Source organism: Micromonospora sp. L32 (assembly GCF_052068055.1).
GTDB lineage: Bacteria > Actinomycetota > Actinomycetes > Mycobacteriales > Micromonosporaceae > Micromonospora > Micromonospora purpureochromogenes.
Genome location: NZ_JBQHDD010000018.1, coordinates 1 through 56524 on the forward strand (window position 1 = coordinate 1; position 56524 = coordinate 56524).

Below are 56524 nucleotides of genomic sequence, written 5' to 3' on the forward strand. Positions count from 1 at the left end.
AACCCGGAAGCTAAGCCCTCCAGCGCCGATGGTACTGCACTCGGGAGGGTGTGGGAGAGTAGGACACCGCCGGACAACCATTCAATCAGGGCCACCCCTTTCAAGGGGTGGCCCTGATTGGTATATCCACCCCGGAAATCAACCTGCCCCTCGTTCGGCGAATCACCCGGGTGACCCACGTCTTCTCGGTACCGTCGGTGCGGGACCCGCGCCGCCGCGTGGTCCCCCGCCGTCATGGCGGGAAACGTGACGTGGAGTACGCCTCGTCCGCAATCGGTGCGGACCGGTCGGGGTACCTGTTTCACCGTACGACCGGAACTGACCGTCGGGACCGGCGGAGGCAGGAGTGGTCATGAAGATCGGAATCATCGGCTCGGGGCACATCGGTGGGACTCTCACCCGGCGGCTGCGCGCCCTCGACCACGACGTGACAGTCGCCAACTCGCGGGGGCCGCAGACCCTCACCGACCTGGCGCAGGAGACCGGCGCCACCGCGGGCACGGTGGAGCAGGCCGTGCAGGACGCCGAACTGGTGATCGTGGCGGTGCCGCTGCTGGCCGTCCCCGAACTCCCCCCGGAGCTGTTCGACGGCAAGGTGGTCGTCGACGCCGACAACTACTACCCGCAGCGCGACGGCGACATCCCCGAGCTGCTGGACCGCAGCCTCAGCTCCAGCCGGTGGACCGCCGAGCACCTCAAGGGCGCCCGGGTGGTGAAGGCCTTCAACAACATCCAGGCCCAGCACCTGATGGACAACGGCCGCCCGGCCGGCGTCGGCGACCGGATCGGCCTGCCGGTGGCCGCCGACGACGCCGACGCGAAGCAGCTCGTGATGCAGCTGGTCGACTCGCTCGGCTTCGACCCGGTCGACGCCGGCACCCTCGACGAGAGCTGGCGGCAGCAGCCCGACACCCCCGTCTACGGCACGGACCGCGACGCCGACGGCGTACGGCAGGGACTGGCCGAGGCGCGGCCCTGAGCGGGCGTACGACAGAAAAAAGCCCCGCCGGCGATCAGCCGGCGGGGCTTCGTCCTGCCCGCGGTCAGGACGGCTCGGGGCCGCAGATGAAGCGGGGCTCGGCGTCGTAGGTCCAGCTGAACTTCTCCCGCTTGACGACCTTGCCGTCCTTCTTGATGACCCGGAAGGCGTCCTGGGAGAACCCGTCGCTGCCCACCGCGGCGATGCAGGTGGGACCGGGCTCGAGGTGGACCGTCTTCGGCTTGGTGATGTTGCGGCGCGGGCCGTACTCGGTCTTGACGCTGTCGTAGATCTTCGTGCTCCAGATCGACACGGTGATCGTGCTCGACGTGTACGAGGTGTCGATCAGGACGCCGTGCGGGGTGTTGTTGCGGAACTTGAAGTCCAGATCCGGCCAGAAGATGGTCGACTCGATCACCGCCGGGTAGCGGCTGAAGTAGAACGAGTGCGGCTTGTGCTCGACGTCCTCCAGACCCGCGTAGTAGGTGGCGTTGAACAGCGTCGTGGTGAACTGCGAGACGCCGCCACCCACGCCGGGCACCAGCTTGCCGTTGACGATCACCGGGGCGTCCTTGTAGCCCTGGTCGTACCCGCGCTCGCCGGTGTGGCCGTTGAGGGAGAACGTCTCACCCGGCTTGACCACCGTGCCGTCGACGTCCTTGGCGGCCTGGACGATGTTCTGGCTGCGCGGCGAGGAGAGCCCGCCGGGGAACCGGGTGGTGAAGGTGGAGACGCGCTCCTTGATGCCCAGCGCGCCGAGCTTCGCCTCGGTCAGCTCCGGCTCGGCCGGCTTGAGCTGCCCGCTGACCGTCCGCCCGTCCGTCTTCGGCAGGACGGCGAGCAGGTCGCGCCCGAGGGCGGCCGAGTCGAGCTGCTGGCCGGCGCGGCCGGGCACCATCTTCGGCTTGCCGCCGGAGATCGTCATCGTGGCGTCCTTCGGCGGCGACTCGATCGACGCCAGCTTGTCGCCGAGGGCGGCGCGCAGCCGCTTCACGTCCACCCGGGGGGTCAGCTTGCCGGCCTCGTCGGCGGAGAAGCGCAGGCCGCGCGCGATCGCCGCCGGCGGGATGGTCACCGTGCCCTTGTCGGTGGTGAGCGTGACCGGCTTGGCGACCGCCGGCCGGGCCAGCTCCTCGACCAGCCGGTCCACCTCCTCGGCGGTGGTCGCCGGGGCCTGCTCCACCAGCGGCACGGTCACCTGCCCGCCGGCGAGCCAGCCCTTCGTGACGACCTGGGCGGAGTGTTCCCGGTCCACCGACAGGGCCGGCTTCGGGTACACCGGCTTCGGGGTGGTGCCGGTGAAGATGATCGCCGGCATGGTCATCTCGCGACCCTGCTTGCCCATGACCCCGCGCAGCGCCGCGTCCAGCCGGTCGGCGTCGACCGTGACCACCGGGTCGACCGTGCGGGAGCCGAGCAGCCGGCTCACCGGGGGCGCGTCGGCCTCGGCGGCCGCCGCCACCGTGGCCTCGACGTCGATGGCCAGGCCCACGTCGGCCGGCCTGATCTCCGCCTTCTGCTCCCCCACCAGCACCGTCAGCGGGGCGTTCAGGGTGGCTGCCCGGCGCTCCAACTCGGCGCGCAGCTCCCGGGCCGCCTCGTCCCGGCTCCGGCCGCCGAGTTCGGCGCCGAGCACCGTCGTGCCCCGGGGCACGTCCCCGGCGTACGCGTAGGCACCGGCACCGCCGACACCGGCCAGCACCACGGCGGCCAGGCCGCCGGCGAGCAGCAGCCGGCCCCGGCGCGACCGTGACCAGCCCGAGCCGGTCTTGCCGCTCGGCTCCGGCTCGTCGCCCGGCCAGGTCACCGCGGTGACCTGCACCGTGGGCCGGTCGTCGGAGACACGTTTGTCGCCGTACAGGGTCACAGCCACCTCTATCGAGACGTACCACGTGGGGGGCTGCGGGCCCCCGGAAGAGACACCTACGGTAGCCAACTCTCGGCCGGACGACATCGTGCGGGCCGGTCAACATCGTCACCGCGTGTCGACCCCGCTCGCCCGAAGCTGCCGCCGCAGTGGCCCGGGTGTCCCCGCGAACGCCGCAGTGGCCCGGGTGTCCCCGGCGAACGCTGGCGAGAGAGGGCCGACCCGGCCGGGTCGGCCCTCTCCGCGTAGGCCGGTACGGCCAGCCCTCGCGCCGAGTCGGACCAGCGGCAACCTGCAGCCGCCCCGCTCACCCGACGCTCCCGCTGCCGTGGCACGGTGTGCGGGTGGCGGATCGGGTGCTGGCGTACGGCGGCGGGTGGCTGGACCGGGCGGCGGCGCTGCGCGGCAACCGGGAGTGGATCTCCGCCCGGCTGACCGATCCCGGGGCCGTGCTGCTGCCGCTCTGGCGGGACCACTGCCTCGTCGACGCCGACCAGACGCCGGTCCGGCTGAGCCCGGCCGACGCCCCCGAGGTGCTCGCCGCCGCCGAGGAGATCGTCTTCCTGGGGCTGGACGGCGAGGCTCCGGTCTTCGCCGTGGACCTTTCCGGGCGTACCGCGCCCGAGGCGGCCCGGCTGGCCGGCGCGGCCGCCACCGCGGACGTGCGCGCCCTGGTCGCCTGGCTGGACCCGGCCCAGGCAGCGGTGCAGGCGTACGCGCGCGGGCTGCTGCACTGGCACCGGCAGCAGCGGTACTGCGGCAGCTGCGGCTCGGCCACCGTGGCACGCGACGGCGGGCACGTGCGGGCCTGCTCGGGACCGCGCTGCGGACGGCTGCTCTTCCCCCGGATCGAACCGGCGATCATCGTGCTGGTCGAGGCGCCCGGGTCGCCCGACCGCTGCCTCCTGGCCCGGCACGCCGGCGCTCCGGAGGGGTCGTACTCCACGCTGGCCGGGTTCGTCGAGGTGGGCGAGAGCCTGGAGGACGCGGTCCGCCGGGAGATGGCCGAGGAGGCCGGGGTGACCCTCTCCGCGCTGTCGTACCAGGGCTCGCAGGCCTGGCCGTTCCCGGCCGGGCTGATGGTCGGGTTCCGGGCCACCGCCGCCTCCGAGGAGGTCCGGGTGGACGGCGAGGAGCTGCTGGAGGCGCGCTGGTTCACCCGGGACGAGCTGCGCCGCCGGGCGGCCGAGGGGCGGCCGCTGGGCCGGCCCGACTCGATCGACCACCACCTGCTCGGCAGCTGGCTCGCCGCCGGCGACTGACGTCCGCCCGGCCGCTCCCGACGTCGGAGATCGACTCCAGATCGCCGTGGTGGGGGTGTTGCGACCGCTCGGACACCTCGACGTCGCCGAAGCGGAGCGGATCAGGTGCCGGGTCGGCCGGCCGGATCGCGGTGGGTCATCGCCGGGGGGACGGGTCGCGGGGGCGCAGCGCCAGCCAGGCCATCCCGGCGGCGGTCAGCGCGGCGGCGCCCAGCGCGCAGGTGAGGATCCCCTCGACCGTGCGCGGCGCGACCAGCACCGCCGCGCCGGCCAGCCCGACGGTGGCCACCCAGAGCGGGGCGGCCGGGAACCGGGCGCCGCTGGCCACCCGGTCGTTGACCAGCATGAAGACGACCGCGTAGAGGGCGCCGGTGGCGGCGAAGAGCGGGGCCTCGCCGGCCAGGTGCAGGTAGTCGGCGCCGCCGGCCAGCCGGAACGCCAGCTCGCCGCCGAGCGCGGCGGCCGCCACCAGGACCGCGCCGCAGGCGAGGATGACCGCCAGGCCCAGCGCCCGGGCCCGCCGGTCGCCCTGCGCCAGCCGGGGCAGCGCGAGCAGGGTCACCACCTGCGGCGCCCAGAGCGCGCCCTTGGTGAGCACCGCGCCGACCGCGTACGCCCCGGAGCCGTCCGCCGACAGCAGCTGCCGGGCGAGGAGCAGATCGGCGTACGAGATGGTGAGCATCGCCAGCGTGGCCCCGCACGCGGTCATCACGTCAGTGGGTCGCAGGCCGCCCTCCGCTGCGGCGGACGGTCCCGGGCGGGCGGTGCGGGCGAGGCGGGCCAGCAGCGGCAGGACGAGCAGCCCGGTGCCGGTGGCGAGCAGCAGCGCGATGACCGGGCCCGCGCCGAGCGCCAGACCGACGATCAGCCCGCCGTACCGGCCGACGGCGAGCACGGTCATCCCGGCGGAGAGGCGCAGGAAGCGCTGGTCGCCCTGGAGCTCGCCGAGCCAGCGGCCGGCCAGCACGGTGGCGAAGGTGGTGGCCGCGAGCAGCAGGGTCAGCGCCACCGGCAGCCGCAGCAGCACGGTGAGCAGCGGCGCCGCCGCGACCGTGACCCCGGCGGTGACCCCGGCGGTGAGCAGCGCCAGCCGGCCGGTGGAGGTGGGGCCGCGCCGGGCGCGGTGCACGGCGACGGCGATCTGGAGCCCGAAGCCGGGCACGGCGGCGATCGCGCCCAGCGCCAGCACGGTGGCCAGCGCGCCCAGGTCGGCCGGGTCGAGCCGGCGGGCGCCGAGCACCGGCACCAGGTAGGCCAGGGCGTTGCTCAGGGTGGTGGCCACGGTGACGGCGGCGCCGGCGGCACCGAGCCGCGCCGCGCCGGTGTCCCTGCCGATGGTCTGTGTCATGCCGCCCCGAGTGGCCCGCGCTGCTCCGACGACCGCGGCTCGCGGCCGCCGGCGGCCGCGACCTCCCCGGCCCGACCTGGGAGACGGTACCGCTCGACCGTCCGGCCGTCAGCCCCGCACCCGCGACCCCTGCCCTCGGGGCCGGGAAGGGTCTAGTGTGCTGCCCCATGGCGTCGACGAACGTGGCCGCGGCAGCGACCTCCGGGCTGGCCGCGAAGCTTCCCGAGCGGTGGGTGGCGGACGGGATCCGGCTGGTCTATCCGCGGGTGGAGCCCGAACTGGCCCGGCTGGCCGACTTCGTGCCGCGCGGCGGCACCGCCGTGGACGTCGGCGCCTGGTACGGCCCGTGGACCGCGCGCCTGCTGCGCCGCGCCGACCGGGTCGTCTCGGTCGAGCCGACGCCCCCGCTGGCCCGCCAGCTGCGCACCGCCTTCCCCACCGTCGAGGTGGTCGAGGCGGCCGTCTCCGACCACGAGGGCACCGCCGCGCTCTACCTGCCCGACGGCGGCGCGATCGTCGGCACCTCGTCGCTGGAGCAGCCGGAGCAGGGCAGCCCGGTGCAGGTACGCCGGATCACCCTGGACTCGCTGGGCCTGACCGACGTGCGTTTCGTCAAGCTCGACATCGAGGGGCACGAGCTGCCGGCGCTGCGCGGCGGGGCGGAGACGATCCGCCGCGACCGGCCGGTGCTGCTGATCGAGGTGGAGGAGCGGATCCAGCCGGTGGAGCCGCTGCTGGAGCTGCTCACCGGCTGGGGTTACCGGGGGTACGTGCTGCCCGGGCGTACCTGGGTGCCGCTGGCCGACTTCGACCTCGGGCGGCACCAGCGGGAGGCGATCGCCCGGGTGGGCCAGAGCTTCGCCCGTCGGGTGCTCTGGCCCCGCCCCCGCTACGTCAACTCGGTGCTGTTCCGAACGGAGTGACCCGGCCGGCGGCGTCACTGCTGCGGCGTCGGGGTGCCGATGGCGACCTCGTTGGTGCAGAGCGTGACGCCGGGGTCGGCGACGCTCAGTTCGGCCGTGTCCCCGCCGCCGGTGAACTCGAAGAAGATCTGGTTCAGCCCGGTCTTCACCGGGAACCGCTTCTCCTTGCCGCCGAACCGGAACGTGGCCGTGCTGTCGCCGGAGCTGAGGTAGCCGATCCGGACCACCCAGAACCAGTCGTCGCGCGGCCCGGTGAGCGGCATCCGCACCGTCTCGCCGTCGGTGACCTTCCAGCCGCACGCCTGCTCCGGCCCCGGCCGGACGGTGGGGCCGTCGATGCGGACCGGGGTGATCCGGCCGGTGGGGTCGAACAGTGACGGCGCCTCCGCCTCGGTGACGAAGACGGGCCGCTCCGGCAGGGCGCGGAAGAACGTCGACTGCCGGTTGTACGGCGCGGAGAGCGTGGGCACCACGTCACCGGGGACCGGCTGGTCGAAGAAGACCGTGCCGGGCGGGGCGGCGGCCAGTTCGGCGCGGACGGTGTCCAGGTAGGTGCGGCCGGCCTTGACCGCCCACTCGTCGCCGAACCGGGCGGTCGTCCAGGCGGTGCCGAGACCCCCGGCGACCAGGGCGAGGGCCAGGCCGGCGGAGACCGCCTCCCGGTGGCGTACCAGCACGGCCGGGGGCGGCGGGTCGTCCGGGTCCCGGCCGCCGGTGAACGCCGCCAGCCCGGCCGGCTGCTCCGGCCGGTCGACGGGCGGCTCGGTGGGGGTCGGGTCGCCGGTCCGGTCCGCCGGGTCGGGCGCGGCGCCGGGCGCAGCCGGCGGGGTGGCGGTCGGCGGGGTCGTGGCGGCGCCCGCGCCGGCCCGCTGCGGTGGCGCGTCGAACGGTCGCGCGGCCGGCGGACGGGCCGGGGGCGGCAGATCGTCGTCGTCGTACTCGGCGTGCAGGACGCCGTGGCCACGGTAGGCGGCGGCCGGCACGGCGACCCGGGGGGCCGGCTCGGGGCCGGCCCGGCGCTCGGCGTCGGCGGCGACCCGCTCGGGCTGGGCGGCGGACCGGTCCGGGTCCTCGTCGTCGGCGCCTGCGGTCGCGGTGCGGGTGGGCTCGCCGTCGGCGGCGGTGGTCGCCGGGGTCCCGTCGCCGTCCGCCCGCGCGGCATCTGCGCCGTCCGTGGCCGGGTCGGTCTCGTCGGCCCGGTCCGCCGGGGCCGGGCCGGCGGGGGCGAACCGGTCCGGCACCGGCCGCAGGCCGAGCAGCGCGACGCCGATGCAGAGCGCGGCCACCACCACCACGTCGCTGACGTACCGGGGGACGGCGCCGGCGACGTCGCTGTAGATCGAGCCCAGCCGGGTGGCACCCAGCAGGGCGGTCACCAGGGTCAGGTACGACGCCAGCAGCAGCCAGGCCCGGCCGGCGACCCGGCGCAGCCGGACGGTCAGCACCACCAGCACCAGGAAGGCCGCCCAGGCGATCCACCGGCCCAGCTCCGGCGGCGCGGTCACCGGGGCGCCGTCACCGGCCGGCAGCCAGCGCCACGGCCCGCCCAGCAGACCCGGTACGACGGTGGAGCCGAGCAGCTGCCAGAGGAAGGAGAAGACCTCGCCGAGCGAGTCCGGCCGGCGCAGCGACGACTCCGCCCGGGAGCCGTAGAGGGCCAGGAAGCCCAGCGACATGGCGGTCAGCAGCAGCCACGACGGCCAGTACCGGCGGACGGTGGTCAGCACCGCCCGCACCGGCGGGCCGCCGACGAAGAGGAACGCGGTCAGCAGGAAGACCAGCGGCACCACCAGCAGCGCCTTCTCGAAGAAGAGCAGCCCGAAGAGCACGGCCAGGCCGAGGGTCACCAGGTGCCGAAGCCGGCCGGTGCGCACGTACCGGACCTGGGCGCCGACCGCGAGGACCATGGCGATCTGCATCGGCAGCATGTTCACCCCGACCGCCCACCAGGAGGTCGCCTCCAGGGTCAGCGGGCTGAACAGGAACACCGCGAGCGGCACCAGCAGCGCCCAGCCGGGGCGGACCAGGGTGCGCAGCAGCCGGGCGAAGCTCACCGCGAGCACCGCCTGGGCGGCGGTGAGGAGCAGGACGTACGGCCAGTAGGCGAGGCCGACCGCCCGGGTCACCAGCCAGGTGGCCAGCAGCGCCGCCGGCATGAAGTGGTTGTTGTAGAGCGTGAGCAGGAAGCCCGGGGTCAGGTCGGCCTCCGCGGCCCGGGCGATCAGCACGTAGTCGTCGACCGCCAGGTAGCCGCGGGAGGCGAGCTGCGCCCGCCAGACCAGGCTGACCAGGATCATGGCGACGGCCACCGCCCGGACCGGGTGGACGCGCGCCCAGCCGCCGACGAGGCCGGTCCCTTCGGGAGAGGTGGTCGTGCCGGTCGATGCCATGGCGGGAAGACTGCCACACCGGCCACCTGGCGTCCCATCAGGTCATCGGGTGGTTCCCGGTCGTCGCCGGAGCACGGCCGGGGCCGCGTACAGTGGCGAGCCACCACGGCGCGGTCGGGTCGCGTCCGGGCAGGCAGGTGGGGGTCGAGGGATGCGTGGACGGCTGGTGCCGTACGGCGTGGCCGCCGCCGTGGCGGCGGTGGTGCTCGCCCCGCTGGCGCTGCCCGGGTACGTCCTCAGCTACGACATGGTCTTCGTGCCCCGGCAGGCGTTGAGCTGGGACGTGATCGCCCCGGCCTCGGCGCTGCCCCGGGCCGTGCCGCAGGACGCCGTGGTCGCGCTCGCCACCCAGCTGATGCCCGGCTGGCTGCTGCAACGACTGGTGCTGGTGGCGATCCTCTGGTTCGCCGCGCTCGGCGCCGCCCGGCTGGTGCCCACCACGCGCACCGCCGTACGGGTGGTCGCCGCCCTCGGCTACGCCTGGACGCCGTACCTGGCCGAGCGGCTGCTGCTCGGGCAGTGGGGGCTGCTGCTGGCGTACGCGATGCTGCCCTGGCTGGTGGCGGCGGCGCTCGGGGTGCGCGCGGGCCGGCCCGGGGCGCTGCCCGGGCTGCTGCTGGCGGCGGCGGTCTCCGCGATCACCCCGACCGGCGGGTTGATCGCCCTGGTGGCGGTGGCGGTGCTGGTGCCCGGCCGCTACCCCGGCGCGGCCCGTCGGGCGGGCACCGCGCTCGCGGTGACGGTGCTGCTCAACGCGCCGTGGCTGGTGGCCGGGCTGGGCAGCGCCACCGGGGGCCGCTCCGACCCGGCCGGGGTGCCCGCCTTCGCCGCCCGCGCCGAGAACTGGGGCGGGTCGCTGGTCGCGCTCGCCGGCACCGGCGGGATCTGGAACGCGCTGACCGTCCCGGCGTCCCGCCAGGCCGCGGTGGTGCCGCTGGCCACCGGGCTGCTGCTGCTCCTCGCCGGGTACGGCCTGTCGCTGCTGCGCCGGCGCTGGCCGGCCGGCGCGCCCGCCCGGCTGCTGGTGCTGGCCGCCGGGTCGTGGCTGGTGGCGGCGCTCGGCGTGCTGCCCGGTGGGGGCGCGCTGCTCGGCTGGCTGGTCGACACGGCGCCCGGTGGCGGGCTGGTCCGCGACGGGCAGAAGCTGCTCGTCCCGTACGCGCTGGCCCTCGCGGTGACCGTGGCGCTCGGCGCGGAACGGCTCGCCGACCGGCTGGCCACCCGGTTCGACCGGACCACCGGGACGGTGCTGCTGGTCGGCGCGGCGATGCTGCCGGTGGCGCTCCTGCCCGACCTGGCCTTCGGGGCGCTCGGCCGGTTGACGCCGGTGAACTACCCGGCGGACTGGGCGGTGGTCGCCCGGCAGGTGGCCGACCGGCCGGGTGAGGTGATCTCCCTGCCGTTCCAGGAGTACCAGCGGTACGCCTGGAACGGCGGCCGGGTGGTGATCGACCCGGCCCCGCGCCTGCTGTCGTCGCCGGTGCTGATCGACGACACCCTGTGGGTGGGTGACGTCGCGGTCGGCAAGGAGGACCCGCGCGCGGCCCAGGTGCGCGACCTGCTCGCCGCGGGCCGTCCGCTGGCCGCCATGGGGGCGCGCTGGGTGCTGGTGCAGCGGGCGTCGGGACCCGCCGTGCCCGTGACCTCGATGGTCGGGCTGCGGCTGGCCCACGCCGGCCCGGAGTTGACCCTCTACGAGAACCCGGCCTGGACGGCCCCGGCCGGGCGGAACGGCCCCGGCCCGGTCGGCTACGCCCACCTGCTGGCCGGAACGGTGGTGTTGGCCATCGGTTTTTCGGGCACTGCGCAGGTGCTGCGGCGCGTGGTAGCGTCCCGGCACGCGAGTCCCGCGGAAGGAGAAGGTGGATGAGGAACCTGCCCGCGTTCGTCGCCGTCGGGGTACTCGGGGTCGTGCTCGGCCTGCTCGGCAGCGTCGGTCTGGCGAATGCGCTCAGCCCGTCCGCCAAGGAGGCCGCCAACTCCAAGGTGAGTGAGCAGAGCTCCGAGAGCACGCTGTACGGCACGCGCTGAACCACCGTCGACCGGGGCGTCCGCTGATGCGGGCGCCCCGATCGCATGTCTGCGGCAGTTCGCGCGCCGGCCGTCAGCGGGTGGCGGTGAGCCGGGCGACCAGCTGCGCGAAGCGCGCCCCGGTCGCGGCCCAGGTGAAGCGGGCCGCATGCGCCAGCGCCGCCTCACCCATCGCCTTGCGCCGCACGTCGTCGGCGAGCAGCTCGCGCACCCGGTCGGTGAACTCGGCCTCGTCGTCGACCAGCAGGCCGGTCTCGGTGTCGACCATCGCCTCGGCGACGCCCCCGGCGTAGCGGAACGCGACTGTCGGGGTGCTCCGGGCGGCGGCCTCGACGATGGTCAGGCCCCAGCCCTCCTTGAGCGACGGGGTGAGCGCCAGCCAGCAGGAGGAGAGCACCTCGTGCTTCTCCTCCTCGCTGATGAAGCCGGTGAACCGGACCCGGTCGGCGACGCCGAGGGAGTCGGCGACCTCCCGCAGCGGCTGCTCCCACCAGCCCTGACCGGCCACCACCAGCTCCAGCTCCGGCAGCTCCCCGGCCAGCTCGGCCACCGTGCGCATCGCGATCTCCACCCGCTTGTGCGGCACCAGGCGGCCCAGCACCAGCAGCGACGGGTGGGCGGTGCGGGGCAGCGGCGGGCCGGTCACCGGCGGGGTGCCGTTGGGCACCACGTCGATCCGTTCCGCGTCCACCCCCAGCTCGGCCAGCTCGGTGCGGCTGGCCTCGGAGACCGTCACGTAGCGGCAGCGCCGGTAGAGCCGGACCGCCAGCCAGGACTCGATCCACCAGCCCAGCCGGCACATCCACGGGCCGAAGACCACCGGCCACTGCTCCCGGTGCACATGGTGCACCAGGGCGAGCACCGGGCGGCCGGCGTACAGCGGGGCGAAGAACGGCACGCCGTTGCAGACGTCCACCACCAGATCCGGCAGGCCGCTGCCGCGCCGGCCCAGCGGGCCCAGCCCGAACCGCCCGGCCAGGTACGTCAGGGCCGCGCGGGCGTACACCGTGTGGCGGGAGCCGCGGCGCAGCACGCGTACACCGTCGGGGTTGGTCTCCTCCGGGCCGCCCTCCGAGTGGGCGGCGCAGAGCAGCGTCACCCGGTGGCCGGCGGCGACCAGTTCGGCGGCGATCCGCTCGATGTAGACCTCGGAACCGCCGCCCTCCGGGTTGCTGGTGTCGCGCCAGTTCAGGAACAGCACGTGGCGAGCGGTGGTGCTGCTGGAGGTGTCCACGCTGCTCCTACCGGTCAGTAAGTGGCACGATCGCGCCACCCTAGGGCGGCCCGGGCCGCGTACGCAATGGGTCGGACCGGCAGCGACGATCGGATAACAGCTCGTCGACCGGGGGTTTGCCGGGGACCCGAAACCTTGGCAGGGTGTGTCAGCGCGGCACGATGCGGGGTCGGTGAACACGCCGGTCGAGGCCGTCCGCGACACCCGTGACCTGCGGCAGCGTGCCGGCGGACGGGCGAGGAACGAGTAGGGGAGGCAGCCGTGGTGGGCGACGTTCCGGCGCGGTTGCTCGCCCGCCGTTCCCCGGTGGTGCTGCTCAGCGCGGCCCTGGTGCTGCTGCTGGTCGGCTGGGCCGGGTACGTCTGGCTGCGCGACGAGCGGGTGACGCCGGAGTGCGCCGAGCGGGTGCGGCTGCGGGTGGCCGCCGCCCCGGTGGTCGCCCCGGCGGTGGACCGGATCGCCCGCGCGTCGGTCGGCCGGCAGCCCTGCGTGTCGATCGCCGTGGAGTCCCGGGAGTCCGACGCCGTCGCCGCCGAGCTGGCCGGTGGCGCCGAGGTGGCCGACGCCTGGCTGCCCGAGTCGACGTTCTGGCTGCGGCGGGCGCGTACCGCCGGCGCCTTCGAGGTGCCCGGGCAGGGCACGTCGGTGGCGAGCACCCCGGTGGTGCTCGCGGTGACCGAGCCGGTGGCCCGCCGGTTGGGCTGGCCGGCCAAGCCGCTGACCTGGGCACCGCTGATCGGCCCCCGGGCCCGCGCCGGCACGGTCGGGCTTCCCGACCCGGCCGCCGACCCGGCCGGGGTGGCTGCCCTGCTCGGCGTCCGGGGGCTCGCCGCCGGGGAGCGCGATCCGCGCGCGGTGGTGGCGGCGACGCTGCGCCGGCTCGCCGGGCACACGTTCAGCCCCACCGGTACGCCGGCCGCGCTGCCGCCGGGCGCCGGGCTGCCCGGCCGCTCCGACGCGGTCGCCACCACCGAACAGGCGGTGCTCGGGCACAACGCGCTGGCCGGCGCCGACAAGCTGGTCGCCGCGTACCCGGAGGTGGCGGTGCCCTCGCTCGACCTGCCGTACGCGGTGCTGCCCGCCGCGCGCGACGCCGTGCGGGACGCCGCCGCCGGCTTCCTCAGCGACCTGCTGACCAGCGCCTCCCGCGAGGTGCTGACCGGATACGGCTTCCGCACCGCCGCCGGCTACCCGCCGGCGATGCCGCGCGACCGCCGCCTCGACCCGGCGGTCCGCGAACCGGTGGCGCTGCCGGCCGAGGAGACGGTCACCGAGATGCTGACCGGGTGGAGCGGCGTGCAGCGCAGCGCCCGGATCCTCACCGTGCTGGACATCTCCGGCTCGATGGCGGCCCGGGTGCCCGGCGGCGGCACCCGGCTCGACGTCACTCTGGGCGCCGCCCGCGAGGGCGCCGGGCTGCTGCTGGACAACAGCGAGCTCGGGATCTGGGTCTTCTCCACCAAGGTCGACGGCGACCGGGACTACCGGGAGATCCTGCCGGTCCGGCCGCTGCGCGCGCAGCGGGCCGCGCTGGCGCAGCGGCTGGCCGAGGTGAAGGTCAAGCCGAAGGGCGGCACCGGCCTGTACGACTCCACCCTGGCGGCGTACCGGGAGGCCCGGCGGCACTGGACCCCGGGACGGATCAACCTGGTGCTGGTGATGACCGACGGGCGCAACGAGGACGCCGAGGGCATCGACCGGAAGAAGTTCCTCGCCGAGTTGGCCGCGATGCAGGACCCGCGCCAGCCGCTGCCGATCCTCTTCATCGGCCTCGGCCCGGACGTCGACCCGGGCGAGCTGAACGCGATCGCCAAGGTCACCGGCGGGCAGGTCTACCGCACCGACCAGCCGAAGGGGATGCGGCAGATCTTCTTCACCGCCCTGGCCAAACTTAGCTGCCTGCCCCCGGAGTGCCGCCGGTGACCGCGGCCCCGGCGCGGCGGGTGCTGGATCGGATCGTCCGGCCCGTTCGCGAGGCCCCCGCCACCGCGCTCAGCCTGCTGCTGCTCACCGTGCTGGCGTTCGCGCAGCGCCCCGGCCAGGTCACCTTCGACACCAAGCTCGACCTGGCGGCGAACCCGCTGCACTTCATGGCCCGGGCGCTGCACCTGTGGAACCCGGAGGCCACCTCCGGAGAACTCCAGAACCAGGCGTACGGCTACCTCTTCCCGATGGGGCCGTTCTTCGGCGCCGGGCAGCTGCTCGGCGTGCCGCCGTGGATCACCCAGCGGCTCTGGTGCGCGGTGCTCTTCTGCGCCGCCTTCTACGGCCTGCTGCGGCTGGCCCGGGCGTTCGCCATCGGCACCGAACCGACCCGGTACGCCGCCGCGCTCGGCTACGCGCTGGCGCCCCGGATGCTCACCGAGATCGGCGCGCTCTCCTCGGAGGTCCTCTCCGCGGCGATGCTGCCCTGGGTGCTGCTGCCGCTGGTCCAGGTGAAGCGGATCGGCTCGCCGCGCCGGGCCGCCGCGCTCTCCGCGCTGGCCGTGCTGGGCATGGGCGGCATCAACGCCGCCGTGGTGCTGCTGGCCCTGGTGCTGCCCGGGGTGTGGCTGCTTACCCGCCGCTGGGACGCCGCCCACCTGCGGCTGGTCGGCTGGTGGTGCGTCTGCGTGATCGGGGTCTGCCTCTGGTGGATCGTGCCGCTGCTGCTGCTCGGCCAGTACAGCCTCCCGTTCCTCGACTACATCGAGTCGTCCACCACGACCACCGCGGTCGCCTCGCTGTTCCAGGCGGTACGCGGCACCAACCAGTGGGTGGCGTACATCGTCCAGGGCGACCCGTGGTGGCCGGCGGGCTGGCTGCTGATCGACCACCCGGCGCTGATGGCGCTCACCGCGGTGGTGGCGCTGGTCGGGCTGGCCGGGCTGGCCGGCAACCTGCTGCCCGAGCGGCGGTTCCTGGTGCTCGGCTTCCTGGCCGGGCTGACCCTGCTCACCATGGGCTACGTGGGCAGCCTGGACAGCCCCCTCTCCGAGCAGGTCCGCGACCTGCTGGACGGCCCGCTGGCGCCGTTCCGCAACGTGCACAAGCTGGAACCGGTGCTGCGGCTGCCGCTGATGCTCGGCTTCGCGCACGGCGTCGACGCCTGGATCACCCGGCTGCACACCGCCGCCCGTCACCGCCGGCCCGGGTTGCGGCTGCGCCCGATGGTGTTCGTACCGGTCTTCGCCCTGGTCCTGGGCGCGGCCGCGCCGGCCTGGACCGGGCTGCTGCGCCCCGGCCCCGGCTGGTCCGACCTGCCGCCGCACTGGCGGGCCGCGGCCACCTGGCTCGCCGACCGGGACGCGCTGGCCCGCACGCTGGTGGTGCCCGGCTCCGGCTTCGGCCAGTACGACTGGGGACGCACCGTCGACGAGCCGTTGCAGTCGCTGGCCGGGGCGCCCTGGGCGGTGCGCCACCAGATCCCGCTCGGCTCGATCGGCAACATCCGGATGATGGACACCGTCGAGACGGTGCTGGCCGGTGGCCGCGGCTCGGCCGGGCTGGCCGACTTCCTGGCCCGCTCCGGCTTCCGGCACCTGCTGCTGCGCAACGACATCGACCGTACGCAGACCGACGCCCCGCCGGTGGCGGTGCTGCGCCGGGCGCTGGCCGGTTCCCCGGGGATCACCCGGGTCGCCACCTTCGGCAGCACCGACGCGGTCGGTCGGGCCGCCGGCAGCCCGGTCGACGACGACGCCGGCCCGCTGCCCGCCGTCGAGGTGTACGAGGTGGACCGCCCGGTGCCGGCCGCCTCGGCGGTGCTCACCGCCGACGTGCCCACGGTCAGCGGCGGCCCCGAGTCGCTGCTGCCCCTGCTCGAGCAGCGCGTGGTGGAGCGGGACCGGCCGGTGGTGCTGGCCGGGGACCGGCCCGACGCCGACGTCGGCGCCACCGGCGACCGGTGGATCGTCACCGACGGCCTGCGCCGCCGGGAACGGGACATCGGCCGGGTACGGGACAACCTCAGCCAGACCATGACCGCCGCCGAGTCGGGCCGGCAGGGGCGGGTGGCCCTCGACCTGCTGCCCTTCGGTGGCCGCCGGCACCAGACCGTCGCCACGTACCAGGGGCTGCGCGAGGTCAGCGCCTCCACGGCGGCCAGCTTCGTGGACAACCTGGCCCCGGCCGACCCGTCGCACCTGCCGTTCGCCGCCGTCGACGGCGACGCCGGCACCGCCTGGCACTCCGCGGCCCTGGCCGGGCCGGTGGGGCAGTGGCTCCAACTCGACCTGGACACCCCACGCGAGGTCCAGCAGGTTTCCCTGGCGTTCGTCGACGACCTCGGGGTCGGCTGGCCGGTGACCCGGTTCCGGATCAGCACCGACCGGGGTTCGGTCGACCACGACGTCGCCGCCGGGCTCGGCGCGCAGACGTACTACACCCTGCCCGGGGCCACCAGCACCATCCGGATCACCGTGCTGGCGGTGGCCGGCAACCGACTCGACGGCGCGGTGGGCATCCGGGAACTCACCGTCCCCGACGTCACGCCCCACCGGGCGCTGCGCGTGCCGACCGACCTGCCGGCCACCGGCACCGGCCCGGTCTCCTGGTCGTTCAGCCGGGGCGCCGGAGACCGGCCGGCGTGCTTCCCCGCCGAGGCGCCCGAACCGAACCCCCGCGCGGTCCCGGCCGGCTCGGACGGGGTCCCGCCCGGCTCCGACGCGGTGCCGGTGGCGCGGTCCACGACCGGTGTCCGTCCGGCGGGCAGCGTGGTGCGCTGCGACCGCTTCCTGGCCCGGGTCGGCGAGGAGCCGCTCGGGGTGGATCGGGTGTTCCGCAGCAGCACGGCGGGCACCTACCGGCTGACGGTCACCGCGCTGGCCCGCCCCGGTGGCGCGGTGACGCTGGCCGGGGCGTCGGTGACCGCCGGCGCCTCGTCGTACCTGGCCGGCGACCCGTCCGTGGCCCCGTACGCGGCGGTCGACGGGGACCCGGGCACCGCCTGGCTGGCCGGCACCGGCGACCTGCGACCCACCCTCACCCTGCGCTGGCAGGGGCAACGCCGGATCGACCGGCTCCGGCTGCGCCCGGCCGACCTGCCAATCGGCTCGCCGCCCACCCGGGTCGAGGTGCGCGCCGGTGGCCGTACCCAGCTCGTGCCGGTCGCTCCGGACGGGCTGGTCCGCTTCGCCGCGGTGCGGACCGACCGGGTGGAGATCGTCGTGCGGGAGGACACCGACCGGGTGGCGGACCGGCGCGGCAACGGCTGGACCGCGACGGCCGGCATCGCCGAGGTGGAGATCCCGGGGCTGGCGATCCGGCCGCTGCCCGCCGGCACCCGGATCTCCGCCCCGTGCGGCACCGGCCCCGCGGTGGAACTCGACGGCTTCCGGTACGACACCGCGGTCACCGGCACCCTCGGCGACGTCGCCGCCGGGCGGCCGATGCCGGTCACCCTCTGCGGGGAGACCGGCGCGGTGATGGACCTGCCGGCCGGCGGCCACCGGTTGGCCAGCTCCCCGTCCCGGGGGTACGTGGTGCAGGACGTGACCCTGCGGCCGGCCGGCCCGGCGGTCGCCGCACCCCGGCACCGCGACGTGTCGGTGCTGGACTGGGCGCCGACGCAGCGCCGGGTCCGGGTCGCCGGCGGGGAGAGCGCGCTGCTGGTCGTACCCGAGAACGCGAACGCCGGGTGGACGGCCACCCTGGACGGACGGGAGTTGCCGGCCACCCGGGTCGACGGGTGGCAGCAGGCCTGGGTGCTGCCGGCGGGGCCCGGCGGCGAGGTGCGGCTGGAGTTCGCCCCCGACCGGGCCTACCGGGGCGGCCTGGCGGTGGGCGCGCTGACCGCGCTCGGCGTGCTGGTGCTCGCCGCCTGGCCGGCCCGGCGGCGGCCGGAGGACGCATCCTCGCTGCCCGCGGAGAGCGCGCCCTGGTTCGTCGGGACGCTGCTGGTGGTGCTGCTCGCCGCGCTCGGCGGGGTGCTGCCGGTGGCGATCGTGCTCGCGGCGATGCTGCTGCGCCAGCTCGCCCGCCGGGCGCTGCCGGTGGTGGTCTTCGGCGGCCTGACCGTGGCCACGGTGGTAGCGGTCGCCGGCCGGTTGCGCGGGCACGGCCAGGAGTGGGCGTACGGGACGTGGGTGCAGGCGGCGATGCTGGTGGCGATCGGTGCGGTGGTCGCGGCGGTGGTCCCGGTCCCGGGCGCGGTGCCGGCGACCCCCGGGCCGGCGGCGCCGACCGACCCGACCGCCTCCGGGACGGCACTCCCCGATGACGCCGGCGTCTCCGGGACGCCGCAGACGGGCGACGGCGCCGGTGCGCCCGATGCGCCGCGGGCCGACGCGTCCGATGCGTGGCTGAGCGGGGCCGGCGCGCCCGGTGCGCCGCCGTTCGACGTGGGCGGTGGGACGCCGGGTGGGCCGGCGATGGGCGATGGCGGGGCGGGTGCGACAGTTCCGGCGGACGGTGACCGGCCGACCGCCGGTGAGGACGAGGACGGGACGGTAGTGCGATGACCGTTGGACAGGGACCGGCAGCCCGCCGCCGGTTCGCCACGCTGGGTCGTTCGGTGGCCCTGTTCCGGGCCTTCCTGGTCGAGCAGACCGACCCGGACCACTTCTACGGCCTGCTGGCCGACGACTCGGTACGCCAGGTCTCCGGCTACACCGGCCTGACCGGGCGGACGGTGCTCGACGTGGGCGGCGGGCCGGGCTACTTCGCGCAGGCGTTCCGCGCCGCCGGCGCCCGCTACGTGGGCCTCGACCCGGACGTCGGTGACTTCTCCGCGGCCGAGTCCTCGGCCGGGATGCTGCGCGGCAGCGGCACCGCGCTGCCGGTGCGCAGCGGCAGCGTCGACGTCTGCTTCTCGTCGAACGTGCTCGAACACGTCTCGGAGCCGCAGCGGATGCTCGACGAGATGGCCCGGGTGACGAAGCCCGGGGGCGTCCTGTTCGTCTCGTTCACCCCGTGGCTCTCCCCGTGGGGCGGGCACGAGACCGCGCCCTGGCACTACCTGGGCGGGCAGCGGGCCCGGCGGCGGTACGAGCGACGCAACGGACGCCCGCCGAAGAACCGGTTCGCCGAGACGCTCTTCCCGGTCTCGATCGCCGACGCGCTGCGGTGGGCGCGGGGCAATCCGGAGGTCGAGGTGCTGGACGCACTACCGCGCTATCACCCCTGGTGGGGCCGGTGGATCGTCCGGGTTCCCGGGGCACGGGAGATCGGCTCATGGAACTTCCTGCTCGTGCTGCGCCGGGCCGGTGAACGGCCGGAGGTTGCCGGGCAGGCGGAAAAAGTTGGGCTGACCGGGGGTCGCGTCCAGATGTGACCAGGTAGTAACCTCGCGGCCATCCCTCTGATCGACAACGACGAAATTGAGCTCCTCCAGGGAGGAAACATGAAGCACCGCGCCATCGGTGCCGTGCTGTTCGGGGTCGGCGTACTGCTCCTGGCGCTGGCCGCCGGGCTGGTGTTCGTCGTGACCCCCGCGCTGGCCAAGCTCCCCTACGACCTGAAGGCAGCGACGTCGGTGGCGGAAGCCTCCGGTGCGACGTTCCTGCAGATCAACAACGGGTCCATCAAGATCAACAATGGTGACCTCAGGTCGACCGTCCGGGTAAACCAGCTCAAGGACGAGACCGCGAAGCTGGGCGGCGACCTCGACGGCAAGGCCGTGGTGTGGCAGGTCGGTCAGACCGTCGACCGGGTCGACAACAAGGAGCTGGTCAGCGCGTACGGCGCCAAGCTGGCCATGGACCGGGTCTCCGGCGAGGCGCTGAAGTGGCAGGGCCAGTGGCTCGACGACACCGGCCAGCGCGACACCGGGGTCCAGTTCGCCGGCCAGATCTACAAGTTCCCCTTCAACACCGAGAAGCGGGACTACAAGATCTTCGACCGGGACATGCGCCAGGTCCGCGACGCCAAGTTCTCCGGTACGGAGAACATCAAGGGCATCGAGACGTACCGGTTCGAGCAGGTCATCACCGACGAGCAGCTGACCCTCGACCCGAGCCGGCTCACAGCGCTGCTGGCCACCTTCGCCCCGGGCGCCACCGACGCCAAACTCGTCTACAGCAACCAGCGCACCGTCTGGGTGGACCCGGTGACCGGGTCGTACATCAAGGTGCGCGAGGTGCAGAAGAAGGTCCTCACCCCGAACCTCGGCACGCCGACGACGCTGCTGGACGCGGACTTCACGTACAACGACGCGACCATCACCGCCTCGGCCGACCGGGCCAAGGAGAGCCGGAACAGCCTCCAGCTGATCAGCGTCTACGTACCGGTGGGTCTGGCCGTGCTGGGTCTGGTGCTGATGATCGGCGGCCTGCTGGTGGCCCGCCAGGGTGCGGTCGCCGCGGCCGGCGAGGCGCGGCACCGCGCGGACGTCCCGCCGGCCCCCGCTCCGACCCGCTACGACGGGCCGGTCGTGGACGAGGAGCGGCCGACCGCCGAGCAGCCCGCCGTGGACCGCGAGGGCGGCCCGCTGAGCGACGAGATCCCGCCCGCGTCGACGAACTGGCGCGCGGACGACGAGCCGACGGTGCCGACCCAGCGGCCGGCGTCGGACGAGCGGGAGAGGCACTGACGCGGTAGCACTCCGAAGAGGGCGGGTCGATTCGTCGACCCGCCCTCTTTTCGCGTTCGCGTCGTCACGCTCGGCACTTGTTACTTAATCGTAACTTATCGATGTTTGACTGCGGTGAGTCATCGGCCTGGCGCCGGAATGCCCCTTTTAGAAGGTTGATCCGATCGTGGATCCGGTGTCTCGCTCCACCGTGAGTGACGAGAGTCGATCACCGGGTGGTCCACAAGTTACGGGACCGTAGGTGAGGTCTTGTGACCCACGCCTCAGCGGGTGCACCATCATTCGCACGTTCGTTACTCGCCGGTAACAGGTGATACGGCCCGGCCCGGGACGCCCCCCGTCCACCGACCGGCACACCACCCCGAAGAGCACCGCCCCTCATCCAGGAGGAACCCGTGCAGGATCGGATCGAGAACCCGGGACGTACCCGGTGGCGGCGTTTCGCCGCGATGATGGTGCCCGCGACCGCAGCCGTCGGCGCCATCCTGTTCGGCATGCAGTCCGGCGCGATCGCGTCCGACATCACCGTCTCCGGCCAGACCTTCAAGATCGGTGCTGAGCGCCTGGAGGGCGACGGCTTCAAGCAGTACGGCGGCATCGTCAAGGAGAAGAACGGCAAGGTCCACCCCGTCGCCCTCTCCGAGATCAGCAGCGCCGAGCTGTACAAGCTCTGCCAGTCGGTCCGGGCCGACCTGCCCGGCCTGCCGGTGGTCCTCACCATCAACGCCGGTGACGACAAGCCGGCGACCGCCAAGGACATGCTGATCGCGATGGACAGCCTGGACGGCAACGCGACGTTCACCAACATCAGGATCGGCCGCGACGCCAGAGACCTGAACGCGTCGGCGCAGGCCGGCTCGTTCGGCCAGGACGCCCAGCACGTCACCATCACCGGCCTGGAGCAGGTGTCCCGCTACACCACGGCGGCCACCTTCAACCTGACCGGCCTCCGGCTGAAGGTCAACGTCGGGGACGCCGCCAAGGGCAAGGAGTGCTTCTGAGCTGAGCCGTGGCCCGCGGCGGGCACGCGCCGCGGGCCACCTCCCTGTCCCTCGTTCCCCCGCTCCGCCAGGAGGAGGAGTACGTGACAACCGCCGATCCGCAACACGTCCGCGCCGGTGGCCTCGGCCGGGCCTGGCGGGGGTTCCGCCGCTGGCGACGGACCCGGCCGTTCTGGGGCGGCCTGCTCACCGCGCTGGCCGGGGTGGAGATGTTCGCCTCCACCCGGATGACGCTCAACGGCCTGAGCTTCCAGTCCGGAGCCACCGGGCTCTACTCGCTGCTGATCCCCGTCATCCTGCTCACCTGTGGGCTGCTGCTCTGGTTCAGCCCGGGGCAGCGGCTCTTCTACGCGATCGTCGCCGCGGTCACCACGATCTACTCGCTGATGGGTCTCAACCTCGGCGGCTTCTTCGTCGGCCTGCTGCTCGGCATGGTCGGCAGCGCCCTCGGCTTCGCCTGGACGCCGCTCAGGTCGACCGACGCCCCCGCCACCGCGGTGGACGCCCCGGGTGCCGAGGACACCGCCGGATCCGACGACCCCACGCTGGCGGACGAGTTGCTCCCGACCCTGCCCCACCAGCGCGGCGACGCGCCGGCGTACGAGCAGGAGCGTCCCGCCCCGGCTCCCGCCGGCTACGACGCCCCGCCCGCCGGGCCCCGCGACCCGCGCTACTTCGCCGTGGCGGTGGTGGTGCTCGGCCTCTCCGCCGCCGGGCTGGTCGCCACCCGCCCGTCGCCGGTGCAGGCCGCTCCGGCGGTCCCCGCTCCGGCCGCGACCACCACCTGCCCGTCCGTGCCGGCCGCCACCCCCTCCGCCACCCCTGGTCGGCACGCGCCGGCCGCCACGCCGTCGGCCAGCGCGAGCCCGTCGCCGACCCCCACCCGCGACGGCGGGGTGCTCGGCGACATCCTGCGCGGGATCGGTGACCTCTTCACCGGGGGTGGGCGCGAGGAGCCGAGCGCCAGCCCCTCGGCCAGCCCGACACCGAGCGCGACGGTGGCCGCGCCGACCGCCAGGCCGACCCCCACCGGTCGGACGTCGAGCCGCACCGGCTGCGCGCCGAGCCGGCCGAGTCGGCCGAGCCGGCCCGGCCAGGTCGAGCCCGGCAAGCTGCTGCCGCGGATCGCCCCCGAGCCGGGGCAGCCGAAGGTGGCCCAGCAGCCGTCCAAGTTGACCGGCTCCTCGGTCACCATGAGCTCGCTGCGGTTCGAGGGGATCGTCGACCTGCCGACCGCGAACGGCACGCTCAAGGCGCTGAAGTTCAGCATGAGCAAGGCGGTCACCGAGGACTTCAAGCTGGTGGCGGACGGCCCGGCGGGGCGCAACCAGCAGTACGTCACCGACCGGCTCACCGTGCAGGGCGACGTGGCGTTCTACGCCACCCGCTTCGTCGGTCGGCTGCTCGGCATCAAGATCACGCTGACGCCGGACCTGCCGTTCCCGGACGGCATCCCGGTCACCCTGCCGATCTCGGTCACCTTCACCGACCCGGTGATCGACCTGGCGTTCGTCGACTCGAACACGCTGACCGCCCGGCCGGCACTGAAGCTCAGTCTCCCCTGACCTTCGTCCCACCACCCCTGGTGGCCGGGGGCGGGTCGTCCCGCCCGCCCCCCGGCACCGCACCCAGGGCCTGTGCCAAAGCCCCGGGCCCGCCGCAGGCCGGCCAGGGGCTTTGACGCAGGCCCTAGAGGCGGGCCAGCGCCTTGCGCAGCGGGTCGAGCCCCAGCGAGCCGAGGTCGAGCGCCTGCCGGTGGAACTCCTTGAGGTCGAAGTCGGCGCCCTTGCGGGCCTTCGCCTCCTCGCGGGCCTGGAGCCAGATCCGCTCGCCCACCTTGTACGACGGCGCCTGCCCCGGCCAACCCAGGTAGCGGTTGAGCTCGAAGCGCAGGTTCTCGTCCGGCACCCGGCAGTGCGCCCGCATGAACTCCCAGCCCAGCTCCGGCGTCCAGCGCTCGCCGGGGTGGAAGTCGAACGGGTTGTCCTTCGGGATCTCCAGCTCCAGGTGCATGCCGATGTCGACGATCACGCGGGCCGCCCGCATGGCCTGCCCGTCGAGCATGCCGAGCTTGTCGCCCGGATCCTCCAGGTAGCCCAGGTCGTCCATCAGCCGCTCGGAGTAGAGCGCCCAGCCCTCGCCGTGCCCGGAGACCCAGCAGAGCAGCCGCTGCCAGCGGTTGAGCAGCTCGGCCCGGACCGCCGTCTGCGCCACCTGGAGGTGGTGCCCCGGCACGCCCTCGTGGTAGACGGTGGTCACCTCGCGCCAGGTGGAGAAGTCGGTGATGCCCTGCGGCACCGCCCACCACATCCGCCCCGGGCGGGAGAAGTCCTCGCTCGGCCCGGTGTAGTAGATCGCCCCGTCACTGGTCGGCGCCAGGCAGCACTCGATCCGGCGGACCTGCTCCGGGATGTCGAAGTGGGTGCCGTGCAGGTCGCTGATGGCCTTGTCGGCCAGCGTCTGCATCCAGTCCCGGAACGCCTCCTTGCCCTGGATGGTCCGGGCCGGGTCGGCGTCGAGCGCCGCCACCGCCTCGTCGATGCTCGCGCCCGGGCCGACGATCCTCCCGGCCAGCGCCCGCATCTCGGCCTCCAGCCGGGCCAGCTCCGCGAAACCCCAGGCGTACGTCTCGTCGAGGTCGACCTTTGCGCCGAGGAAGTACTGGGAGGCCAGCTCGTACCGTTCCCGGCCGGCGGCCTGCTTGTCCCGCCCCTGCGGGGCCAGCTCGGTGCGGAGGAACTGGCCGAACTCGGCGGTGGCGGCGGTGGCGGACGCGGCGCCCCGGCGCAGGTCGGCGCCGAGGGTGCCGTCCGCGCCGAGCCGCTCCACCAGGCCGTGGAAGAAGTTGTCGCCGTTCGGGTCGGTCCAGACGTCGCACTGCTTGGCCACCTCGACCAGCTGCACCTTCGAGCTGATCCGGCCGGCGGCGGCCGCCTCGCGCAGGGTGGTCTTGTAACCCTCCAGCGTCGTGGCGAACCGGGTGAGTCGGGCGGCGATGTTGGCCTGGGCGGCCTCGCCCTCGGTCGGCATCAGGTCGAAGACCATGCGGATCTCGTGCAGCCCGCTGGCGATCACGTTGACCTCGCTGGTCACCTCACCCGCGTCGTATCGGGCGAGGTCCAGGCCGAGGCGTTCCTGCATGGCCTCCTTGGCCGTCCGCTCAATCTCCGTGTCCGGCTCGGTCACGTCGAGGTCGGCGAGGGTGCGCCGGGTCAGCTCGGCCCGGGCCTCGTAGCCGGCCGGGGAGAGGTCGTCGAGCTGGTCGTCGTAGCCGGCGATACCGACGTAGGTGGCGCCGGTCGGGCTCAGCGGGGCCCAGTCGGCCACGTAGCGGTTCGCGAGGTCATCGATTCGTCCCACGCTGCGACCCTACGTGACCGACCGGCCCTGATGTCGAGCGTGTTTGGCGTGTTCGGGGCAGCAGTCGCGCCGGGTCGACGTCGATCGGAAACGGCCACCGGGCGCGCAGCCGCTGCCCGCCGACCGCCCGCGCGGTGGGCACGTAGTGCCCGTCGCCGTCGAGGCCGAACAGCTCCACCACCACCCGGCGCATCCGGCCGCCGATCTCCACCCGCATGAAGTACGGCACGCCGCCCTCGGCGCAGCGACGCCGCTTGTCCGCCCCGTCCCACGCGGATCCGCCGGGCCGGACGAACTCCACGGCCAGGGCGCACAGCTGCGCCGGGACCCACCGCTCCTCCTCGTCGGTGGCGGGGAGGGTGTGCAGCATGGTGACGTCCGGCTGGATCCAGCAGGTCGGCGAGAAGGTCAGGTTGACCCGGCCGAGCACGTGTCGGCCGGCCGCCTCGGCCGCCGGCACCAGGGCGCTGGCCAGGCTCGCCGTCGCGATGCTCTCGGTGGCGGGCGGGAACGGGGTGACCACCAGCCGACCGTCGACGCACTCGTGCCGCGCGCCGGCCAGCTCACCGACCCGCAGGTGGCGTTCCGCGCGCTGCACCGTCCACCCGCCGTCGAGGTCGAGCACCGGATCCGACCCGCGCGTCGGCAGCATCAACGCCTCACCCCTCCCGGCTGATCAACGACGGTGCGCCGCGCGGGGTTCCGTGTCGACTACGGCAGCAACTCCGCTGGATCAAGTCGATGGGGAAAGGCATGTCCGCCCGGAGCCGGCGCCCGCCCTGCGCCTTCGCCACGGTGGCGTACGCGCTCCAGTCGTCGAGCGAGAAGAGTTCCACGGAGACGTGCCGCAACCGACGGACGATCTCGACCCGCATGAAATACGGCACCCCGGCCTCGGCGCACCGGCGCGGCTTGTCGAGGAAATCCTGCTGCCGGCTGGCGGGTGAGACGAACTCGACCGCCATCGTGCAGTACCGCACCGGGACCCAGCGGTCCTCGTCGTCCGTCTTCGGCACGGTGTGCAGCACGGTGACGTCGGGCTGGATCCAACTGCGCGGATTGAACGTCAGGTTGAGCTGGCCGTAGACGTACAGGTTCGCCGCCTCCGCCGCAGGCCCGAGTAGTCGAATGAGCTTGGCTTCGCCGAAACTGTTCGCACCGGCTTCCGCGGGGGTCATGACCAGCGTTCCGTCGACACACTCGAAGCGCGCGTCCGGCACGTCGCGCGGCGGGAGGTATCGGTCGGCCAGGCCCGTCGTCCAGACCCCGTCAAAGTCGTAGAGCGGGTCGAACCTCTCCGACATTGCCATCGGGCACACCTCCTCGACTGGTCAACGCCTCCACTGCACGCCGGCTGCTGTGGCGGTCGACACGGCGTCCGATTTTCGCGGGACATCGTCGTACCCCTGCGGCAGAGTGTCAGGGGTGACCACCCATGTGACCCCTGACCGGGCGCCGCTGCGCAGCTGGCTGCCCGGCTTCCTGGCGCTCGCCGCGATCTGGGGTGCGAGCTTCCTCTTCATCAAGGTCGGCATCGAGGAGCTGCACCCGCTGCATCTCACCCTCTACCGGGTGGCCACCGGCGCGCTCACCCTGCTGGTGGTGCTCGCCGTGCTCCGCGACCGGCTGCCGCGGGAGCCCCGGGTCTGGGCGCACCTGGTCGTGGTCGCCGCGTTCGGGGTGGCGCTCCCGTTCACCCTCTTCGGCTACGGCGAGCAGCGGGTCGAGTCGATGCTCGCCGGCATCTGGAACGCCACCACGCCGCTCATCGTGCTGCCGCTGGCGGTGCTGGCCTTCCGCACCGAGCGGCTGACCACACGCCGGGCGGTGGGGCTCGGGCTGGGCTTCCTCGGCGTGCTGGTGGTGCTCGGCGTCTGGGAGGGCGTCGGCGGCGCGCACTTCACCGGCCAGTTGATGTGCTTCGGTGCGGCGGCCTGCTACGGCGTGGCCATCCCGTACCAGAAGAAGTTCATCGCCGGCAGCTCGTACTCCGGGCTGTCGCTCTCCGCGGCGCAGCTGCTGGTGGCGACGGCGCAGCTCGCGGTGGTCGGTCCGCTGGTGGTCGGGGCGCCGCCCGTGCCGACCGAGCTGTCGGCGCCGGTGGTGGGCAGCGTGGTCACGCTCGGCGCGCTCGGCACCGGGCTGGCCTTCGTGATCAACCTGCGCAACATCCGGGTGGCCGGCGCGAGCACCGCCTCCACGGTGACCTACCTGATCCCGATCTTCGCGGTGCTGATCGGCGCGGTGGTGCTCGACGAGCGGCTGAACTGGCACCAGCCCGTCGGCGCGCTGGTCGTGCTGCTCGGCGTCGCGGTGACGCAGGGCCTGGTCGGCCCGCGCCGCCCGCGCGCCGAGGCGGTTACCGGCATCCCCGCCGTGCCGGCTGCGGAGCCCGCCGCCCGCTGACCCCGCCGGCCGGGGGTCAGCGGCGGGTGCGGGCCCACTTGAGCAGACGGTCGGCCGGCCAGGTGTTGACCACCCGGTCGGCGGGGACGCCGCAGAGCGCCGCCCGCTCGCAGCCGAACCGCTGCCAGTCCAGCTGCCCCGGCGCGTGCGCGTCGGTGTTGATGGCGAACCGGCAGCCGGCCTCCAGGGCCCGACGGATCAGCCGCTTCGGCGGGTCCTGCCGCTCCGGCCGGGAGTTGATCTCGACGGCCACGCCGCGCTCGGCGCACGCGGCGAAGACCGCGTCCGCGTCGAAGTCGCTCTCGCCCCGGGTACGCGGCCGGTGCGCGCGGTCACCCGGACCCTTCACCCCGGCCGGGCGGGACGACACCATCCGCCCGGTGCAGTGGCCGAGGATGTCCAGGTGCGGGTTGTCGATCGCGGCCAGCATCCGGCGGGTCATCTTCGCCCGCTCGTCGCTCAGCCCGCTGTGCACCGAGCCGACCACCACGTCCAGCCGGGCCAGCAGCTCGTCGGTCTGGTCCAGCGAGCCGTCGGCGAGGATGTCCACCTCGATGCCGGTGAGGATGCGGAACCCCTTGGGCAGGGCCTCGTTCACCGCCGCGACGTGGTCGAGCTGCTTGCGCAGGCGGTCCGCGGTGAGGCCCCGGGCCACCTTGAGCCGGGGCGAGTGGTCGGTCAGCACCACGTACTCGTGGCCCAGCTCGACCGCCGCGAGCGCCATCTCCTCGATCGGCGACCCGCCGTCGGACCAGTCGGAGTGGGTGTGGCAGTCGCCGCGCAGCGCGGTCCGCAGCGCGGTGGCCGCGGCGTCCAGGTCGGTGCCCTCGGTGGCGACCAGCCGGCGCAGGTAGACCGGCTCCTCGCCGGCCAGCGACTCGGCGACGCAGCGGGCCGTGACGTCACCGACGCCGGTCAGCTCGGTGAGCTTGCCGGTGCGGGCGCGCTCGGCGACCTCCTTCGCCGGCAGCTCGGTCAGGGCCTTCGCCGCCGACCGGAACGCCCGAACCCGGTAGGTGGCCTCGTTGGCCCGTTCCAGCAGGAACGCGATCCGGCGCAGGTCGGCGATGGGATCCCGGGCGGTCATGACCTGCAAACTACGCGCCCGCGCCGCCGGTCGGGGGTACGACCGGCGGCGCGGGCTGGTGGTGGTACGCCGGATCAGGCGTACGGCAGCGTGACGACCGAGCGGTCGCCGAGGCCGAGGGTGGTCGGGTTCGTGCCGATGGCGGACCAGACCTCCACCTTCACCGTGCCGTTCGACAGGTTGCCGAGGGCGCCGGTGGCGGAGAGCAGTCCGGCGTTCTGGGTGTAGTGCTCGTAGCCGGGAACCGGGTCGGTGGCGAAGTAGCGGTACGTCTCCACCCGGTCGACGGTCCCGTCACCGGTCAGGTCGTAGGAGACCCGCGCCTGCACCCCGTTGCCGACGGCCGAGCCGGCGTCGAGGAACAGGTCGAACCGGGTCTGCCCACCCGAGTACGCCATGGTCAGCCCGGTCGCGGTGAAGACCACCGGGTTGGTCGGCGTGCCGTCGTGGTTCGTGCCGCCGGCGCCGGCCACCGTGGTGGTCGTCGTGCCGCCGGCCGCCCCCAGGCCACCGCCGGGCAGCAGGTACCGCGTCGGCGAGCCGCTGGGCGGGGGCGTGGTCGGCGTCGGGCTCGGGGTGGTGGGTGTCGGGCTCGGCGTCGGGCTGGTCGGCGTCGGGCTCGGGCTCGTGCCGCCGCTGGCGTTGCCGCCGCTCCACGTGTACGCCCCGGTGGTCGCCGTCCGTCCGGCCGCGACCGTCAGCCGGGTGCCGTCGGACCAGGTCACCGTCAGCGGCGCGGCGGTGATGTTGCTGGCCACGTAGGTGCGGGCGCCGTTGCGGGTGAAGACGGCCGCCAGCGGGTGGTTCGCGGTGACGCCGGTGTCCACCTGGCCCAGTGCCGCCAGGTTGCGGATCCAGTGGAACGTGTGGGCGCGGCTCTCGCCCTCCTCCGGGCTGTAGCCGGGGTTGGCGCGCAGCTTCGTCAGTGCCGCGTCGGGGTCGCCGAGGGCCAGGAACTGCCAGAGGATGTCCTGCCAGACCGTGGGTTCGCCGCCGTTGTTGCGGACCAGTTCGGCGTAGTTGGTCCTGGGGTAGGCCGGGCGGTAACCCAGGTAGAGGTGGCCGCCGGTGACCGGCAGCATGTTGATGCCTTGGATCATCTCCGGGTCGGCGCTGAACCAGGTGGAGTACGCGCCACCGTCGCCCCAGACCATGCCGACCGTCGAGTGCCCGAAGGCGGCCGGGAAGTTCTCGTCGTCGACGTCGAACCAGTACTGCTGGATCGCCGCCGCCTGGTTGGTGTACATGAACATGCCGGCGTCCCGGACGGCGGTGTTGCCGGTGGCCTGTCCCCACTGGATGAGGGCGTTGGCGAAGTTCATCCCCTCCGACGACGACTCCTGGTTGTTGCCGGCGGCGAACGAGCCGTGCCCGGAGGCCCAGTCGTGCCCGGCGTAGATGTCGAAGTCTCGCAGGTACGGGAAGCGGGTGTCCTCGCGGCTGTAGTTGTTGGCGTCCCGGATGAGCAGGTCGACCATGCCGCCGTACCGGTCGGTGGTGGCCCAGGTCGGGTCGAACTTGGCCAGCGTCGCGGCGGCCGCGATGAAGTACCCGTAGTGGAAGTGGTGGTCGTTGAGCTCCTGGTCGGAGCCGTACGACGCGGGGTAGCCGATCAGGGTGCCCCAGTTCCGGTCGTAGTAGAAGACCCGGGCCGTCTTGCCGGGGGTGGCGGTGAACCAGTCGTTCAGCGTGGACCGGATGGCGTTCAGCGCGGCGGTACGGGTCTCCGTGTCACCGACCAGGTCGGCGATCTCGGCGATCCGGGCGGCCCGCCCGAGACCCTTGCCGGTCCAGTACGTGTCGGTGCCGCGCTGGTCCATCGGGTTGCCCCGCACCGCGGCGAGCTGCTCGCGGAGCTGGGCCAGGTCGGCGCCGGCGCCGGTGGCGACGGCGGGCAGCTCCGGCAGCACCCCCTGGTAGGTCATCGCGGTGCGGAACTGGCTGATGCCGGTGAGCACCTTCATCCGGCCGCGGGCGGACGGATAGCTCTGGCCGATCGGGGTGGCGCCGGCCAGCGCCTTCCACTGGTGCGGGTAGAGGCTCACCACGGTCTGGGTGGCGGTGCCCTCCCGGGGGGTGGTGGTGAAGGCGTACGTGGTGGTGACCCGGCTGCTGGCCTGGTCGTAGGAGTAGGAGACCCGGGTGCCGGTGACGTGTGCGTGGGCGTACCGGCCGTAGGCGGTGGCGAGGTCGGCGCGGGCGATGGCGTCGGTGCTCGGCGTGGTGGGCAGCAGGGCGACGGAGAAGTAGCCCTTGCCGGCCAGGGTGGAGGTGATCCGTCCACCGGCGACGGTCCAGGTGGCGCCGGTCGGGGCGTAGGCGACGTAGTCGTGGCCCCGGACGGTGAAACCGATGGTGGCCCCGTTCTGGGACCACACCGTCGGGCTGCCGCCGGTGGGGTTGATCAGCGCGTCGCCGCCGCTGGTCCGGAAGTAGGCGAACGGCAGGCCGTGGCCGACGGTGGCCCGCAGGGTACGAGTGCCGTCGCTCCAGTACGGGCTGACCGTCCAGTCGGTCCAGTCGTCGACCTTGACGACCGGGGCGCCGAGCCCGGTCACGCCGACCCGGATGTCCTCGGCGTACGCGTACTTGTACTCGCCCACCCCGGTCGCCGTGCCGGTGATGGTGGGGGTGGAGGTGGCGGAGAAGCCCAGGCCGTCGCCGAAGGGCTGGTAGGAGGCGGGGTGCGCGTGCAGCGGCTCGCTGTACGCGCAGTTGGTCCGCTTCCACAGCAATGACGACCACCAGTCGTTGGTGGGGATCGGGCCGGCGGGTGCGTTGGCGGTGACGAACTGCCGGGGGTTGGTGGACAGGTCCCCGCAGCCGGTGGGCAGGGGGCCGACCCGGTCGGTGGTGTAGCTGCCGGCGCCGACGGTGGCGGCCTCGGCGGTGGCGGTGGCGGTGAGGGCGAGACCGGCGACGACGACGGCCAGGGCGGTGGTGGTGGCGAGCACCCAGGGGGTGCGGCGGGGTGGGACGGGAGGGTTCATCGTTCCTCCAGCGCGGCTCCGGATCGGGGGCCCGGTGTCGCGGTTCGTCGGAGTCGGGAGGTTTGTTACCCTAGAGAGCGCTCTCTGACGCGGACGTTAACGATTGACACGACTTTCGTCAATGTGTCAGTCGGGTGACGACCGTGTTGCGCGGGCTCCCGTGCCTCCGGTCAGCCGGCGTCCGTGGTCGTGCGCGGGGCCTTCGGGCAGCCGTGTTCGCGCTCCCAGGACGTCACCGCGGCGACCGGCGACCGGTTGCCGTCGCGGCGCCACGAATCCAGGTACTTCGCCGGCCACACCACGCCCCGGCGGATCCACCAGTCGTCGTGGCCGGTGCACTTCGGCGACAGGCCGAAGTGCAGGTGGCAGACGTTGTTGGCGTTGCCCGTCCGGCCCACCTTGCCGAGCTGCTGCCCCGCGCGGACCCGTACGCCGGCGTCCACACCGGCGCTGATCGCGCTCAGGTGCGAGCCGTAGTACCGCACCCCGTCGTCACCGAGCAACGACACCGAGAGCCCGCCGTTGTACGGCCCCAACGGCCCCCGTCGGTCGAACCGGTCCACCCGGCTCACCTCCAGGATCGTCCCGTCGGTCACCGCCACCACCGGCTCACCACAGTCGGCGAAGATGTCCGTGCCCGGATACGCCGAGTGCGTCGGGTGGTATGCGACCTTGCCGGCGCGTACCGGGAAGACCCGACGCAGCGGTGCGCGGCTCGGCGACGCTGACGGCGCGGCCGGGCTCGCGGAGGGCGCGGCCGCCGGCGGCGCCGGCTGGTCCGCGGTGGCCGTCGCGGACGGAGCGTCCCAGACCGTGCTCGGCCCGGCGGCCGGCCGATCGCCGGGCGCACAGCCGGCGAGCAACGCCGGTGCCAGCAACAGCAGGACCGGATACGCCGGACGCGCGCGGCGGCCGGTCGATCGCGACGACATCCGGACATCCTGGCAGACGGATACGGTGGGAGGGTCCCCCGGAGCGCCGGGGGGTGCGTGGACGGGAGCGGTGACGGCGATGGATGGTCAGCCCACGTACCCGGCCGGGCCGGCCGCCGGGCAGTTCATGGCGCGTACCCCCTCGGGTCTGTTTCCGTCGGGGCCGCCGCGCCGGCCGACGTGGCGCGAGCCGCACCCGGTGACCGGCAGCGGGGTGGCCGCCGGCGCGGCGCTCGCCGCCGCGTGGCTGGTGCTCTTCGGCCTCCTCGGCCGCGGCGTCCCCGGGTACGCGTGGTGGACCGTGATCGCCGGCGTGGTGGCCTGGCTGGCCGCCCTCGGCCTCGTCCGGTACGGCGACCGGGGCGTGGCGACCGGGGTGGCGATCGTCACTGCGGGTGGTTGGAGCATCGCGTTCGCGATCGTGGTCGTGCGCTGGGCGACGAGCGCTGACTGGCCGATGTGGTGACGCTGCGTCATCGCCCGGCTTCGTTTCGAACGCCATCTTGACGTACTCGCTGTGACTGGGGAACCTTTCCGGTATGGCCTGGACCACCCCGCGGCTCGACCCCGAGCGCAGCCGTCGCCGCCTGCAGATTCTCGCCGAGTTGGCGGGGGCCCGCGCGGTACGACAGCGGGACAAGCCGCAGCGGGAGCGCACCGAGCGGCTGCGACAGCTGATCGCCACCCGGCGTCGCGTCGCCGGCTGAGGCGACTTTCTCAGGATTGACCGGCCCTTCGGGGCGTTGACCGGTCGCCTGCCGACCCGACCGGTTAACGTGCATCGCGTAACGAGTCGGCGTGCTGTGCCGAGGCCATTGGGGGGACCGTGTCGTACTTCGCTGCCGCCGTGGTGCGCGACGAGGGCGAGTGGAGCGCCGCCGAGGTGAACCTACGGGGCGCCTCCGACATCGACGAGGTCGCCGACCGGCTGCGCGACGTCGAGCCCGACGCCGACCTGTCGCTGCTCTTCGTCGAGGCGGACGACGCCTACCTGGTGATCCTGCGCCTGGACGAGGGGGAGGACCTCCGGATCTTCGGCTCCGACTCCGCGTACGCCGAGGAGTCCCGGCTGGGCGCGCTGCTCGTCGGTGACCTGAAGACCTCGGTCACCGGGCTGGAGGAGAGCGAGGAGCCCCGGCCGTCCGCCGCCGGGGCCGAGGAGAGCGAGCAGCCGGCGGTCGACCCCGAGGCGGACCCGGTCGGCGACGCGGACATCCTCGCCGACCTGGGCATCTCCGCCCAGAAGCTGCTCCGGCTCTGCGCCCACGAGGGGATGCTCCCGGCCGACGTCACGGCCGAGCTGTGCCAGGTGCTCGGATGCGCCGACGAGGTCGAGGAACTGCGTGAGGTCTGACCCGCCGTCCGGCGACGGAGCCGCCCTGTCGGGCGGCGGTTCGCCGCTGGCCGGCGCCGCCGAGCCGGTCGACTCGACCGACCCGGCGCTGGAGACCGTACGCCCGGGGCAGCCGACCCCGGGCGCCGTCGGCCGCGTCGGGCCCGGCGCGGACGAGGGGCTGGCCGACCCGGACGGGGCGGGCCGCCGGCAGCGGCACGAACTGTGGATGCGCCGCGCGCTGGAGATCGCCGTCACCGGCCCGGACGCACCCGCCCCGGGCGCCGACGGCGCGGACGCCGCCGACGACATCCCGGTCGGCGCCGTGCTCTACGGCCCGGACGGGACCGAGCTGTCGATCGGGCGCAACGAGCGCGAGCTGACCGGTGACCCGACCGCGCACGCCGAGGTGCTGGCGCTGCGCCGGGCCGCCGAGCGGCTGGGCCGCTGGCGGCTCGACGGCTGCACGCTGGTGGTCACCCTGGAACCCTGCACGATGTGTGCGGGCGCGCTGGTCCTGGCCCGGGTGTCCACCGTGGTCTTCGGTGCCTGGGAGCCCAAGACCGGGGCGGCCGGCTCGCTCTGGGACGTGCTGCGCGACCGCCGGCTCAACCACCGGCCGGAGGTCTACGGCGGCGTCCTGGAGTCCGAGAGCGCCGCCCTGCTGCGCGCCTTCTTCCGCTGACCGCCCGCCGCCCGGTCAGGCCGGGGTCGGGGTGGGGCGGAGCAGGTTCGCGGCCACCGCGCGGCCGGTCTCGGTCCACGGGGTGGGTCGCAGGGTCGCCGGGTCGAGCCGGACGATCGCCCGCCGGCCCTCGGCGTGCACGATGCTGCCGTCGAGCGAGCGGAACTGGTAGGCGTACTCGGCGCTGCTGGTGCCGAAGTGTTCGAGCCAGAAGTGCACCGCCACCGGCCCGGTGGCCGCGATCGGGGCGCGGTAGGTGATGGTGAACTCGCGTACCGCGTGGAAGGTGTCCGGCGCGCTGCGCTGCCCGCCCTGGTAGGAGACGCCCCGCTCGGCCCAGTAGGCGGTCAGGGCCCGCTCCAGCAGCACCACGTACCGGGAGTTGTGCAGGATCCCGAAGGCGTCGAGGTCGTCGAAGTACACGCTGACGTGCTCGACGTGGCCGTACTCGACGGCGGAGGGGGCGGCGAGGGCGTGGCTCATCAGAGGCCTTCCGGTAGCAGGGTCGGATCGGGGCACAAGGCCCGCAGGCGGTGCAGCAGGCCCTGGCGGGCGTGCCGGTAGGCGGTGTCGGGGTCCAGCAGCCGGGAGCGCAGTGCGGCGGCGATTCCCAGCGCGTCGATCTCGTACGCCAACTGCCGGACGTCGGTGTCGGCGGGGAGTTCGCCGGCGGCGACCGCCTCCCCGACGAGATGTTCGAGGAACGCGGTCCAGCGGCCGAACACCTCGGCGAGCCGGTCCCGGACCGGGCCGGGTCGGGCGTTGTACTCGAAGTCGGTGCTGGCGAAGAAGCAGCCGCCGGGGAGCACCCGGGCGGCGTAGAAGTCGATCCGGGCCTGGTGCAGCGCCCAGAGCCGCCGGACGCCCCGGGGGGCGCGCAGCGCCGGGTCGATGATCCGCTCCTGCCACTGCTCCACCGCCCGGTCGACGGTGGCGAGCTGGAGCGCCTCCTTGGAGTGCCAGTGCGCGAACAGGCCGGACTTGCTCACCCCGAGCGTGTCGGCGAGCTGCGCGAGCGAGAGCCCGTGCAGTCCGACCTCGGTGGCCAGCACCACCGCGGCGTCCAGCGCGGCGGCCCGGGTCCGGTCGCCGCGGGCGACGCGTCCGTCGACTGTCATGGGGAGAGGTTAACCAAAAAGCACGACCGGTCGTATTGTTTAAGTCGGTGACGGTGCTCACTCCGGACACGGCGGCGCCCCGCCATCCGATGCGGATGACGGGGCGCCGAGATAAGGAGGGGAACTCAGGCGATGGCGGTGTCCAGGGCGATCTCGACCATCTGGCTGAAGGTCTGCTCGCGCTCCTCGGCGGTGGTCTTCTCGCCGGTCTTGATGTGGTCGCTGACGGTCAGGATGGTCAGCGCCCGCGCCTTGAACCGGGCGGCGATCGTGTAGAGCGCCGCCGACTCCATCTCCACCGCCAGCACGCCGTAGTCGGCCAGTGTGTCGTAGAGGTCCGGCCGGTCGGTGTAGAAGGCGTCCGCCGCCAGGATCGGCCCGACCCGCATGCTGATGCCGCGCCGCTCGGCCACCTCGACCGAGGTACGCAGCAGCCCGAAGTCGGCGACCGGGGCGTAGTCGATCAGCCCGTCGAACCGCATCCGGTTCATGTTCGAGTCGGTGGAGGACCCGATCGCCGCGACCACGTCGCGCAGCTGGAGGTCCTCGGTCAGGGCGCCGCAGGAGCCGACCCGGATCAGGGTCTTCACGCCGTACTCGTTGACCAGCTCGTGGGCGTAGATGGAGGCGGACGGCATGCCCATGCCGGAGCCCTGGACGGAGACCGGCACGCCGTTCCAGCGACCGGTGAAGCCCAGCATGCCCCGGACCGTCGAGTAGCACGTGGCGTCCTCGAGGTAGGTCTCCGCGATCCACTTGGCCCGCAGCGGGTCGCCCGGCATCAGGACCCGCTCGGCGATCTCTCCCGGCTTCGCGCCGATGTGCGTACTCATGGCAAAGATCCTGCCAGGCCGGAGGCGGGCATACCGGTTCGGCATCCAGACCGGCGGTCCTGTACCCTCGTCGGCGGTGGCGTGTCCGAGTGGCCTAAGGAGCACGCCTCGAAAGCGTGTGAGGGGGCAACCCCTCCGCGGGTTCAAATCCCGCCGCCACCGCTCGTGAACAGCGAGAACGCCCGGTCGATCCGCGAGGATCGGCCGGGCGTTCCGCTTGTGGTCTCAGTTTTGGTCTCGGTTCGTGCTCAAGAGCCCGTCTCGGGTCCGCTGCCGGGCTGTCCCAGAGCAGCCCGCCGACGCGCTGGGCGATGTCCCGACGGACCTGGGCGGGGCGGTGGCGCGCCCCTGGTCCTGCTCGTCGTGCTCCATGCCGCAGGAGGTGGAGCGTCGGCCTTTACGCGGTGTTCACCAGCTGATTCCGGCCGCCACCGGCAGGTGGTCGCTGCCGGTGGCCGGCAGCACCCACGAGCTCTCCGGCTTCACGCCGCGGACCAGGATCTGGTCGATCCGCACCACCGGGAACTTTGCCGGCCAGCTGAAGCCGAAGCCGTCCCCGGCCGCGTCCTGGGCCGAGCGCAGCTGCGAGGTGATGTCGGCGAAGGCGCGGTCGTCCATGGCGCCGTTCAGGTCGCCGAGCAGCACCACCCGCTCGTTCTGCTCGGCGGCGATGGCCCTGCCGAGCGCCTGCGCGTTTCTGTCCCGATGGGCCGTCCAGAAGCCCGCCCTGGGATTCACCCGTACGGACCCCAGATGGGCCACGTACACCGCCAGCGGCCCCTGGTCCGTGGCCACCGTGGTGCGCAGCGCCCGGTTGTAGGCCATCTTGACGTCGACCGGCTTGCTGGCCGCCAGCGGCCCGGCGTCCATCTGGATGTCGACCGGCTGGGTGTCCGACAGCGGCAGCTTGCTCCACAGCCCGACCGTGCCCTGCACCGTGTGGTACGGGTACGCCTTCGCCAGCTCCATCTCGTACGTGCCCGTGGCCTGCGGGGTCAGCTCCACCAGGGCCAGCACGTCCGCCCCGGAGGCGGCCAGGTCGCGGGCAGTGCCGGCCGGGTCGGGATTGCCGGCGCCGACGTTGTGCTCGGCCACGGTGAGGTCGCCGCCCGGATGGGACTTGTCGCCGAGCAGCCCGCCGAAGAGGTTCAGCCACACCATGACCGGCAGCAGCAGCGCGGCCACCGCGGAGGCGGAGCGGCGCCACAGCGCCCCGATCAGCAGTACGGGGATGAACAGCCCGAACCACGGCAGGAAGGTCTCCACCAGGCTGCCGAGGTTCCCGATCCGGTTCGGGATCTTCGCGTGCAGCAGCATGAACAGGCCCAGCAGCAGCGCCAGCGCCGCGAGCAGCCGGCCGTGCTTCCAGGGGCCCGGCCGGGAGGCGGCGCGTATCGCCCGGCGGATGCGCGCGCGCCAGGTCCCGGCGCCGGCATCCCGGCGGCCGGCGCTGCCCGGCCCGGTCTCCGCCGTGTCCAGCTGCGTCATGTCGGTCCTCGCTCACTGCCGGTCACTGCCGCATCCTCGGGTCCCAGGTGGGGTCGGCGTACATACTCGGGCAGCAGCCGTCGTCGATCGCTTCGGGGCGCAGTTCGTAGTGCCAGGCCTCGTTGCGGTAGATCTGGCACAGCCCGTACTCGGCGCCGTGCTTGGCCGGCCACGCCGTCGATCGCAGCGTGGCTCGCCGCCGGCCTACACGTAGCCCATACCCGAGGTGGGCTGGCCATCCGCACCCCCGACCCAGAGTACCGAGAGATCAGGCACGTACCTCGTGACTACTGGGACGGCGACCGGTTCACCAAGCCGTACGAGGTGGTCACCGGCCCGGACCGGTCATGGCTCAACCGCAAGCTTGACGCTCTGAGGAAACCGCGGGGCCGATGAAGGAGAAGGGTGGAGCGGACGAGGCAGCCAGCGTCACGCGCTGGTTCAGCCCTCGCGATCCCGAGGCGGCACCGGACGAGAACGCCCGGTCGGTCCGCGAGGATCGGCCGGGCGTTCCGCTTTCGGCTCTCAGAGCCTCCGGCCCTGCGCGTCGTCGGCGACGATGCCGTCCAGGCGTACCCCGGGAGCCAGTTGCCGCGGGTCGAACCAGAAGATCACCACCTCCGGGTCCGCACTCCACTTCGCCAGCCGGGCGTCGATCTGACGGCCGTCGGCGGTGCCGATGATGCGCTTCGCAGGACCGACGAAGTATCCGAAGGTGGGCACCGGGTTGCGGTCCGGTCCGGGTCCCGACTGGTCGTAGCCGATCTGGTGGAATCCGGGGCGGCGGTCGTTGCCCTCGACGTCGTTGACCAGGAAGTCCGAGGTCAGCCTGCCGTCGGCGGCGCGGCGGCCGGCGACCAGTCCGATCGTCACCCCGGGTACGTCGGGTAGGTCGACGGCGATGAAGTAGAAGACCCGCTCGTCGGCGCCGTACCGCACCCCGCTGTCCACCACGCGACCGACCGGGACCGGTGGCGGCTCTTCCGGGCTCGGTGTGGGGTCCGCCGAGCGGTGGACGGCAGGTGCGGTGACGGCCGGCGCATCCGGCCGCTCGGGCTCCGGCGGGCCGGTCTGCTGCACAGCGGCCGTGACGCCGGCGACCACCGCCAGCACAACCGCCGCCGCGCCGGGGCCGGCGAGCCGCCGGCGGCGACGCAGGCGGCGACCCTCGCGCATGATCGTGGTCAGGTCGAGGGCGTCCCGCCCGGTCCGTTCGGTCGCCCGCATGGCCTGCCGGAGCTGCTCCGTCTCGTTCATCGGCGCGCCCCGTGGGTCGCCGGCGTTTCGGCGCCGGCCTTGCGCAGCTTCTCCAGGGCGCGGGAACTGGTGCTCTTGACCGTCCCGACCGACACGTCGAGTTCGTGGGCCACCTGCAGCTCCGGCAGATCGAAGTAGTAACGCAGGACGACGATGGCGCGCTCGCGCGGGCTGAGCGTGCCGAGGATGGCGAGCAGCCAGCGTCGGGTGGCGACCTCGTCCGCGACGTCGCCCCGACGTTGCTCCGGAACGTCCTCGCTGGGGTACTCGCGGATCGGGCGCCGCCAGCTGTCGACGAGATGGTTGACCATCACGGTCCGGGCGTATCCGTAGGCGTCGCTGTCGCGGACCCGGGACCATGACGCGTAGGTGCGGACCAGCGCGGTCTGCGCCGCGTCCTCGGCCTGGTGGTGGTCGCCGGTGATCAGGAAGGCGGCGTGCACCAGTCGACCGGACGCCGCCCGGGCGAACTCGACGAACTCCGCGTCACCCCGGGCCATGCCCGCCCTGCCCGCATCGCCCGCCCTTCGCGCATCCCACGACGGACAGGACGGGTGGGGCGGGTGAAAGGTTGAGTCCGCGCGAGATCAACTTTCTGGCCGGGTCACCCGTCCTCCTCGCTGCGCACGACCGGCCGGCGCTGCGCAGCGAGGGGAGACGCATGACAACGAAGACTACGGGTCGGACCCGCGCCACCGGCGCGGCACTGTCGCTGGCAGCCCTGCTGCTCAGCGCGGCGACCGGCTGCGCGCGACCGGCCGCTGGTCAGCCACCCGCCCCGGCCGCCGGGGCGGACACCACCACCCCCGCGCCGCCACCGGTGGCCGCCCGGCCACGAGCCGCCGCCATCAGCTATCCGGCTGACGGCGGCAACCGGTGGCGCCGCGCCGCTGCGGAAACACCGGCCCCCGGCGGGACCGGGCGGCTGCTGCGCTACCGGGTGGCGGTGGAGCGCGACATCCAGGGCCTGCCGGTGACCGAGTTCGCGGCGGAGGTCAGCAGGACGTTGAACGACCCGCAGGGGTGGACCGCGGGCGGGACGCTGCGGCTGCGCCGGGTCGGCTGGGGTCAGCCGGCCGACTTCACCATCTACCTCGCCACCCCAGGTACCCGCGACGAGCTGTGCCAGGACCTGTACGACGGCTACACCTCCTGCCGCAACGGAGACCGGGTGGTGCTCAACGTGGCCCGCTGGGTGAAGGGGGTGCCGCACTATGGCGCGAGCCTCGCCACCTACCGGCGATACATGATCAACCACGAGGTCGGGCACCGGCTCGGCATGGGTCACGAGCGGTGCCCGGGTCGGGGCCGACCGGCACCGGTGATGCAGCAGCAGTCGCTGGGCCTGCACGGCTGCACCGCGAACGCCCTGCCCTACCTCGACGGTGAGCGCTACACCGGACCGTCGGGCGCCTACGACGACCCCGTACCGCCCCGCGACCGAGGCCGGCTCGGCTGACACGATCCGCGCCGAGCGCCGGTCGGTGAGGCCGTCAACTGACCGGACGCGCGCGAGGGCGGGCGGCGACCCGGTGTCGGCCGGGATGCGGACCGCGGCCGCCGGTGATCACGTACGGGGAAGGCCCGGGCCCGAATGGACCCGAGCCTTCCCCGGCAAGACGTCAGGACTGCGGCAGGATGCCGATGTCCACCTGGGTCTCGGCGCCGTCGCGCACCTCGACCAGGGCGCTGAGCCCGTACGGGTAGTAGCCGCCGACGTAGCTGACGATGTCCGAGTCGGTGGCGTCGTCGCCCAGGTCGGGCGTGGTGAACTCGGTGGTGCTGCCGTCCCGCAGGTTGACCCTGACGGTGTACCGGCCCGGCATCAGCCGTCCGCCCCAGTAGGTCCCGCTGACCGTATTGGTGTAGATGCCCGTCCAGTCCCACGGCAGCGAGCCCGTCTCCGGCACCACGGTCATTCCGGCGATCTTGTCGAAGGCCATCGGCTCCCCGGCGTCGCGCTGGCCGTCCCGGTCGAGGTCGAGCCAGATGTGGCCGGCGACAGCGCCCTCGGCGATGTAGGTGACGGTGTCCGAGGCGGTGTTGTTCTCCGTCGACGACTCCGGCGTGCCGGCGGACGCGGTCGCGGTGAAGGTCAGCGGGCCGGCCGGCGTGCCGGGCTGCGCCCGCAGCTTCACCCGCATGTTGAGCCCGTCGGTGCCGATGTCCCAGTGCTCACGGGTGCACTCGACGAACCGGTCGGTCGTCTCCTCCAGTCGGCAGGCCCAGGAGGGGTCGCCGGCGTCAACGGAGAGGAACTCGACGGTCGGCGGGAGCGGGAGCCGGACCACGACTTCCTCCGCCGGGCTGCCACCCTCGGTGAACACGAACGCCGACACCTCGAACTCCTGGTTCGCCCGCAGCTCGTCCGTGCCGACCACGTTCAGCCCGTAGACGTTCAGATCGCCCGGAAGCGGGACGGCGTACGTGAACGTGGTCGTGCCGCTGTTGTTGGCCAGCGACTGCTCCGTCGCCGGAGTCGACACCGAGCCGGTCACCGTCCGGGTGTCGCCCGCCGTCCCGGCCGGGAAGTACGGGTAGAGGTTGAACTGGGCCGTCTCGCCCGGTCGGATCTCCTGGTCGTTCTCGCAGACCCAGACGGAGGTGGAGAAATCGCACTTCCACGACGGGTCGCTCTGGGTCCAGGAGCCAGCGACGGCGTCCGGTGGCATCTGGAAGGTGAAGCGGGCACCGGGGGCGGTGGAGGTGCCCTCGTTGACCGCCCAGGCCCCCACGGAACCGCGCGAGCCATTGCCGCCCAGGGTGGAGATCTCGCCGCCGTTCCACTGAACGAAGGAGAAGGCGAGGTCCGGCTTCGCCACGTACTCGATCGTGGCTGTGTTGGTGTTGTTGGTGGTGGACGACTCGTGGCTCGCGGTGGCGGCGGTGGCGGAGGCCGTCACCTTCCGACCGTCCGTGCCGGCGGGCAGGGTCGCCCAGACATCGAACTCGGTGGCGGCGCCCGCGGCGAGGTCGCCCCACTTGCACTTGGCGGCGGCAGCGTCGCAGCTCCAGCCGTTGAGTCCTTCGCCCCAGCCGAGGGTGGCGCCGGCCGGCAGTTGCAGTTTCACGGTGACGGCGTCGGCCTCGGTGCCCCCCGCGTTGCGTACCGAGACGTTGAGGCGGACGGGGCCGCCGTCCGGGCCGACCTCGCCGGGGTCGGTGAGCAGGCCGAGGACGACGTCGGCCGGGCTGGGCGCGGCTACCGCCGCGCCCGGGAGGGCGGTGAGCATCGACGCGACGACGGCGGTCGCGAGGGACCCGGTCCGCAGCGCTCGGCGGATCGTCGGGCGGAACACGTGGTTGACCATGGGTTCCTTGTCTGGTCGGGAACGGGGACGAGGGCCGGGACACGCGCTGGAGACGGTCACCTGGCCTGGCCGGGATCTTGGCCCGGTCGATATGTCAGGCGTCCCTCCGGCCGAAAGGGTTACATCCGCCGCGCCTCCCGCGCCTTCGCGTCGCTGTCGCCGCGCATCGACCGATCGGCGTACGGTGCCAGCCGGCCGGTGGTCGACCTGCCCGTTCGCCCAGTTATCGCCGATCGTCCGTCCCTCTACGGTGTCGGGGCAGTTCACGACGATCGGGGGTTTTGGTGGGTCGAAGAACTACGAGTGCATCGCTGGTGGCCGTGCTGGCCGGTCTGGCGGTGGGTGCCCCCGCGCAGGCGTCGGACGACGTGCGGGTCATCACGCGGGAAGGCGTTGTACTGCAACATCACCGGGTGGCGAAGGCGACCACACCGGTGCGGGGGACCGGAGGAACGCGTTCCGACTTTGATGGCGACGGCGTCGACGACATCGCCGCCACCGCTGATCCTCTCAACGAAAATCTGCCCTCGGGCGCGACCGGTCTGGTCGTCGTGCGCTACTCGTCCGCGCCGCAGGTCGACTACCTCATCGGTGGCGCGACGCCAGAGGGTGGTAGCAACGCCTTCGGGCTGGCGCTCGCCGCCGGGGACTTCAACGGCGATCGGTACGACGACCTGGCCATCGGCAACATGGACGAGTTCGACCCGGGAAACAAGTCCCACGCCGGCGGGGTCTGGGTCATCCCGGGTAGCAGTGCCGGCCTGGTGGTCGATGCGGCGAAGCACTTCAACCAGAGCTCACCGGGTGTCCCGGGCGCGGCGGAGAACCAGGACTGGTTCGGTGCGACGCTGGCGGCCGGCGACATCAACGGGGACGGCCGCGAGGACCTCGCCATCGGCGCGTACGGGGAGGGGATCGGGGCCAAGACGGGCGCCGGCGCGGTCACCGTCCTCTTCGGTGGGGCGACCGGCCTGACGGCCACCGGTGCCCAGTACCTCCAGCAGGACCAGGCCGGGGTGCCGGGTGCGGCCGAGCGCGACGATTACTTCGGTTTCTCGCTGGCGATCGGGAAGGTCAACAACAACCGCTACAACGATTTGGTGATCGGCGCGCTTCGCGAGAACGAAGGCACGTTCTGGGGTGGCAGCGGCATGGTCACCCTGATGTGGGGTTCGCCGAGTGGCGTGTCGTCCACCGGCGCCACCTCGTCCACCGGAGCGGCGGTGCACGCCGCGACCGGCCATCCCGACACCATCGCCTGGAACCTGGGCGCGACGCTCGCCATCGGCGACGTGAACGGCGACGGGCTGGGCGAGGTCGTCGCCGGCGCGCCCGGCGCCCAGACGCCGGACATCTACGGCGGCCTGATCGCGGTCTTCACGGGGCGGACCGCCGGCCTGTCCGGCGGTGCGGTCCGGATCGTCACGCAGCGCACCCCCGGGGTTCCGGGGGAGCCCGAGGGCTACGACCGCTTCGGCGCGTCGCTGGCGACCGGTGACGTGACCGGTGACGGCCGGGCGGACGTGCTGGTCGGCTCGCCGACCGAGGAGGTGGGCCCGACGGACGAGGGTGGGGTGGTGACCCTGCTCAGGGGTTCCGCCGCGGGGATCACCGGCAGCGGTGCTCAGGCCTTCGACCAGAACCACCCGAACATCCCGGGCACGGTCGAGCGTGGTGACAAGTTCGGCGCGTCGGTCGCGGTGTTGAACCTCAATGGCACCGGTCCGCTGGACGCCGTCGTGGCGTCGACCGGGGAGGAGGTGGCCGGCGACACCGTCGGGTACGCGTCCGGTTCGATGGTGCCGTTCCACGGTTCCACCGGCGGGCTCGTACCGCAGTTCGTCTCGTGGAGCGGCGCGAGCCTGCGTACCGACCGGATCTGGCCCATGCATTACGGCGTCCGGGTCGCCGGGCCGCAGGGCGGCGGCGGTAGGTACTGACCGGCTGCGCCATCGACGGAAGCGCCCGGTCGGTCCGCGAGGATCGGCCGGGCGTTCCGCTTCCCGGGGGGCGGACCCAGCACGCCTGCTCCGACACACCCACGGCGCGCCGATTTCCCGCGCCCCGGCCGGGTCGTACGGACGCATCGACCGTTCGGCCGACGGTGCCACCCGGTCGCCGGCCGACCTGCCCGTTCGCCCAGTTATCGCCGTTCGTCGCTGCCTCTAGCGTGTCGGGGCAATCCACGAAGATCGGGGGATTCTGTGGGCCGAAGAACTATGAGCGTGTCGCTGGTGGCGGTGCTGGCCGGACTCGCGGTCGGTGCCCCCGCGCAGGCGGCGGACGACGTCCAGACCCTCACCCGGGACGGCATCGTCCTCCAGCACCACCGGGTGGCGAAGGCGACCACGCCAGTGCGGGGGACCGGAGGCACCCGTTCCGACTTCGACGGCGACGGCGTCGACGACGTGGCCGTGACCGGTGATCCCTTCAACACCAACCTGCCCTACAACTCCGCGACCGGCGTGGTCGTGGTGCGCTACTCGTCCGCCCCACAGGTGGACTACTTCCTCGGGGTGCTGTCCTCCGGCGGTGGCTGCGCCTGCTTCGGCATGGCGCTGGCGGCGGGCGACTTCAACGGAGACCGGTACGACGACCTGGCGATCGGCGACTCCGACGAGGTCGATGCGGGCAACAAGAGCCACGCCGGCGGGGTGTGGGTCGTCCCCGGCAGCAGCAGCGGCCTGGTCTTCAGCTCGACGAAGCACTTCAACCAGAGTTCGGCGGGCGTTCCCGGCGCGGCGGAGAGCCAGGACCGGTTCGGCGCGGCGCTGGCGGCCGGCGACATCAACGGCGACGGCCGCGAGGACCTCGCCGTCGGCGCGTGGGGGGAGGCGATCGGGACCAAGACGGAAGCCGGATCGGTCACCGTCCTCTACGGCGGGTCGACTGGTCTCACCGCCACCGGTGCGCAGTTCCTCCAGCAGGACCAGGCCGGCGTGCCGGGTGCCGCCGAGCGAAACGACAAGTTCGGTTTCTCGCTGGCGATCGGGAAGGTCAACAACAACCGCTACAACGACCTGGTGATCGGCGCGCCCTTCGAGAACGACGGGGCGTCCTGGAACGGCACCGGCATGGTGACCCTGATGTGGGGTTCGCCGACCGGCGTGTCGTCCGCCGGCGCCACCGCGGTCACCGGCGCGGGAATCCTCGGCTCGATCGGCCAGGCCGGCACCTACGCCTGGTACCTGGGGGAGACGCTCGCCATCGGTGACGTGAACGGGGACGGGCTGGGCGAGGTCGTCGCCGGTGCGCCCAGACCCCGCACATCTACGGCGGTCTGGTCGCCGTGTTCACGGGGCGGACCGCCGGACTGTCCGGCAGTGCGGTCCGCGTCGTCACGCAGCGCACCGCCGGGGTGCCGGGCGAGCCGGAGGACAACGACCGCTTCGGTGCCTCGGTGGCGACCGGTGACGTGACCGGTGACGGCCGGGCGGACGTGCTGGTCGGCTCGCCCGGGGAGGAGGTCGGCCCGACGGACGAGGGCGGGGTGGTGACCCTGCTCAAGGGCTCCGCCGCGGGGATCACCGGCAGCGGCGCCCAGGCCTTCGACCAGAACCACCCCAACATCCCGGGCACGGTCGAGCGCGGTGACAAGTTCGGCGCGTCGGTCGCGGTGTTGAACCTCAACGGCACCGGCCCGCTGGACGCCGTCGTCACGTCGATTGGGGAGGAGGTGACCGGCGACACCCCCGGTTACCCGTCAGGTTCGATGGTCCCGTTCCACGGTTCCACCGGTGGGCTCGTACCGCAGTTCGTCTCGTGGAGCGGCGCGAGCCTGCGTACCGATCGGGTCTGGCCTCAGCGGTACGGCATCCGGGTCGTCGGACCGCAGAGCGGCGGCCCGCTCTCCTGACGCTCCCTTTCTGCACGACAACGCCCGGCAGCTCCCCGCGAGCGGCCGGGCGTTTCGTGACCCGGCCCCAGGAGATCAGCTGATCCGGCCGGCCGGTCCGCCTACCTTCGGCTCGGTGGCGTGCCGGGGGGCCTCGCCGAGCCGTGCTTACCCCTAAGCTTGCTCCGCACGTAACCGTGGATCTTGGTCGCAAGGGGGTGGGACGTGCGGGTCAAGCAGCTGGCACGCCTCATGGTCGTGGCGCTCGGCGCGACGCTCGGCGTCGCATCGCCGCTGAGCTCCGGCGTGGCGCACGCCGACAGTACGGTCGGGCTCGGCATCACGACGTACTCGCAGATGGTCGTCGACTCGACGCGCGGGCATCTTTTCTTCAGCCCCGGGCGGACAGGGTCGGGCGTGCGGGTGACGGACCTGGCGGGCGGTTCGCAGACGACGATCCCGAACCTGCCGGACGCCTCCGGCATGGCGCTGAGCCCGGACGGGGCGACGCTGCACGTGGCGCTCATCGGGGCGGGCGCCATCGCCGCGATCGACACCAGGACGCTGACCGAGACACGCCGCTACAGCATCGGCGCCGGCACGTGTCCCACCTGGCTGGCTCCCGCCGGCGGGAAGCTCTACTTCGGGTACGGCTGTACGTACGGCAAGGGCCTGCTGGGCTCGCTCGACCTGCGCGGAGAGGCACCGGTCGTGGCCCTCGGCCTGCCGCTCAACGGCACGTTCGTCCGGCCCCCGTTGCTGCGGAGCAGCCCGGCCGACCCGGATCTGCTGTTCGTGGCGGACCAGTCCTCCGTCACCACCCCCTCCTCGGGCAGAGCGACCGTGTACGACGTCTCGTCCGGTACTCCTGCGCTGGTCGCGTCCATGCCGTCGGACACCTGCACCGGCCTGCACGACGCCGCGCTCACACCCGACGCGAGCAGGGTGATCCTGGGCTGTTCATTTCTGAACGGCGACCAGACGGCGGCCGCCACCCAGCACGTGGGTTTCTCGACGACGGACCTGTCGGCGGCGGGCGGTTACCCGTCCGGCACCTGGCCGACGGCCGTGACGACGTCCCCGAACGGTTCGTTCGTGATCGTCGCCAACACCAACAGGTCGGCGGAGACGTCCTCGACGATCCGGGTCGAGCGGCTTGACGGAAGCCTGGTGCGCAGCTACAAGCTGCCGGCGGACACCCACGTCGAGCGGCAGGGCCTCGCGGTCAGCGCCGACAACCGCACGCTCTACGCCGTCACCACCGACCACACCGGGACCAACCCCACCCTGCGGCTGCTGACCGACTTCACGAAGGCCGAGTCCTCGCTCACCCTGTCGGCGCCGTCCAGTACGTACCGGACGAAGATCACGGTCACCGGCACGCTGGCGTTCACCGGTGCCGCCGTGTCGTCGCCGTGGACGCTCCAGGTGGCGAAGCGGGACCGCTTCGGCACCCACGTCCTGCCCAACGTCACGACCACCGCGAACGGGACGTTCTCCTTCACCGACACGCCGCGCTTCGGTGGGGCCAACACCTACACCGTCACCTTCCCTGGCGACGCCGGGCACCTGGCGTCCAGCCGGTCCGTCACCGTGCAGGTGTCCCTGTTCACCACCGCGACGACGCGGTAGCCCGCGGCCGGGTTCGCGCCGCGACGGTGACCGCCCAGGCGGCGACCACCGGCAGGTCCTGCCGCCACTGCTCGTGAGATGCGGAAACGCCCGGTCGATCCATGAGGATCGGCCGGGCGTTCTCCGTGTGTGCGGCCTGGTCGGTGGGCCGACCCCGCAGGGCCGGCCCACCGATGCTCACGTGGTCGGGGCGCTGGCGTCCCGGTGAGTGAGCCGGTATGCCGCGTCCTTTCCGTCCGTCTCCAACAGCACCGTGACGGGGCCGTCCGGCAGGCTACAGGTCCGGGTGCCTTCGGCTTCGAGACCGCTCTGGCGGCCGCACCGCCAGCGGCCTCCGCTGTCGAAGACCGACACATCGGCGACTCCGGTGCCGGCGGTGCGCTTCCAGGTGAAGCTCTCCATCGCGGCGTGCTGGTCGGCCGGGATGGAGAAGCAGGCCACGAAGCGGTCCGCCCCGGTGGTCACCGCGGTCTCCACGTTCCTGGGGAGCACCGGGCAGGCGGGCGGTCCGTCGACCCGGGAGAAGGCCATCGCGTACGTGGCGGTGGGCCTGTTGATGACGCCGTTGATCAGGGCGAAGAAGGGTGCCTGCCCGATCAGTTCGCAGCTGTACGCGTTTGGCGAGCCGCACACTTCGGCGCCGGTTGCGTCCACCACCCGGGTCTCCGTCCGCCTGTCTGCGAACCCTTCGACCGGCTCCGAAAGCACGACCTGGGAGCCGGCCGGACTGGTCAGCTGGAGGCAGTTGATCTGCCCGGCGACCTGGAAGGCACCCCGGTGCGGCGCGTCCCGCCAGCCGGTGTCCGACACCGTGGCACAGCCCGACGGCGCCCACGGCACGACCGCGGCGGCGTGCTCGACATCGTTCTCGACCAAGCGCTGCGGCTCGAACACCAGTGTGTACCGGCCGGCGGTGGGAAAGTCGCAGCGGCCGGGGTGGCAGATCGTCCGCCCATCGCGGTCGTACACCAAGCTCAACACGGCGTCGTTGGTCGCGCTGACGGCGCGGAGTCGGTACCCGCCGGCCTCCGCGATCTCCACCGCGCGGCAGCGGATCCCGGTCAGTGCCGGCGCGGCGTCGTAGCTGCCGGGTACGAGGGTGGGGCAGCCGGCGGCGTCGGTGAGCCGCCGGATCTGCACCTGGTACGTCAGATCAAGGCTGTTGGAGACCCACCGCGACGGAAACCAGATCATCCGGTAGGTGCCGTCGGCCGGGAGCACGCAACCGCCGTCGCTGGGGGACCAGTCGTTGGGGGACAAGTTGGTGCAGATCCGGGTGCCGCTCTGGTCGACCAGCCATTCGATTGTCTCGACCGGCCCGGTGTACGCGACCACCCGGTCGCCGGCCCTGCCCTGAAACGGATGACAGGTGGTCTGCACCGGTGAGGTCAGCCGCACCTGCAGGGTGGGCTGGTCCCAGGAGATGCCGGTGCTGGCCCCGCACCCGTCGACGCTGTGCAGCGGGGTCACCGCCACCTGGTAGTCGCGCGCCCTGGTGTCGTTGCCGCTCCACGGCAGCAGCGTGTACCGCCCCGCCGTGGGCAGGTTGCAGTACTCGACGGAGGACTGGTCGCAGATGTACCGCCCGACGTTGTCGTACAGTCTCCACTCCATCGCGGACGGGTCGATGCGGACCGTGACCTGAGCGGTGGTGGTGGTGGAGAACGAGTGGCAGGCCCGCTCGTTCGGCTCCAGCCGGCCCCGGCCGACGGCCGCGCCGGGGTCACCGAACGGGGCCAGCGGCAGCGTCGGGCAGCCGACCGCCTGGGAGATGCGCGGCAGCCTGAGGTTGTACGCCGTCGCCTTGCCATCGATGTGCTCGACGAAGACCCGGTACGGCCCGGCCGTGCTCAGCGTGCAATCGGCGAAGCTGACGTGGGACTGGCAGAGCTGCTGGTGGCGCGCGTCCGTGATTTCCGCCCGCAGGCCGGTGAGATCACGCAGGTGCGGCTCGGCAATGAAAAACTTGCTGCCGATGGGCTGGTCAAACGTGAAGCACCGAGCGGCCGACCCGGCCGAGAGAGTGCCGCTGACCCCTGCCGACGCCCACGAGAAGGCGTCCGCCGGCAGTTGCTCGCAGGTTGACGGCGTCCGCCTCGACTCGACAGAAAGGGTGTAGCCCCCCTTCCCGCTGCCGTTCGTGGTGCTGACCGTGAGCGTGTAGGGGCCGGCGGGGCCGAGTCGACACTCGTCGAGGTATTCGTGGTAGGCGTTGATCTCGCAGGCTTTCCAGCCGTCCTGGTGGTTCACCCGGATGGTGAGGCTGACCCCGGACATCTCCACAACCTGGAGGTACAGCACGTCCGAGTCGGCGGTCGTGGTGAGCGTCCAGGTGTCCTGGGCCTGGCCAATGATCAGCCCGCAGTTGTTGACGGTGCCGAAGGTCAGCTTGCCGCCGCAGAACGAGCGGGGTTTCCGGGGGGCGGGGGTGATGGTGGCTGACCGGGTACGGGTCTGCTCCGTGGTCAGCCCGGCCGCCGTCTCTGCCGACGACGCCGTGGGCGTGGGGGACGCGGCGCGGGCCGGGGCGGTCGGCGACGACGCCCGGGGGGTCGCGGTGGCGGTCGGCGACGACACCGGGGAGACGGCGCCGGTGGACGCGGTGACGGTGGACGAACGGGCGGTGGCCGCGGTCGGCGTCGTCCCGCTGACACCTGCGGCCGACGGTCCTACCAGGATCGCCGGAACGGTCAGCACGGCCGCGGCGACCAGCGCGATCCGGGGGACTCCCCTGCGCGGCCGGTTCTCGGGGCAGGCGGACAGGGTTGTTCTCACATCAACTCCCCCATGAGATGCCGCGCGGCGACCCCGCGGGCGAGGAGATGATTCCACGGAAGCCGATCTTCGACAATCCGCCTTACATGCCGTCGGTGCCGCTGGTCAGCAGGGGCCGTAGCCCTCGTCGAAGAGGCGGCGGGCCCAGTCGGCGTACCCGGCGATGATCTCCCGCACGGAGGTGCCGTCGTGCAGGAAGAGGTACGCCCGGTCGCCGTCGCGGGCCAGCAGCCCGTCGAACCGGTACGTCCGCTGTGGAGCGTCCAGCCGGACCGCCGACGGGTAGTTGGCCAGCACCTCGTCGACCGGCGTGCCGACGGTGATCCCCTCGGGTGTGCTCATCGGGTCGTCGAGCCAGAGCAGCACCAGCCGGTCGTCCACGAAGATGGGGCTGGCCGCCCCGTGCCCGGCCAGCGTCGGCCCGCAGGCGTCGACCTCGGCGCGCAGCACACCCCGGCGGGTCAGCTCCTGCTCGCTGTCGCCGAACTCGATCTCGGCCAGGCCGCTCAGGTGGACCACCTCGGTGTCGCCGACCGGGCGGGCCGGCACGTCCGAACCCTGTGGACGGACACCGCTCCCCGAGATCGAGGCAGCCGTCAGCAGCGTGGCAATGAATACGAATTGTCGCAATTTCATGGAATCCCCCAGTCCCCAACGGAACCGGGCCGCTCAGGTTGCTGCTCCTCGCCGGATTGCCGGTATTCCCACTCCTCCGCCAGCTCGTCCCAGTAGTCGGCGGACAGGCCCCGCCGTCCGTGGACCAGCCAGCCGTCGGTGTGCCGCTCCAGGTGCAGACCCAGCTCGGCGAAGGGGTCGATCCACGGGCCGGGTTCGGTGCCCAACCGGGCCAGCGCCGCGTTGATCGGCCACTCTGGACGCGGCCCGTCGAGGAGCCGATCGACCCGCGGCCCCCAGCTCACCTCGCCACCCAGCCACACCACCGCCGACTGGTAGCCGAGACCCCCGGCGAACTCCGCCTCCAGGTACGCCACCGGCCCCCGCCGCGACCAGCGGGCCAGCAGCTCCGTCAACGCCGGCGAGAGGAGCAACTGGAACGGCTGCTCCGCGCTCGGCTCGTCGGTGGCGAAGTCGGGCAGCGCCCCGGTCAGCTCCTGGACGAGTTGCGGGGTCACCGGCAGCAGCGCGAAGTCCTGGCGTAGCGCGGCGAGGACGGCGTGGTCCAGCTCGGCGGTCTGCTCGCGGAGCAGCTCGACGTCCGCGACCACCGCGCTGAGCTGGTAACTCATCCGAGCCCTCCGGCATCCACAGGCTGTGGATGGAACATGTGTACGACGGATCCGGTGCCGCCGCAGATCACCGGACGGTACCCGCCGGATCGTCGGCCATCCGCCCCGTGCTGGCCGGAGCCCTGTTCCGTCAGGGTCGGGGCGCTCGCGCTCGGGTCAGGCCCGCTCGGTGACCCGGGCGACGAACGCGCGCCAGGCCGCCGGCGCGAAGACGAGCGCCGGTCCGGTCGGGTCCTTCGAGTCGCGTACGCAGACGATGCCGGGCAGGTTGTCGGCGACCTCGACGCAGGCACCGCCGTTGCCACTGCTGCGGCTGCTCTTGCGCCACCGCGCGTTGTTCAAGTCCATGTCTCCGCCACTTCCGTGATGAGATCGACTGATTGCCAGTGGGACAAGGCCTCGCCGCGCACGTTCTCCCACGCTGCCATCATCGCCGCGATGTCCTCCGGGTCGCTAACCACTTGTCCCTGGAGTTGGTTGTCGAGGTAGCCGGCGATCCGGTGGTCGTGGCTGTTGGCGATCACGAAAGGGCCGTTGAGGCCTGCGTAGACACCGACGGTGGACGGCACGACGTGCACCCGGATGTGCGGCTCGGCGCACGTCGTGACCAGGGCCCGCAGTTGCTCGTACATCGTCGCCCGGCCTCCGACCGGCCGACGGAGGACCGCCTCATCGACGACGGCCGTGAACTGCGGTGGGTCATCCCGCTTGAGAATCCCTTGGCGAGCGAGGCGGGCCGCCAGGTGCCGCTCGACGTCACCTCGGGGGATCAGCCCCGCGTCGCTGAGCACCGCTCGGGCATATGCCTCGGTCTGGAGAAGGCCAGGCAGGACGCTCGGCTCGAACCACCGCAGCGACACCGCCTCGCGCTCGATCTCCTGCCAGGGGCGGAACCAGATCGGGTCCCGACGTCTCGATGTGTCCGGCCATATGTCCGCTACGTCCCGGCCGAGGGCTTCGGCCGCCGTGAAGCGGTGCCGAGGGTGCGGGATGCGGCCCTCGGTCAGCCAGCGCGCGACCGTCTTCGGGTCGACGCCGACGCGTTCGGCGAGGGATTCGGTGGTGTGCCCGGTGTCGCTCAGCGCCGCCCGTAGCGCGTCGTTCACGGCCCCTCCATCGGATGTCTCGAATATCCGCCGACCATATTGCTACGCGGTGTACCTGTCCGGTGACGCGCGGAAGGGTGGTCGCACAGGACGGCGCGGCCGGTGGAGGTGATCCAGCCCGGCGGCCGGCGTCAGTCCGGGGCCGCCTCGACGGGGAGGCGAGGCGGCCCCCTCCACCGCGAAGGAGGCTCCGCCCATGCCGTCCACGACCCGCGTCGCTGTCGGCGCCACGATCCGCGTCCCGGCCGACGGGTACCGCTTCGGGAAGGGCCCGCTGACCCTGTGGATCACCGAGGTGCTGAGCGTCGGTCGGTTCGAGGGGGCGCTCTGGGCCGAGCTGCGCGGCCACGAGGTGAACCCCGATGGCACGCTCCGCATCCGGCAGCGCTTCGCGTTCGTCCGGGTCGACCGGGCCGTCGCCGTCGAGGTGCCGTCGCGGTGAGCCGCCGCCGGGAGCACGTCCCCACCCGACCCACCTGGCGTTGCCAGGCGTGCGGCATCGCCTGGCCCTGCTCGGCGGCGAAGTTGCGGCTGCTCGCCGAGTACCGCCACGACCGGCCCGCGCTCACCGTCTATCTGGCGACCCTCCAGGCCGAGGCCGCCGAAGAATTGCCCGATTCCGGCCCTAACACGCCCCGGGTGGGCCTGATTGACCGGTTCGTCTCCTGGGCCCGCGCCCGCGGGTGACCTTTCTCGCGTACGACGAAGGGCCGGCCCCGTGCGGGGGCCGGCCCTTCGTGTCGCTCTGTCGAGCGGAGGATACGAGATTCGAACTCGTGAGGGTGTTAACCCAACACGCTTTCCAAGCGTGCGCCCTAGGCCTCTAGGCGAATCCTCCGCGAGCCAGGATACAGGTCCCCGGCGGGCCGGCCACCCCACCACCCCCTGATGATCCACCTGGAGTCGGGTAGGCTGGTGTCACCTCCCGTGCGGCGGTATCTCGTGAACCTCCCCAGGGCCGGAAGGCAGCAAGGATAAGCGAGCTCTGCCGGGTGCACGGGAGGCCTTTTTGTCTCCGGGCGCCGGTACCGTACCTGCGGGGTCAGGTCACGGGGTGGTGGGTGGTCACCCGCGCCTGACCGGCGCAGAATGGCTCGGTCGAGAGGAGGCGGTACGGGTGGCACTGGCCCTTTACCGCAAGTACCGGCCGCGCACCTTCGCCGAGGTCATCGGGCAGGAGCACGTCACCGAGCCGTTGTCGCAGGCGCTGCGCAGCGGCCGGCTCAACCACGCCTACCTCTTCTCCGGCCCCCGGGGCTGCGGCAAGACCTCCAGCGCCCGCATCCTGGCCCGCTCGCTCAACTGTGAGCAGGGCCCCACTCCGGAGCCCTGCGGCACCTGCGCGTCCTGCCGCTCGCTGGCCACCGACGGCACCGGCTCGATCGACGTGATCGAGATCGACGCAGCCAGCCACGGTGGTGTCGACGACGCCCGCGAGCTGCGCGAGAAGGCGTTCTTTGCGCCGGCCAGCAGCCGCTTCAAGATCTACGTCATCGACGAGGCGCACATGGTCTCGTCGGCCGGCTTCAACGCGCTGCTCAAGCTGGTCGAGGAGCCGCCGGAGTACGTCAAGTTCATCTTCGCCACCACCGAGCCGGAGAAGGTCCTCGGCACGATCAAGTCGCGGACCCACCACTACCCGTTCCGGCTGATCCCGCCGAAGACGCTCCGGCCGTACCTCGAACAGCTCTGCGAGGCGGAGGGCGCCACCGTCGAGCCGGCGGTCTTCCCACTGGTGGTGCGCGCCGGCGGCGGCAGCGCCCGGGACAGCCTCTCGGTGCTCGACCAGCTCATCGCCGGCGCCGGCCCGGAGGGGGTCACCTACGCCCGGGCCGCCGCGCTGCTCGGCGTCACCGACTCCGCGTTGATCGACGAGATGTGCGACGCGTTGGCCGCCGGGGACGGCGGTGCCGCGTACGCCACCGTCGACCGGGTGGCGGAGGCCGGGCACGACCCGCGCCGGTTCGCCTCCGACCTGCTGGAACGCCTGCGCGACCTGATCGTGCTCCAGCAGGTGCCGGACGCCGCGGCCAAGGGTCTGATCGACGGCCCGGCCGACCACATCGAGCGGATGGCCGCGCAGGCCCAGCGGCTCGGCCCGGGCACCCTGTCCCGCTGCGCCGACATCGTGCACAACGGCCTGGTCGACATGCGCGGCACCACCGCGCCCCGGCTGCTGCTGGAGCTGATCTGCGCCCGGATGATGCTGCCCGGCGCCGACGACACCACCGGCGGCCTGCTCCAGCGCCTGGAACGGATGGAGCGCCGGCTCACCCTGGGTGGCGCCGAGCTGCCGTCGGCCGCCGCCGGCCCCGCGCCGGTCGCCCCCGCTTCTCAGGTACGCCCCGAGCCCGCCCCCGCCGCCCCGAGCGCGCCCGCCCCGGCCGTGGAATCGCGGGACGTCGCCGTGCCGGCGGCCGCCCCGGCGGCGGAGCCGGTGACCCCGCAGGCCGCGCCCCGTCGGGTGCCGCCGGAGGCGGTGATGCCCGACCCGGCCACCCCCGCGCCGCCCCGCCCGGGCAGCAGCTCCCCGGGTGCGCTGGACGCGGTCGCGGTACGCCGTGCCTGGCCGGACATCGTCGCCAAGGTCAACCGGATCAAGAAGCCCGCGGCGGCGCTGATGCGCGACGCCGTGGTCCGTGACGTGGACGGCGACACCGTGGTGCTGACCGTCAAGTCGCCGGTCCTCGCCCAGATGATGGGCAACCACATCTCCGTGCTGTCCGACGCGCTCTACGAGGAGTTCGGCGGTCGCTGGCAGATCCGCTGCGAGGTGGCCGGCGAGCGTGGCGCGGCCACGCTCGGTGGCCCGAGCCGGGCGGCGGCGCCGACCCGACCGGCTTCCCCGCCGACCCCGACGCCCGCCGGCCCGGCCGCTGCCGGCCCGACCGGCGTGGGCCCCAGCGGCCCGTCCAGCGCGGCCAACGGCGTGGGCCCATCTGCCGCGACCAACGGTGCAGGCCGGTCCGACGCGACCAACGGTGGAGACCTGGGCGGTCCGGCGGGTCCGAATGGCGTGGGTCCGCGCGCTGCGTCGGGTGCTTCCGGCGGTGGAGCCGCCGGCGGTCCGGCCGGCCAGTCCACCGGCCGTGGCTCGGCCGGTGGCCCGGGGGCCGGGGGAGCTGGGACCGCCATGGGCGCAGCCGGTTCGGCTCACGGTGCCTCCGGTCCTGCCGGCGATGCCGGTGGCCCGGCGGGCAGCGACGGCGGGCGGCCCGGTGGTGCGGGACAGCCCGGTGGTGCCGGCGGCCCGACCGGCCCTGCGGCCCGGGCCCAGGCCGGTCCGGCGACCCACGGCGGGACCGGCCCGGCGGCGAGCGGCCCGAGCGGCCCGGGTGACGGTGCCGGAGACGACGAGGACTGGCCCGAGCCGGCCCGCCCCGGCGGTGCGGGCGACGGCGACGAGGGCTGGCCCGAGCCGGCCCGTCCGGGTGGTGCCGCGACCGCCACCCCGGGCGGCGACGACTGGCCGGAGCCCGCCCGCCCGGGTGGGGCGACGGCCACCGCGACCGCCGTACCGAGACCGGCCGGCCCGCAGTCGGCACCGTCGCCGGCCCCGGCGGCGGCGACCGGCGGCGCGCCGGT

General features: G+C 73.3%; 45 protein-coding genes, 2 tRNA genes, 1 rRNA gene, 1 other RNA gene and 1 pseudogene (1 of these 50 cut by a window edge). 27 read left to right on the forward strand and 23 right to left on the reverse strand.

Going from position 1 to position 56524, the window contains the following annotated elements; translation table 11 throughout:
• Both rrf and ACTMTB_RS29970 read left to right on the forward strand, forming a co-directional pair.
• Window positions 1-75, forward strand: a 5S ribosomal RNA gene (gene rrf / locus ACTMTB_RS29965); the annotation flags it as partial.
• Window positions 76-352: 277 nt separating this feature from the next.
• Entirely contained in the window at window positions 353-979 is a 627-nt protein-coding gene (locus tag ACTMTB_RS29970; RefSeq protein WP_441149499.1) for an NADPH-dependent F420 reductase, read from the forward strand.
• 64 nt (window positions 980-1043) lie between these two features.
• On the opposite strand, the gene ACTMTB_RS29975 is transcribed toward ACTMTB_RS29970, so the two are convergent.
• The gene (locus ACTMTB_RS29975; protein ID WP_441149500.1) at window positions 1044-2852 is read right to left on the reverse strand and encodes a VanW family protein; all 1809 of its coding nucleotides are present in this window, start codon (window positions 2850-2852) and stop codon (window positions 1044-1046) included.
• Window positions 2853-3184: 332 nt separating this feature from the next.
• Between ACTMTB_RS29975 and nudC the strand changes: the two genes are divergently transcribed.
• Window positions 3185-4108 (forward strand): NAD(+) diphosphatase, encoded by a 924-nt coding sequence (gene nudC / locus ACTMTB_RS29980; RefSeq protein WP_441149501.1) that lies wholly within the window; start codon window positions 3185-3187, stop codon window positions 4106-4108.
• A 136-nt stretch (window positions 4109-4244) separates the two neighbouring features.
• Here the strand turns inward: nudC and ACTMTB_RS29985 are convergent, their stop codons facing one another.
• The gene (locus ACTMTB_RS29985; RefSeq protein WP_441149502.1) at window positions 4245-5456 is read right to left on the reverse strand and encodes a polysaccharide biosynthesis protein; all 1212 of its coding nucleotides are present in this window, start codon (window positions 5454-5456) and stop codon (window positions 4245-4247) included.
• A 167-nt stretch (window positions 5457-5623) separates the two neighbouring features.
• On the opposite strand from ACTMTB_RS29985, the gene ACTMTB_RS29990 reads away from it, so the two are divergent.
• Window positions 5624-6379 (forward strand): FkbM family methyltransferase, encoded by a 756-nt coding sequence (locus tag ACTMTB_RS29990; protein ID WP_441149503.1) that lies wholly within the window; start codon window positions 5624-5626, stop codon window positions 6377-6379.
• 14 nt (window positions 6380-6393) lie between these two features.
• Here the strand turns inward: ACTMTB_RS29990 and ACTMTB_RS29995 are convergent, their stop codons facing one another.
• Complete coding sequence (locus ACTMTB_RS29995) at window positions 6394-8769, reverse strand: hypothetical protein (protein WP_441149504.1); 2376 nt, start codon at window positions 8767-8769, stop codon at window positions 6394-6396.
• Between the two features lie 151 nt (window positions 8770-8920).
• Between ACTMTB_RS29995 and ACTMTB_RS30000 the strand changes: the two genes are divergently transcribed.
• Complete coding sequence (locus tag ACTMTB_RS30000) at window positions 8921-10639, forward strand: hypothetical protein (protein WP_441149505.1); 1719 nt, start codon at window positions 8921-8923, stop codon at window positions 10637-10639.
• Complete coding sequence (locus ACTMTB_RS30005) at window positions 10636-10800, forward strand: hypothetical protein (protein ID WP_157745799.1); 165 nt, start codon at window positions 10636-10638, stop codon at window positions 10798-10800. Before ACTMTB_RS30000 ends, ACTMTB_RS30005 begins: the two co-directional genes overlap by 4 nt.
• A gap of 73 nt (window positions 10801-10873) precedes the next feature.
• Here the strand turns inward: ACTMTB_RS30005 and ACTMTB_RS30010 are convergent, their stop codons facing one another.
• Window positions 10874-12034: a glycosyltransferase family 4 protein gene (locus ACTMTB_RS30010; protein ID WP_441149506.1), complete on the reverse strand. Its 1161-nt coding sequence runs from the start codon at window positions 12032-12034 to the stop codon at window positions 10874-10876.
• A 264-nt stretch (window positions 12035-12298) separates the two neighbouring features.
• Between ACTMTB_RS30010 and ACTMTB_RS30015 the strand changes: the two genes are divergently transcribed.
• From ACTMTB_RS30015 to ACTMTB_RS30040, 6 genes are all read left to right on the forward strand, one after another.
• Window positions 12299-13957 (forward strand): substrate-binding domain-containing protein, encoded by a 1659-nt coding sequence (locus ACTMTB_RS30015; protein WP_441149507.1) that lies wholly within the window; start codon window positions 12299-12301, stop codon window positions 13955-13957.
• Window positions 13954-18474 (forward strand): alpha-(1->3)-arabinofuranosyltransferase, encoded by a 4521-nt coding sequence (locus tag ACTMTB_RS30020; protein WP_441149508.1) that lies wholly within the window; start codon window positions 13954-13956, stop codon window positions 18472-18474. The genes ACTMTB_RS30015 and ACTMTB_RS30020 overlap by 4 nt, the downstream gene beginning before the upstream one ends.
• Window positions 18471-19286 (forward strand): class I SAM-dependent methyltransferase, encoded by an 816-nt coding sequence (locus ACTMTB_RS30025; RefSeq protein WP_441149509.1) that lies wholly within the window; start codon window positions 18471-18473, stop codon window positions 19284-19286. Before ACTMTB_RS30020 ends, ACTMTB_RS30025 begins: the two co-directional genes overlap by 4 nt.
• Before the next feature lie 69 nt (window positions 19287-19355).
• Window positions 19356-20543: a DUF3068 domain-containing protein gene (locus ACTMTB_RS30030; RefSeq protein WP_441149510.1), complete on the forward strand. Its 1188-nt coding sequence runs from the start codon at window positions 19356-19358 to the stop codon at window positions 20541-20543.
• Between the two features lie 395 nt (window positions 20544-20938).
• The gene (locus tag ACTMTB_RS30035) at window positions 20939-21544 is read left to right on the forward strand and encodes a DUF6230 family protein (protein WP_210777431.1); all 606 of its coding nucleotides are present in this window, start codon (window positions 20939-20941) and stop codon (window positions 21542-21544) included.
• A gap of 83 nt (window positions 21545-21627) precedes the next feature.
• Window positions 21628-23109 carry a DUF6114 domain-containing protein gene (locus ACTMTB_RS30040; RefSeq protein ID WP_441149511.1) on the forward strand — a complete coding sequence of 494 codons (1482 nt, stop codon included), beginning with the start codon at window positions 21628-21630 and terminating at the stop codon, window positions 23107-23109.
• 124 nt (window positions 23110-23233) lie between these two features.
• On the opposite strand, the gene ACTMTB_RS30045 is transcribed toward ACTMTB_RS30040, so the two are convergent.
• From ACTMTB_RS30045 to ACTMTB_RS30055, 3 genes are read right to left on the reverse strand one after another with little or no spacing between them, the layout of a single operon-like run.
• On the reverse strand, window positions 23234-24904 hold the full coding sequence (locus tag ACTMTB_RS30045; RefSeq protein ID WP_441149512.1) for a DUF885 domain-containing protein: 1671 nt from the start codon (window positions 24902-24904) through the stop codon (window positions 23234-23236).
• On the reverse strand, window positions 24888-25556 hold the full coding sequence (locus tag ACTMTB_RS30050) for a Uma2 family endonuclease (RefSeq protein WP_441149513.1): 669 nt from the start codon (window positions 25554-25556) through the stop codon (window positions 24888-24890). Before ACTMTB_RS30050 ends, ACTMTB_RS30045 begins: the two co-directional genes overlap by 17 nt.
• Window positions 25557-25563: 7 nt before the next feature.
• The gene (locus tag ACTMTB_RS30055) at window positions 25564-26214 is read right to left on the reverse strand and encodes a Uma2 family endonuclease (protein ID WP_441149514.1); all 651 of its coding nucleotides are present in this window, start codon (window positions 26212-26214) and stop codon (window positions 25564-25566) included.
• A gap of 115 nt (window positions 26215-26329) precedes the next feature.
• On the opposite strand from ACTMTB_RS30055, the pseudogene ACTMTB_RS30060 reads away from it, so the two are divergent.
• Window positions 26330-27444: pseudogene (locus ACTMTB_RS30060) on the forward strand (DMT family transporter); the annotation flags it as partial.
• Here ACTMTB_RS30060 and ACTMTB_RS30065 read toward each other — a convergent pair.
• From ACTMTB_RS30065 to ACTMTB_RS30075, 3 genes are all read right to left on the reverse strand, one after another.
• On the reverse strand, window positions 27327-28397 hold the full coding sequence (locus tag ACTMTB_RS30065; RefSeq protein WP_441149515.1) for a PHP domain-containing protein: 1071 nt from the start codon (window positions 28395-28397) through the stop codon (window positions 27327-27329). The pseudogene ACTMTB_RS30060 and the gene ACTMTB_RS30065 sit on opposite strands and share 118 nt — an antisense overlap.
• Before the next feature lie 74 nt (window positions 28398-28471).
• Window positions 28472-31387 carry a glycosyl hydrolase gene (locus tag ACTMTB_RS30070; RefSeq protein WP_441149516.1) on the reverse strand — a complete coding sequence of 972 codons (2916 nt, stop codon included), beginning with the start codon at window positions 31385-31387 and terminating at the stop codon, window positions 28472-28474.
• Between the two features lie 170 nt (window positions 31388-31557).
• A complete protein-coding gene (locus ACTMTB_RS30075; RefSeq protein WP_441149517.1) occupies window positions 31558-32319 on the reverse strand; it encodes a M23 family metallopeptidase in 762 nt (253 codons plus the stop codon).
• 79 nt (window positions 32320-32398) lie between these two features.
• On the opposite strand from ACTMTB_RS30075, the gene ACTMTB_RS30080 reads away from it, so the two are divergent.
• From ACTMTB_RS30080 to ACTMTB_RS30095, 4 genes are all read left to right on the forward strand, one after another.
• Window positions 32399-32785, forward strand: coding sequence for a hypothetical protein (locus tag ACTMTB_RS30080; protein ID WP_247658499.1), 387 nt, complete (start codon window positions 32399-32401; stop codon window positions 32783-32785).
• 73 nt (window positions 32786-32858) lie between these two features.
• Window positions 32859-33026: a hypothetical protein gene (locus ACTMTB_RS30085; protein ID WP_170285394.1), complete on the forward strand. Its 168-nt coding sequence runs from the start codon at window positions 32859-32861 to the stop codon at window positions 33024-33026.
• 119 nt (window positions 33027-33145) lie between these two features.
• Window positions 33146-33673: a tRNA adenosine deaminase-associated protein gene (locus tag ACTMTB_RS30090; RefSeq protein WP_441149518.1), complete on the forward strand. Its 528-nt coding sequence runs from the start codon at window positions 33146-33148 to the stop codon at window positions 33671-33673.
• 208 nt (window positions 33674-33881) lie between these two features.
• Window positions 33882-34337, forward strand: a complete 456-nt coding sequence (locus ACTMTB_RS30095) for a nucleoside deaminase (protein ID WP_441149538.1) — start codon at window positions 33882-33884, stop codon at window positions 34335-34337.
• Window positions 34338-34352: 15 nt separating this feature from the next.
• On the opposite strand, the gene ACTMTB_RS30100 is transcribed toward ACTMTB_RS30095, so the two are convergent.
• From ACTMTB_RS30100 to deoD, 3 genes are all read right to left on the reverse strand, one after another.
• Window positions 34353-34820, reverse strand: a complete 468-nt coding sequence (locus ACTMTB_RS30100) for an acyl-CoA thioesterase (protein ID WP_441149519.1) — start codon at window positions 34818-34820, stop codon at window positions 34353-34355.
• Window positions 34820-35455 (reverse strand): TetR/AcrR family transcriptional regulator, encoded by a 636-nt coding sequence (locus ACTMTB_RS30105; protein WP_441149520.1) that lies wholly within the window; start codon window positions 35453-35455, stop codon window positions 34820-34822. Before ACTMTB_RS30105 ends, ACTMTB_RS30100 begins: the two co-directional genes overlap by 1 nt.
• A gap of 125 nt (window positions 35456-35580) precedes the next feature.
• Window positions 35581-36288: a purine-nucleoside phosphorylase gene (gene deoD, locus ACTMTB_RS30110; RefSeq protein ID WP_088959848.1), complete on the reverse strand. Its 708-nt coding sequence runs from the start codon at window positions 36286-36288 to the stop codon at window positions 35581-35583.
• A 75-nt stretch (window positions 36289-36363) separates the two neighbouring features.
• Here deoD and ACTMTB_RS30115 point away from each other — a divergent pair.
• A tRNA-Ser gene (locus ACTMTB_RS30115) sits at window positions 36364-36450 on the forward strand.
• Between the two features lie 246 nt (window positions 36451-36696).
• Here the strand turns inward: ACTMTB_RS30115 and ACTMTB_RS30120 are convergent.
• The 3 genes from ACTMTB_RS30120 to ACTMTB_RS30130 all read right to left on the reverse strand — a co-directional run bounded on the left by ACTMTB_RS30120 (window position 36697) and on the right by ACTMTB_RS30130 (window position 39533).
• Window positions 36697-37776 carry an endonuclease/exonuclease/phosphatase family protein gene (locus ACTMTB_RS30120; protein WP_441149521.1) on the reverse strand — a complete coding sequence of 360 codons (1080 nt, stop codon included), beginning with the start codon at window positions 37774-37776 and terminating at the stop codon, window positions 36697-36699.
• Between the two features lie 525 nt (window positions 37777-38301).
• Window positions 38302-39033: a hypothetical protein gene (locus ACTMTB_RS30125; protein ID WP_441149522.1), complete on the reverse strand. Its 732-nt coding sequence runs from the start codon at window positions 39031-39033 to the stop codon at window positions 38302-38304.
• On the reverse strand, window positions 39030-39533 hold the full coding sequence (locus ACTMTB_RS30130) for a SigE family RNA polymerase sigma factor (protein WP_441149523.1): 504 nt from the start codon (window positions 39531-39533) through the stop codon (window positions 39030-39032). The genes ACTMTB_RS30125 and ACTMTB_RS30130 overlap by 4 nt, the downstream gene beginning before the upstream one ends.
• A gap of 161 nt (window positions 39534-39694) precedes the next feature.
• Between ACTMTB_RS30130 and ACTMTB_RS30135 the strand changes: the two genes are divergently transcribed.
• On the forward strand, window positions 39695-40492 hold the full coding sequence (locus tag ACTMTB_RS30135) for a DUF3152 domain-containing protein (protein WP_441149524.1): 798 nt from the start codon (window positions 39695-39697) through the stop codon (window positions 40490-40492).
• Between the two features lie 163 nt (window positions 40493-40655).
• On the opposite strand, the gene ACTMTB_RS30140 is transcribed toward ACTMTB_RS30135, so the two are convergent.
• Window positions 40656-42344 (reverse strand): hypothetical protein, encoded by a 1689-nt coding sequence (locus ACTMTB_RS30140; RefSeq protein WP_441149525.1) that lies wholly within the window; start codon window positions 42342-42344, stop codon window positions 40656-40658.
• 413 nt (window positions 42345-42757) lie between these two features.
• On the opposite strand from ACTMTB_RS30140, the gene ACTMTB_RS30145 reads away from it, so the two are divergent.
• The 4 genes from ACTMTB_RS30145 to ACTMTB_RS30160 all read left to right on the forward strand — a co-directional run bounded on the left by ACTMTB_RS30145 (window position 42758) and on the right by ACTMTB_RS30160 (window position 47811).
• Window positions 42758-44284 carry a hypothetical protein gene (locus ACTMTB_RS30145; protein WP_441149526.1) on the forward strand — a complete coding sequence of 509 codons (1527 nt, stop codon included), beginning with the start codon at window positions 42758-42760 and terminating at the stop codon, window positions 44282-44284.
• Between the two features lie 279 nt (window positions 44285-44563).
• Complete coding sequence (locus tag ACTMTB_RS30150; RefSeq protein ID WP_441149527.1) at window positions 44564-45763, forward strand: hypothetical protein; 1200 nt, start codon at window positions 44564-44566, stop codon at window positions 45761-45763.
• Window positions 45745-46200: a hypothetical protein gene (locus tag ACTMTB_RS30155; RefSeq protein WP_441149528.1), complete on the forward strand. Its 456-nt coding sequence runs from the start codon at window positions 45745-45747 to the stop codon at window positions 46198-46200. Before ACTMTB_RS30150 ends, ACTMTB_RS30155 begins: the two co-directional genes overlap by 19 nt.
• A gap of 204 nt (window positions 46201-46404) precedes the next feature.
• A complete protein-coding gene (locus ACTMTB_RS30160) occupies window positions 46405-47811 on the forward strand; it encodes a hypothetical protein (protein ID WP_441149529.1) in 1407 nt (468 codons plus the stop codon).
• Window positions 47812-47988: 177 nt separating this feature from the next.
• Here ACTMTB_RS30160 and ACTMTB_RS30165 read toward each other — a convergent pair whose 3' ends face one another.
• From ACTMTB_RS30165 to ACTMTB_RS30185, 5 genes are all read right to left on the reverse strand, one after another.
• A complete protein-coding gene (locus ACTMTB_RS30165) occupies window positions 47989-50586 on the reverse strand; it encodes a hypothetical protein (RefSeq protein ID WP_441149530.1) in 2598 nt (865 codons plus the stop codon).
• A 105-nt stretch (window positions 50587-50691) separates the two neighbouring features.
• Window positions 50692-51186, reverse strand: coding sequence for a hypothetical protein (locus ACTMTB_RS30170; RefSeq protein ID WP_441149539.1), 495 nt, complete (start codon window positions 51184-51186; stop codon window positions 50692-50694).
• A gap of 32 nt (window positions 51187-51218) precedes the next feature.
• On the reverse strand, window positions 51219-51833 hold the full coding sequence (locus ACTMTB_RS30175) for a hypothetical protein (RefSeq protein ID WP_441149531.1): 615 nt from the start codon (window positions 51831-51833) through the stop codon (window positions 51219-51221).
• A 156-nt stretch (window positions 51834-51989) separates the two neighbouring features.
• Window positions 51990-52181 carry a DUF397 domain-containing protein gene (locus tag ACTMTB_RS30180; protein WP_441149532.1) on the reverse strand — a complete coding sequence of 64 codons (192 nt, stop codon included), beginning with the start codon at window positions 52179-52181 and terminating at the stop codon, window positions 51990-51992.
• Window positions 52172-52939, reverse strand: a complete 768-nt coding sequence (locus tag ACTMTB_RS30185) for a helix-turn-helix domain-containing protein (RefSeq protein WP_441149533.1) — start codon at window positions 52937-52939, stop codon at window positions 52172-52174. Before ACTMTB_RS30185 ends, ACTMTB_RS30180 begins: the two co-directional genes overlap by 10 nt.
• A gap of 196 nt (window positions 52940-53135) precedes the next feature.
• Here ACTMTB_RS30185 and ACTMTB_RS30190 point away from each other — a divergent pair, with 196 nt between their 5' ends.
• Window positions 53136-53381, forward strand: coding sequence for a hypothetical protein (locus ACTMTB_RS30190; protein ID WP_441149534.1), 246 nt, complete (start codon window positions 53136-53138; stop codon window positions 53379-53381).
• Window positions 53378-53626, forward strand: coding sequence for a flavin reductase (locus ACTMTB_RS30195; RefSeq protein ID WP_441149535.1), 249 nt, complete (start codon window positions 53378-53380; stop codon window positions 53624-53626). Before ACTMTB_RS30190 ends, ACTMTB_RS30195 begins: the two co-directional genes overlap by 4 nt.
• Window positions 53627-53692: 66 nt before the next feature.
• On the opposite strand, the gene ACTMTB_RS30200 is transcribed toward ACTMTB_RS30195, so the two are convergent.
• Window positions 53693-53777: transfer RNA gene (locus ACTMTB_RS30200), tRNA-Ser, on the reverse strand.
• An 81-nt stretch (window positions 53778-53858) separates the two neighbouring features.
• Here ACTMTB_RS30200 and ffs point away from each other — a divergent pair.
• Window positions 53859-53948, forward strand: an RNA gene (gene ffs / locus ACTMTB_RS30205) — signal recognition particle sRNA small type.
• A gap of 108 nt (window positions 53949-54056) precedes the next feature.
• Window positions 54057-56524: the 5' portion of a DNA polymerase III subunit gamma and tau gene (locus tag ACTMTB_RS30210; RefSeq protein WP_441149536.1), read on the forward strand. It continues 328 nt past the right edge of the window; 2468 of the gene's 2796 nt are visible here — the first part of the coding sequence; it begins with the start codon at window positions 54057-54059; its stop codon lies off the right edge, out of view.

Excerpts from the sequence above, each read along its gene's own strand:
- ACTMTB_RS29970 (WP_441149499.1), top strand. The coding sequence starts at position 353 with ATGAAGATCGGAATCATCGGCTCGGGGCACATCGGTGGGACTCTCACC.
- ACTMTB_RS29985 (WP_441149502.1), bottom strand. The coding sequence starts at position 5,456 with ATGACACAGACCATCGGCAGGGACACCGGCGCGGCGCGGCTCGGTGCC.
- ACTMTB_RS29990 (WP_441149503.1), top strand. The coding sequence starts at position 5,624 with ATGGCGTCGACGAACGTGGCCGCGGCAGCGACCTCCGGGCTGGCCGCG.
- ACTMTB_RS29995 (WP_441149504.1), bottom strand. The coding sequence starts at position 8,769 with ATGGCATCGACCGGCACGACCACCTCTCCCGAAGGGACCGGCCTCGTC.
- ACTMTB_RS30000 (WP_441149505.1), top strand. The coding sequence starts at position 8,921 with ATGCGTGGACGGCTGGTGCCGTACGGCGTGGCCGCCGCCGTGGCGGCG.
- ACTMTB_RS30005 (WP_157745799.1), top strand. The coding sequence starts at position 10,636 with ATGAGGAACCTGCCCGCGTTCGTCGCCGTCGGGGTACTCGGGGTCGTG.
- ACTMTB_RS30025 (WP_441149509.1), top strand. The coding sequence starts at position 18,471 with ATGACCGTTGGACAGGGACCGGCAGCCCGCCGCCGGTTCGCCACGCTG.
- ACTMTB_RS30030 (WP_441149510.1), top strand. The coding sequence starts at position 19,356 with ATGAAGCACCGCGCCATCGGTGCCGTGCTGTTCGGGGTCGGCGTACTG.
- ACTMTB_RS30050 (WP_441149513.1), bottom strand. The coding sequence starts at position 25,556 with ATGCTGCCGACGCGCGGGTCGGATCCGGTGCTCGACCTCGACGGCGGG.
- ACTMTB_RS30055 (WP_441149514.1), bottom strand. The coding sequence starts at position 26,214 with ATGGCAATGTCGGAGAGGTTCGACCCGCTCTACGACTTTGACGGGGTC.
- ACTMTB_RS30065 (WP_441149515.1), bottom strand. The coding sequence starts at position 28,397 with ATGACCGCCCGGGATCCCATCGCCGACCTGCGCCGGATCGCGTTCCTG.
- ACTMTB_RS30070 (WP_441149516.1), bottom strand. The coding sequence starts at position 31,387 with ATGAACCCTCCCGTCCCACCCCGCCGCACCCCCTGGGTGCTCGCCACC.
- ACTMTB_RS30075 (WP_441149517.1), bottom strand. The coding sequence starts at position 32,319 with ATGTCGTCGCGATCGACCGGCCGCCGCGCGCGTCCGGCGTATCCGGTC.
- ACTMTB_RS30080 (WP_247658499.1), top strand. The coding sequence starts at position 32,399 with ATGGATGGTCAGCCCACGTACCCGGCCGGGCCGGCCGCCGGGCAGTTC.
- ACTMTB_RS30085 (WP_170285394.1), top strand. The coding sequence starts at position 32,859 with ATGGCCTGGACCACCCCGCGGCTCGACCCCGAGCGCAGCCGTCGCCGC.
- ACTMTB_RS30095 (WP_441149538.1), top strand. The coding sequence starts at position 33,882 with ATGCGCCGCGCGCTGGAGATCGCCGTCACCGGCCCGGACGCACCCGCC.
- ACTMTB_RS30100 (WP_441149519.1), bottom strand. The coding sequence starts at position 34,820 with ATGAGCCACGCCCTCGCCGCCCCCTCCGCCGTCGAGTACGGCCACGTC.
- ACTMTB_RS30105 (WP_441149520.1), bottom strand. The coding sequence starts at position 35,455 with ATGACAGTCGACGGACGCGTCGCCCGCGGCGACCGGACCCGGGCCGCC.
- deoD (WP_088959848.1), bottom strand. The coding sequence starts at position 36,288 with ATGAGTACGCACATCGGCGCGAAGCCGGGAGAGATCGCCGAGCGGGTC.
- ACTMTB_RS30120 (WP_441149521.1), bottom strand. The coding sequence starts at position 37,776 with ATGACGCAGCTGGACACGGCGGAGACCGGGCCGGGCAGCGCCGGCCGC.
- ACTMTB_RS30125 (WP_441149522.1), bottom strand. The coding sequence starts at position 39,033 with ATGAACGAGACGGAGCAGCTCCGGCAGGCCATGCGGGCGACCGAACGG.
- ACTMTB_RS30130 (WP_441149523.1), bottom strand. The coding sequence starts at position 39,533 with ATGGCCCGGGGTGACGCGGAGTTCGTCGAGTTCGCCCGGGCGGCGTCC.
- ACTMTB_RS30135 (WP_441149524.1), top strand. The coding sequence starts at position 39,695 with ATGACAACGAAGACTACGGGTCGGACCCGCGCCACCGGCGCGGCACTG.
- ACTMTB_RS30140 (WP_441149525.1), bottom strand. The coding sequence starts at position 42,344 with ATGGTCAACCACGTGTTCCGCCCGACGATCCGCCGAGCGCTGCGGACC.
- ACTMTB_RS30150 (WP_441149527.1), top strand. The coding sequence starts at position 44,564 with ATGAGCGTGTCGCTGGTGGCGGTGCTGGCCGGACTCGCGGTCGGTGCC.
- ACTMTB_RS30175 (WP_441149531.1), bottom strand. The coding sequence starts at position 51,833 with ATGAGTTACCAGCTCAGCGCGGTGGTCGCGGACGTCGAGCTGCTCCGC.
- ACTMTB_RS30180 (WP_441149532.1), bottom strand. The coding sequence starts at position 52,181 with ATGGACTTGAACAACGCGCGGTGGCGCAAGAGCAGCCGCAGCAGTGGC.
- ACTMTB_RS30190 (WP_441149534.1), top strand. The coding sequence starts at position 53,136 with ATGCCGTCCACGACCCGCGTCGCTGTCGGCGCCACGATCCGCGTCCCG.